51 protein-coding genes and 1 riboswitch (1 of these 52 only partly in view) are annotated in these 56,008 nt (G+C 71.2%); of the genes, 25 read left to right on the top strand and 26 right to left on the bottom strand.

Annotated elements, in window-relative coordinates:
- Positions 1–164 precede the first annotated feature (164 nt).
- Together A3G1_RS0129730 and A3G1_RS0129725 are read left to right on the top strand one after the other, a co-directional pair.
- Positions 165–1,544 (top strand): hypothetical protein, encoded by a 1,380-nt coding sequence (locus A3G1_RS0129730; protein ID WP_018353159.1) that lies wholly within the window; start codon positions 165–167, stop codon positions 1,542–1,544.
- A 274-nt stretch (positions 1,545–1,818) separates the two neighbouring features.
- A complete protein-coding gene (locus A3G1_RS0129725; protein WP_026212661.1) occupies positions 1,819–3,201 on the top strand; it encodes a hypothetical protein in 1,383 nt (460 codons plus the stop codon).
- A gap of 177 nt (positions 3,202–3,378) precedes the next feature.
- On the opposite strand, the gene A3G1_RS37465 is transcribed toward A3G1_RS0129725, so the two are convergent.
- The gene (locus A3G1_RS37465) at positions 3,379–3,708 is read right to left on the bottom strand and encodes a hypothetical protein (RefSeq protein WP_040480269.1); all 330 of its coding nucleotides are present in this window, start codon (positions 3,706–3,708) and stop codon (positions 3,379–3,381) included.
- 59 nt (positions 3,709–3,767) lie between these two features.
- Here A3G1_RS37465 and A3G1_RS0129715 point away from each other — a divergent pair, with 59 nt between their 5' ends.
- Positions 3,768–4,427, top strand: a complete 660-nt coding sequence (locus tag A3G1_RS0129715; protein ID WP_026212660.1) for an MFS transporter — start codon at positions 3,768–3,770, stop codon at positions 4,425–4,427.
- A gap of 1 nt (position 4,428) precedes the next feature.
- Here A3G1_RS0129715 and A3G1_RS0129710 read toward each other — a convergent pair whose 3' ends face one another.
- From A3G1_RS0129710 to A3G1_RS0129680, 7 genes are all read right to left on the bottom strand, one after another.
- The gene (locus tag A3G1_RS0129710; RefSeq protein WP_018353155.1) at positions 4,429–5,655 is read right to left on the bottom strand and encodes an MFS transporter; all 1,227 of its coding nucleotides are present in this window, start codon (positions 5,653–5,655) and stop codon (positions 4,429–4,431) included.
- A gap of 82 nt (positions 5,656–5,737) precedes the next feature.
- Entirely contained in the window at positions 5,738–6,985 is a 1,248-nt protein-coding gene (locus A3G1_RS0129705; protein WP_018353154.1) for an ATP-grasp domain-containing protein, read from the bottom strand.
- Between the two features lie 36 nt (positions 6,986–7,021).
- Positions 7,022–7,456: an avidin-fold protein gene (locus A3G1_RS37460; RefSeq protein ID WP_018353153.1), complete on the bottom strand. Its 435-nt coding sequence runs from the start codon at positions 7,454–7,456 to the stop codon at positions 7,022–7,024.
- A gap of 6 nt (positions 7,457–7,462) precedes the next feature.
- Positions 7,463–8,728: a SidA/IucD/PvdA family monooxygenase gene (locus tag A3G1_RS0129695; RefSeq protein WP_018353152.1), complete on the bottom strand. Its 1,266-nt coding sequence runs from the start codon at positions 8,726–8,728 to the stop codon at positions 7,463–7,465.
- A 2-nt stretch (positions 8,729–8,730) separates the two neighbouring features.
- Positions 8,731–9,771, bottom strand: coding sequence for an NAD(P)/FAD-dependent oxidoreductase (locus tag A3G1_RS0129690; RefSeq protein ID WP_018353151.1), 1,041 nt, complete (start codon positions 9,769–9,771; stop codon positions 8,731–8,733).
- 10 nt (positions 9,772–9,781) lie between these two features.
- A complete protein-coding gene (locus tag A3G1_RS37455) occupies positions 9,782–11,167 on the bottom strand; it encodes a class I tRNA ligase family protein (protein WP_018353150.1) in 1,386 nt (461 codons plus the stop codon).
- Positions 11,164–11,550: a cupin domain-containing protein gene (locus tag A3G1_RS0129680; protein ID WP_018353149.1), complete on the bottom strand. Its 387-nt coding sequence runs from the start codon at positions 11,548–11,550 to the stop codon at positions 11,164–11,166. The genes A3G1_RS37455 and A3G1_RS0129680 overlap by 4 nt, the downstream gene beginning before the upstream one ends.
- A gap of 580 nt (positions 11,551–12,130) precedes the next feature.
- Between A3G1_RS0129680 and A3G1_RS0129675 the strand changes: the two genes are divergently transcribed.
- From A3G1_RS0129675 to A3G1_RS0129665, 3 genes are all read left to right on the top strand, one after another.
- Positions 12,131–12,565 (top strand): hypothetical protein, encoded by a 435-nt coding sequence (locus A3G1_RS0129675; protein WP_040480127.1) that lies wholly within the window; start codon positions 12,131–12,133, stop codon positions 12,563–12,565.
- Complete coding sequence (locus A3G1_RS0129670) at positions 12,559–12,777, top strand: helix-turn-helix transcriptional regulator (protein WP_018353147.1); 219 nt, start codon at positions 12,559–12,561, stop codon at positions 12,775–12,777. The genes A3G1_RS0129675 and A3G1_RS0129670 overlap by 7 nt, the downstream gene beginning before the upstream one ends.
- A 112-nt stretch (positions 12,778–12,889) precedes the next feature.
- The gene (locus tag A3G1_RS0129665) at positions 12,890–14,113 is read left to right on the top strand and encodes an MFS transporter (RefSeq protein WP_018353146.1); all 1,224 of its coding nucleotides are present in this window, start codon (positions 12,890–12,892) and stop codon (positions 14,111–14,113) included.
- A gap of 21 nt (positions 14,114–14,134) precedes the next feature.
- On the opposite strand, the gene A3G1_RS0129660 is transcribed toward A3G1_RS0129665, so the two are convergent.
- Both A3G1_RS0129660 and A3G1_RS0129655 read right to left on the bottom strand, forming a co-directional pair.
- Positions 14,135–14,953, bottom strand: coding sequence for an NAD(P)-dependent oxidoreductase (locus tag A3G1_RS0129660; protein ID WP_026212658.1), 819 nt, complete (start codon positions 14,951–14,953; stop codon positions 14,135–14,137).
- A 96-nt stretch (positions 14,954–15,049) separates the two neighbouring features.
- Positions 15,050–15,961 carry a glutaminase gene (locus tag A3G1_RS0129655; RefSeq protein ID WP_018353144.1) on the bottom strand — a complete coding sequence of 304 codons (912 nt, stop codon included), beginning with the start codon at positions 15,959–15,961 and terminating at the stop codon, positions 15,050–15,052.
- 381 nt (positions 15,962–16,342) lie between these two features.
- Here A3G1_RS0129655 and A3G1_RS0129650 point away from each other — a divergent pair, with 381 nt between their 5' ends.
- Positions 16,343–17,134: a GntR family transcriptional regulator gene (locus tag A3G1_RS0129650; RefSeq protein WP_018353143.1), complete on the top strand. Its 792-nt coding sequence runs from the start codon at positions 16,343–16,345 to the stop codon at positions 17,132–17,134.
- 31 nt (positions 17,135–17,165) lie between these two features.
- Entirely contained in the window at positions 17,166–17,738 is a 573-nt protein-coding gene (locus A3G1_RS0129645; RefSeq protein WP_018353142.1) for a GNAT family N-acetyltransferase, read from the top strand.
- Here the strand turns inward: A3G1_RS0129645 and A3G1_RS37450 are convergent.
- On the bottom strand, positions 17,735–18,883 hold the full coding sequence (locus A3G1_RS37450; protein ID WP_157641487.1) for an alpha/beta hydrolase: 1,149 nt from the start codon (positions 18,881–18,883) through the stop codon (positions 17,735–17,737). The two genes, A3G1_RS0129645 and A3G1_RS37450, sit on opposite strands and share 4 nt — an antisense overlap.
- Positions 18,884–19,151: 268 nt before the next feature.
- A riboswitch (cobalamin riboswitch) is annotated at positions 19,152–19,322 on the top strand.
- Positions 19,323–19,356: 34 nt separating this feature from the next.
- Between A3G1_RS37450 and A3G1_RS0129635 the strand changes: the two genes are divergently transcribed.
- A complete protein-coding gene (locus A3G1_RS0129635; protein ID WP_018353140.1) occupies positions 19,357–19,590 on the top strand; it encodes a CbtB-domain containing protein in 234 nt (77 codons plus the stop codon).
- On the top strand, positions 19,590–20,318 hold the full coding sequence (locus A3G1_RS37445) for a CbtA family protein (RefSeq protein WP_018353139.1): 729 nt from the start codon (positions 19,590–19,592) through the stop codon (positions 20,316–20,318). The genes A3G1_RS0129635 and A3G1_RS37445 overlap by 1 nt, the downstream gene beginning before the upstream one ends.
- Positions 20,319–20,432: 114 nt before the next feature.
- Here the strand turns inward: A3G1_RS37445 and A3G1_RS0129625 are convergent, their stop codons facing one another.
- Positions 20,433–21,257 carry a S1 family peptidase gene (locus tag A3G1_RS0129625; protein WP_018353138.1) on the bottom strand — a complete coding sequence of 275 codons (825 nt, stop codon included), beginning with the start codon at positions 21,255–21,257 and terminating at the stop codon, positions 20,433–20,435.
- A 170-nt stretch (positions 21,258–21,427) separates the two neighbouring features.
- Here A3G1_RS0129625 and A3G1_RS0129620 point away from each other — a divergent pair, with 170 nt between their 5' ends.
- Both A3G1_RS0129620 and A3G1_RS0129615 read left to right on the top strand, forming a co-directional pair.
- Positions 21,428–22,582: a sensor histidine kinase gene (locus A3G1_RS0129620; RefSeq protein ID WP_018353137.1), complete on the top strand. Its 1,155-nt coding sequence runs from the start codon at positions 21,428–21,430 to the stop codon at positions 22,580–22,582.
- Entirely contained in the window at positions 22,579–23,238 is a 660-nt protein-coding gene (locus A3G1_RS0129615) for a response regulator transcription factor (RefSeq protein WP_018353136.1), read from the top strand. The genes A3G1_RS0129620 and A3G1_RS0129615 overlap by 4 nt, the downstream gene beginning before the upstream one ends.
- Here A3G1_RS0129615 and A3G1_RS0129610 read toward each other — a convergent pair.
- Positions 23,235–23,711: a GbsR/MarR family transcriptional regulator gene (locus A3G1_RS0129610; RefSeq protein WP_018353135.1), complete on the bottom strand. Its 477-nt coding sequence runs from the start codon at positions 23,709–23,711 to the stop codon at positions 23,235–23,237. The genes A3G1_RS0129615 and A3G1_RS0129610 overlap by 4 nt on opposite strands.
- 66 nt (positions 23,712–23,777) lie before the next feature.
- On the opposite strand from A3G1_RS0129610, the gene A3G1_RS0129605 reads away from it, so the two are divergent.
- The 4 genes from A3G1_RS0129605 to valS all read left to right on the top strand — a co-directional run bounded on the left by A3G1_RS0129605 (position 23,778) and on the right by valS (position 28,612).
- Positions 23,778–24,677, top strand: coding sequence for an ABC transporter ATP-binding protein (locus A3G1_RS0129605; RefSeq protein WP_018353134.1), 900 nt, complete (start codon positions 23,778–23,780; stop codon positions 24,675–24,677).
- Entirely contained in the window at positions 24,667–25,458 is a 792-nt protein-coding gene (locus A3G1_RS0129600; protein WP_018353133.1) for an ABC transporter permease subunit, read from the top strand. The genes A3G1_RS0129605 and A3G1_RS0129600 overlap by 11 nt, the downstream gene beginning before the upstream one ends.
- A 112-nt stretch (positions 25,459–25,570) precedes the next feature.
- Entirely contained in the window at positions 25,571–26,002 is a 432-nt protein-coding gene (locus tag A3G1_RS0129595; RefSeq protein ID WP_018353132.1) for a CBS domain-containing protein, read from the top strand.
- 234 nt (positions 26,003–26,236) lie between these two features.
- On the top strand, positions 26,237–28,612 hold the full coding sequence (gene valS, locus A3G1_RS0129590; RefSeq protein WP_018353131.1) for a valine--tRNA ligase: 2,376 nt from the start codon (positions 26,237–26,239) through the stop codon (positions 28,610–28,612).
- A gap of 30 nt (positions 28,613–28,642) precedes the next feature.
- Here the strand turns inward: valS and A3G1_RS0129585 are convergent, their stop codons facing one another.
- Positions 28,643–29,116, bottom strand: coding sequence for a MarR family winged helix-turn-helix transcriptional regulator (locus tag A3G1_RS0129585; RefSeq protein ID WP_018353130.1), 474 nt, complete (start codon positions 29,114–29,116; stop codon positions 28,643–28,645).
- 72 nt (positions 29,117–29,188) lie between these two features.
- Here A3G1_RS0129585 and A3G1_RS0129580 point away from each other — a divergent pair, with 72 nt between their 5' ends.
- The 5 genes from A3G1_RS0129580 to A3G1_RS0129560 all read left to right on the top strand — a co-directional run bounded on the left by A3G1_RS0129580 (position 29,189) and on the right by A3G1_RS0129560 (position 33,133).
- Positions 29,189–30,181, top strand: a complete 993-nt coding sequence (locus tag A3G1_RS0129580) for an NADP-dependent oxidoreductase (protein WP_211216402.1) — start codon at positions 29,189–29,191, stop codon at positions 30,179–30,181.
- Between the two features lie 119 nt (positions 30,182–30,300).
- On the top strand, positions 30,301–30,624 hold the full coding sequence (locus A3G1_RS0129575) for a hypothetical protein (RefSeq protein WP_157641486.1): 324 nt from the start codon (positions 30,301–30,303) through the stop codon (positions 30,622–30,624).
- 378 nt (positions 30,625–31,002) lie between these two features.
- On the top strand, positions 31,003–31,935 hold the full coding sequence (locus A3G1_RS0129570) for an ATP-binding cassette domain-containing protein (RefSeq protein WP_245563625.1): 933 nt from the start codon (positions 31,003–31,005) through the stop codon (positions 31,933–31,935).
- Positions 31,932–32,639 (top strand): ABC transporter permease, encoded by a 708-nt coding sequence (locus A3G1_RS0129565; protein ID WP_018353126.1) that lies wholly within the window; start codon positions 31,932–31,934, stop codon positions 32,637–32,639. Before A3G1_RS0129570 ends, A3G1_RS0129565 begins: the two co-directional genes overlap by 4 nt.
- Before the next feature lie 50 nt (positions 32,640–32,689).
- Complete coding sequence (locus A3G1_RS0129560; RefSeq protein WP_018353125.1) at positions 32,690–33,133, top strand: NUDIX hydrolase; 444 nt, start codon at positions 32,690–32,692, stop codon at positions 33,131–33,133.
- A gap of 39 nt (positions 33,134–33,172) precedes the next feature.
- On the opposite strand, the gene A3G1_RS0129555 is transcribed toward A3G1_RS0129560, so the two are convergent.
- The gene (locus A3G1_RS0129555; protein ID WP_018353124.1) at positions 33,173–33,535 is read right to left on the bottom strand and encodes a nuclear transport factor 2 family protein; all 363 of its coding nucleotides are present in this window, start codon (positions 33,533–33,535) and stop codon (positions 33,173–33,175) included.
- Positions 33,536–33,625: 90 nt separating this feature from the next.
- Here A3G1_RS0129555 and A3G1_RS0129550 point away from each other — a divergent pair, with 90 nt between their 5' ends.
- The gene (locus A3G1_RS0129550; RefSeq protein WP_018353123.1) at positions 33,626–33,979 is read left to right on the top strand and encodes a hypothetical protein; all 354 of its coding nucleotides are present in this window, start codon (positions 33,626–33,628) and stop codon (positions 33,977–33,979) included.
- A 37-nt stretch (positions 33,980–34,016) separates the two neighbouring features.
- On the opposite strand, the gene A3G1_RS0129545 is transcribed toward A3G1_RS0129550, so the two are convergent.
- The gene (locus tag A3G1_RS0129545) at positions 34,017–34,778 is read right to left on the bottom strand and encodes a carbonic anhydrase (RefSeq protein ID WP_018353122.1); all 762 of its coding nucleotides are present in this window, start codon (positions 34,776–34,778) and stop codon (positions 34,017–34,019) included.
- 141 nt (positions 34,779–34,919) lie between these two features.
- Here A3G1_RS0129545 and A3G1_RS0129540 point away from each other — a divergent pair, with 141 nt between their 5' ends.
- Positions 34,920–36,965 carry a phosphocholine-specific phospholipase C gene (locus A3G1_RS0129540; protein WP_018353121.1) on the top strand — a complete coding sequence of 682 codons (2,046 nt, stop codon included), beginning with the start codon at positions 34,920–34,922 and terminating at the stop codon, positions 36,963–36,965.
- 83 nt (positions 36,966–37,048) lie between these two features.
- On the opposite strand, the gene A3G1_RS39180 is transcribed toward A3G1_RS0129540, so the two are convergent.
- Genes A3G1_RS39180 through A3G1_RS37435 form a run of 5 tightly spaced genes read right to left on the bottom strand, consistent with a single transcriptional unit; the run spans position 37,049 to position 49,220 of the window.
- Positions 37,049–38,953 (bottom strand): hypothetical protein, encoded by a 1,905-nt coding sequence (locus A3G1_RS39180; protein ID WP_157641485.1) that lies wholly within the window; start codon positions 38,951–38,953, stop codon positions 37,049–37,051.
- Positions 38,954–38,968: 15 nt separating this feature from the next.
- Positions 38,969–42,541, bottom strand: a complete 3,573-nt coding sequence (locus A3G1_RS42005) for a DUF5682 family protein (protein ID WP_083937190.1) — start codon at positions 42,539–42,541, stop codon at positions 38,969–38,971.
- A complete protein-coding gene (locus A3G1_RS0129525) occupies positions 42,525–43,676 on the bottom strand; it encodes an ATP-binding protein (RefSeq protein ID WP_018353118.1) in 1,152 nt (383 codons plus the stop codon). The genes A3G1_RS42005 and A3G1_RS0129525 overlap by 17 nt, the downstream gene beginning before the upstream one ends.
- Entirely contained in the window at positions 43,673–48,361 is a 4,689-nt protein-coding gene (locus A3G1_RS0129520) for a hypothetical protein (protein WP_018353117.1), read from the bottom strand. Before A3G1_RS0129520 ends, A3G1_RS0129525 begins: the two co-directional genes overlap by 4 nt.
- Position 48,362: 1 nt before the next feature.
- Complete coding sequence (locus A3G1_RS37435; protein WP_018353116.1) at positions 48,363–49,220, bottom strand: DUF4132 domain-containing protein; 858 nt, start codon at positions 49,218–49,220, stop codon at positions 48,363–48,365.
- Positions 49,221–49,541: 321 nt separating this feature from the next.
- Here A3G1_RS37435 and A3G1_RS0129510 point away from each other — a divergent pair, with 321 nt between their 5' ends.
- The gene (locus A3G1_RS0129510) at positions 49,542–49,997 is read left to right on the top strand and encodes a MarR family winged helix-turn-helix transcriptional regulator (RefSeq protein WP_018353115.1); all 456 of its coding nucleotides are present in this window, start codon (positions 49,542–49,544) and stop codon (positions 49,995–49,997) included.
- The gene (locus A3G1_RS0129505) at positions 49,994–50,413 is read left to right on the top strand and encodes an organic hydroperoxide resistance protein (RefSeq protein ID WP_018353114.1); all 420 of its coding nucleotides are present in this window, start codon (positions 49,994–49,996) and stop codon (positions 50,411–50,413) included. The genes A3G1_RS0129510 and A3G1_RS0129505 overlap by 4 nt, the downstream gene beginning before the upstream one ends.
- On the opposite strand, the gene A3G1_RS37430 is transcribed toward A3G1_RS0129505, so the two are convergent.
- From A3G1_RS37430 to A3G1_RS0129480, 5 genes are all read right to left on the bottom strand, one after another.
- Positions 50,397–53,210: a helix-turn-helix transcriptional regulator gene (locus tag A3G1_RS37430; protein WP_018353113.1), complete on the bottom strand. Its 2,814-nt coding sequence runs from the start codon at positions 53,208–53,210 to the stop codon at positions 50,397–50,399. The genes A3G1_RS0129505 and A3G1_RS37430 overlap by 17 nt on opposite strands.
- A 32-nt stretch (positions 53,211–53,242) precedes the next feature.
- On the bottom strand, positions 53,243–53,407 hold the full coding sequence (locus A3G1_RS40960; protein ID WP_018353112.1) for a hypothetical protein: 165 nt from the start codon (positions 53,405–53,407) through the stop codon (positions 53,243–53,245).
- Between the two features lie 40 nt (positions 53,408–53,447).
- Positions 53,448–53,612, bottom strand: coding sequence for a hypothetical protein (locus tag A3G1_RS40955; protein WP_018353111.1), 165 nt, complete (start codon positions 53,610–53,612; stop codon positions 53,448–53,450).
- A 70-nt stretch (positions 53,613–53,682) separates the two neighbouring features.
- Positions 53,683–54,570, bottom strand: a complete 888-nt coding sequence (locus A3G1_RS39175; protein ID WP_157641484.1) for a GNAT family N-acetyltransferase — start codon at positions 54,568–54,570, stop codon at positions 53,683–53,685.
- An 11-nt stretch (positions 54,571–54,581) separates the two neighbouring features.
- Positions 54,582–56,008, bottom strand: partial view of a glycoside hydrolase family 36 protein gene (locus A3G1_RS0129480; protein ID WP_018353109.1) — the 3' portion only. Its footprint extends 226 nt past the window's final position; only the last 1,427 of its 1,653 coding nucleotides appear in the window; its start codon lies off the right edge, out of view; the stop codon is at positions 54,582–54,584.

Raw genomic sequence — 56,008 nt, 5'->3', positions numbered from 1 at the left:
CCGCCAGCCAAGTAAATTCGAGGGCGTTCTTATCCACTTCAGACATTTTCGGTGAGCTTTACCTCACCCAATTGCCATCTGTCCTGGCTGGACTAGCGAAACTTGTGTGTCCACAGTAGCCTCGGCCGCGATAGTGGGCCGAGGCTAGAAGGGACGCCTGCACTATGACGCGCAATTCCCTCACGGAGCTTTACCTGAACGAGATCCGTGACCAGAAACTGACCTCCGCCGATCTGCTCCCGACCGAGCAGGTCCCGCACATCCTCAAGGCCTTCTACGAGGGCCGCTGTGCCTCCCGGCCGGTCTTCCTCGACCACGCGGAGTACACGCGTCTCGCCCAGGACATGGCGAACCTGCACGCCGCGCTGACCAGCATCCCCGAGAAGCTGTTCGGCGGGGACTTCGCCGCGTTCGCCCGCGCGGTGGGCATGACCGGCCCGCAGATCGAGTGGATCGTGCGCAGCCAGGACGGGGTGCCAGCCACCAAGTTCGCCCGGGCCGACACGTACCAGGACGGCGACGGCTTCAAGATCCTCGAGTACAACATGGGCAGCACCATCGGCGGCCTCGAGAGCGGCGTCCTGGCCCGCGCCCAGCTCGCCTCCCACCAGGTGCTCCGCGACTTCGCCGCCAAGCACAACCTGTCCTACACCGACCCGGTGTACGAGCAGATCAACAGCATCCGCGTCGAGTGCGGCCTGCCCGCCGACGCCCGGCCGACCGTCGCGCTGTGCGACTGGCCGAGCGAGTACGAGCTGATCGAGGAAGCCCTGCACCTGTCGGCCGACTGGCACACCCGTGAGCTGGGCATCGACTCGGTGGCCGCGCACCTGGGCATGCTGGAGTACCACGACGGCCGGGTGTGGATCGGCGACAAGCCGATCGACATCATCTACCGGATCTTCATGCTGGAGCACCTGCTCCTGCCGGAGGCCCAGGAGATCATGGTCCCGCTGCTGGAGGCTGCCGAGCGGGGCGAGGTCAAGATCTTCACGCCGATCGGCTGCGAGGTGTTCGGCACGAAGGGCGCGCTGGCCCTGCTGTCCGACGAGGCCAACCGGCACGTCTTCGAGCCGCACATCCTGGAGAGCCTGGACCGGATCCTGCCGTGGACCCGGGTCACCCGTCCCGGCACCGTCACGGTCCCGGGCGGCGGCACCGCCGACCTGGTCGAGTACGCCCTCGCCAACCGCGAAGAGCTGGCGCTCAAGCCGACCCTGCTGCACGGCGGCAAGGGCGTCCTGCTCGGCTGGGACACCGACGACGAGACCTGGGCCGCGCGCCTGGCCGAGTCGATGGACGGCCAGTGGGTGCTCCAGAAGCGGGTCCGCCCGCTGCTCGAGCAGCTGCCGGACGCCGACGGCGAGCTGGTCCCGTTCGTCAACAACTGGGGCGTGTTCTCGGTGGCGTCCACCCCGGACAACTTCGGCGGCATCATGTGCCGGATGGCTCCCGAGTCCGCGAACATCGCCGTGATCAGCGTCTATGCCTCGCCGGAGTGCAAGTTCGGCTCCTCGATGCACCAGATCGCCCCGGCGGAGTAAGCGCACCGGAGCCTCGTTTCACCGCTGGCCGCCCCGGCAGACGCCGGGGCGGCCAGTTTCGTTATCCGTGGCGCCGTCCGCACCTTTTGCCCATAGGGGACTGTCCAAATCGGATTCCGTAATCACAGTTTTGTATCGCCGCATGTCGATCATATGAAGAATGAATCGCCGGGCAGTAACGTCGTCATCGCACCTGACTTTCCACATTTTCTGAATGTCGCGACGCTAGCGCGCCCGTCGCATACCGGGCCGGCCGTCGGGGGAAGGAATGACGATGAGCGGACAATCTCTCACGCAGCGCTACCTGGCAGCGGTAGCGGAGCGTGGCCTCACGGCGGGAGAGCTCCTGCCTGCCGAGGCATATCCCTCGCTGCTGATGACGGTCAGCAGCGGCCGGTGCGCGCCGATGCCGGCCTTCATCAGCCACGCTGAACTGAGCCAGCTGCACGGCGACCTGACCAACATGCACGCGGCGCTGGAGAGCCTGCCAGCCAAGGCGTTCGGCGGGGACTTCGCCGCGTTCGCCCGCGCCGTCGGGCTCAGCCCGCTGCAGGTCGAGTTCGCGGTCCGCACCCAGGCCGGCCAGCCGCTGACGAAGTTCAGCCGGGCCGACTTCTACGCCGACGCGAGCGGATTCAAGATCCTCGAATACAACGTCGGTACCCAGATCGGCTGCCTGGAACAGGGCCTCCAGGTCGACGGCGCGCTCAGGCACCCGCTGCTCGCGGAGTTCGCAGCCGCGAACAACCTCGGCCACGTCGACACGATCGCCGAGCAGATCACCACCATGCTCGCGGAGACCGGCACGCCGCGCGCCGGACGGCCCGTGATTGGCCTGGTCGACTGGCCGGGCGAGTTCACCGGCGTGCAGCAGCAGGCCATCCGGGAGTCCGCAGAGCACCACACCGCCACGCTCGGCGTGGAGTCGCTGGCCGGTCACCTGGGCGAGCTGGAGTACCACGACGGCCGGGTCTGGCTGCACGGCCGCCCGCTGGACGTCATCTACCGGATCTTCATGCTCCAGCACGTCAACGAGCCTGAGGGCCCGGCCCTGATGGAGCCGCTGATCGCGGCGGCCGAGCGCGGCGAGGTGAAGATCTTCGCACCGATCGGCTGCGAGGCGTTCGCCGCCAAGGCCGCGCTGGCGCTGCTGTCCGACGAGGACAACCGGAAACTGTTCACCGCGGAGGAACGGGCCAGCCTCGACCGGATCCTGCCGTGGACCCGGATCACCAACCCCGGCCAGGTCACCACGCCTGCGGGCGTCAAGGCGGACCTGCTCGAGTACGCGCTGGCCAACCGTGAGGAGCTCGCCCTCAAGCCCACCCTCCTGCACGGCGGCGCCGGGGTCGTGCTGGGCTGGGAGCGGACCGACGCCGAATGGCGCGAGGCTGTGGCGTCCTCGATGGACGGCGGCTCGATCCTCCAGCACCGGGTCCGGCCGCTGCACCACGCGATGCCCGGCCCGGACGGCGAGCTCATCGAGTACATCTTCAACTGGGGTATCTTCTCGGTCGCGCCCAACGGCTGGGGAGCCAACGGGTACGGCGGCCTGGCCATCCGGTGCGCGCCCGTGCAGGCCAACGTGGGCGTAGTCGGCAGGCTCAGCGCGGCACAGGGCGCACTGTTCGGCGGCACGATGCACGAACTGGGCTGAGCGGAGCCGAGAGGCCGGCCATCCACTGGCTGGCCTCTCGGCTCCGCTGGCACGGCGCCCCGGATCCTCGCCGGGATGAACCATGCCGTTCCCCGCACGCCACGACCCCAGCATCCGGACGAACATCGGTCCACTATAGGCACACGCTGCCGCCCAGCCAGCTGGCCACAAACCCGGCTAGGCCGGGCCGATGCCGTGGTCGGCCAGGCGGGTGATGCCGGCTTCGCCGAAGCCCAGGTCTGGCCAGATCTGGTACGCGGCCCAGTCCAGCCACTCGGCGGGCGGGGGCTCGGCGCGGAAGAAGGCCAGCCGTTCCGGTTCGCCGGGGAAGGCTGCCTGCCACCAGTGACCCCAGGTCATCATGTGCCACTCGCCGTTGCCCATCCGCCAGCCGATGCTGTACCGCTCGTAGTCCGGGTAGGCGCGCCACGGCGGCTGTACCTGGCCGTGAGCTGCCAGCTGCCTGCCCACCTCGGCGTCGAGCATCTCGCGGGTCCGGTCGTCCATGCTGGACATTCTCCCGTCCTGCCTCAGCCTGCTGGCGTGGTACCCCTATGCTCCCTGGGATGAACCAGCCCTTTCCCGGTACGGCCCAACACGCTCCCCAGCCCGTGCCGCGGCCGGGCTGGCTGCTGATCGGGCCGGTCATCGCCGCAGCGGTGGGCGCGTTCCTGCTCACGGTCACGATCGGGGAGGGCTGGACGGCCATCAGCCGGGACCTCGCCCTGCCGAACACGTCGGTCATCTGGAACTTCGCCGTGTACCTGGTCCCCGCGGTGCTCGCGGCCGTGATCGGCGCCCTGGCCGGGTCGAGGTGGCCGACCGCTGTCGCGATGCCCGCCGCTGCACTCCTCGTACCAGGCTGCCTGCTGACCTCCCTGGCCTCGGACAGCACGGTGCTGCTGATCGGCCGGGGCGTGACGGGCTTCGCCGCCGGCCTGGCCTGGGGCGTCACGGCCGCTCTGGTCGCGAAGACGGGCCCCGGTCGCATGGTGGCGGGACTGACAGCTGGCTGCGTGATCCTGCTGTCGCTCGTCGCCGGGCCCGTGTCGTGGCTTGTACTCGGGTCGGTTACCACCTGGCGGGTTCCGTTCCTGCTGGCTGCGGTCCCCGCGCTGCTGGCCGTCCTCGCTTCGCTGGTGAGCGGCATCATCCTGCTCGTACAGCGCTCGAACCGCCCGCCGCAGCCGCAGCCTCCGGCGTTCCCACCGCACGCCCACATGTGACTCAGTCTCGCGCCACGATCGCCGCGTAGACGCCCGCGACCACGAGCAGCAGTGCCGTCACCGCGAAGATGGCGTCGATCCGGCCGAAGCCCGCGTACCGTGCGCCGATCGGGATGGCTCCGGCGACCGCGCCGGCCAGGGCGACCGAGAGCATCGACGACAGCCGGTAGGCAGGGGTGAAGACGGAGAAGACGCGGCCCTGGTACTCGCGCGGGGTGTGTTCGAGGAGCAGCGGCGTGAAGACCGTCTCCAGTGCGCCGGCCGCCACGCCGAACAGTCCGATGAGGACGATCGCTGGCCAGGGTTCGCTCATCCGCGAGTACACGAAAAAGATTGTCCCGGCCGCGATCAGCCCGCAGGCCTGCACCTTCGCGTGACCGAAACGGTCGCCGAGGAAACCGGCGCTCAGCGAGCCCGCCAGCATGCCCGCTCCGAGCACGGCACTGATCGCGCCGAACCAGCCAGCGCCGGCCCGCAGGTTCTCGCTCACGAAGTAGACGTCGAGCGCGGTGAGGCAGCCGGCGCCCAGCATCACGACCATGCCCGTGACCAGGATCGAGCGCAGCACCCGGTGCCCGGCGACAAACCTCAGCCCGACCAGGATCTCCTTGCGGAGCCGGTCCCGCTCACGGCCGGGGCTGTCCACCCTGACAAACCAGATCATCGTGTACGACACGAGGAACGACACCGCGTTGACCGCGAACGCCCATCCAGCCCCGGCGAACACCAGCAGCGGGACGGCGACGGCCGGGCCGAGGATGGTGGCGACGGCCGCGCTCGCCTGGCTGTAGCTGGCGGCGCGCCCGCGCAGCTCGGCCGGGACGATGTCACCGATCAGGACCAGCCGCGCCGGACCGAAGAGCTGACCGGCCACAGTGGCCGCCACGAGCAGGATCCCGGTCAGGGAAAGGGTGAGCGCGATCGGCATCCGGGGAAGCAGGGCGACGACCGCCAGCGTACCGACCAGCAGGAACCGTGCGAGGTCCGCGCGGAGCATCACCTGGCGTTTGTCCCACCGGTCGACGAGCACCCCCGCGACCGGAGCCGCCACGACCACGGTCAGCGCGACGAGCGCGAGAAACGCGCTGCTGACCGCCGGAGCGGCCTGGCTGCCCTTCAGGAGCACGGTGCCCACCCACAGCAGCAGGCTCGTCGTGAACACCGTGTCGCCCAGCGTCGACACCGCTTGCCCCGCCCACAGCCGGCGGAACTCCCCGTTGATGAACATGGGCCACGGTATCGGCCATTGTGGATACACGTGTGACCCGGCCCCATTCAGGGAGGGCCGGGTCACACGGCTGAGCCAGGTACTAGGCGACCGGCTCGATGATGATCTGGGACTCCTTGTCCTTGATCCACTTGTAGTCGCGCTCGATGTCGGCCATCGTCGGGGCGGCGAGGATGATCCAGCCGATCGGCGTGAACAGGTCGACCGTCAGCGGCACGACGTCGCCGGTCTTGTAGGCGATGCCGTCCTCGAAGTAGGCCGGGACCTCGCCGTTCTTCAGGCCGTCGAACAGTTCAGCGTTCTTCCACACGCCGTGCGCGTCCGCCGAGACGAACGTGCCGCGGACCTGCTGGATGAGGCGGAAGTCCGGCAGCTGCTCGCCGCGGACCCGGTGGGCCACGGTGCGCAGGATCTGGTTGGTGCCGGTCGCCACCGTGGTGATGATCTGGTGACCGCCGCCGGCCGGGCGGGCCGCGATCTCCAGCAGGCGGGGGCCCTCCTCGGTCAGGATGACCTCGGTGTGGCCGCAGCCGTTGCGGATGCCGACGGCCTCCAGGACCTCCAGCACGTACTTCCAGACCAGCTGCGCGTCCGCGTCGTCGTGCTCGACGAAGTTGACCTGGTCGTAGATGCCGATACGGTCGCCGCGCTGCACCTTCACGTAGCGGCAGATGTCCACGAAGGCGTGGTTGCCGTCCACAGAGTACGAGTCGATCAGGTACTCGACGCCCTCGGCGAACTCCTGCACGATCGCCGACTCGTTGATGAAGCCGGCCTTGTTCTCCTGGCCGACGACCTCACCGAACGCGTGCCGCCAGTCGGCACCGGCCTCGACGACGTGCACGTTGTCGGCGCCCATGCTCTTCGGCGGCTTGACGACCAGCTTCTTGCCCTCGAGGCCGCTCTCCTTCAGCCACGCGGCCACCTCGGCCTCGTCGGCGGTGTTGATCTGGCGCAGGTGCGGGACGCCGGCCTTCTGGAGGGCGACGGCCATCTCCCACTTGTCACGGCGCGCGAGGGTGCGGGCCGGGTCGTTGAGGGTGCCGGGCAGCACCTCCTCGACCAGGGCGTCACAGACCTCGGTCGCGGTCTCAGAGCCGGGGACCACGCAGATCGGGTCGAAAGCCTTGACCTTCTCGGCCAGGGCCTTGATGTCACCCTCGTAGTAGAGGATGTGCTCGAAGTTCTCCGGGTGCCAGCTGGCGATGAAGGCCGGGGCCGGCTCCGGCGCGGTCATCACCGCGATGGGCTCGACACCCGCCTCACGGAAGGCCGCCGGGTACTCACGGCCGGTCGACAGCGGGTCGACGATGACTGCGTAACGCTGCATTGGTCCTTCTCCTGGTGCTGAGTTTTGTGCTGTGCTTTAGCTGGACTGGGAGTGCGCGGCTTCCATGAGCGGCACGGAGCCGAAGGAGCTGGAGCCCGGGATCGGTTCCTCGATGTAGGACACACCGGAGGAGCCGTCCATCCGCGCCCAGTGGTCCTCGACCCGGATCCGGCCGTCGGGAAGGATCTCCGGAATGCTGCGCAGGGTACCGGCGACGACGGTGCCGTCCTTCATCACCTGGATGTAGGCGGCCTCGTGCACGCCGTCCTCGCGGGACGTGCCGACGATCCGCCCGATCTGGACGTGGGAGCCGTAGATCTCGGCCCAGATCAGCTCGCCGTCCTGGTGGTACTCGCCCCGCGGGATCTCGCCGTCCGGCACCGGCGGGTCGGCCTTCACCAGGCGCAGGGTCTTGCCGTCGTAGTTGATCCGCTGCTCACCGAGCGGCGGAGCCCATGCGTAGTCAACCATTTCCGATCAACTCCACTTCGTCTGGCACATCTCGTCGGAGATCTTGTAGACCTCGCGGCCGAGGATCGAGTTGATGACCATCGCCGCGCGCAGCGGAAGCTGGGTCAGCGAGCCGTCCTGGATGCCGTGGCTCCACCGCGCCCGGTTGAAGGCGTAGATCCGGTGGCCGTTCATCCCCTTCCACCGCACCGAGTAGTCCGCGTCGACGATCATCTCGCCGTCCTCGTCCATGTCGATGCGCTCGGCCAGCTCCGAGTCGAACGGGACCGGGGTGATCTCCCGGCCGACCGCCACGACCACGTAGCCGACCCGGTACTCCTCCAGCTTCTCCGTCGCACGGCAGTGCAGCACGATGTCGTCGCCGACGACCTCGCTGGAGTCGACGTTGCGGCCGGGCAGGAAGGTGGCCGGGAACCGGCCCAGTTCCAGGTGGCCGTTGTAGTTCTGCTGGTACAGGCCGGCCAGCGAGCCGGGCGTGATGCCGTCGCCGGTGAGCCGGTGCCCCGTGACCAGCCGCTTACGGGTCGGCCGGGACAGGGTGTGCAGGAACTCGTTGTAGTTCGGCCGGTAGATGTCGTTGGCCGTCGACGAGTCGTCGATCGTCTGGAACCACGGCTGGCGGCCGATCCACAGCACGTTGGTGAAGCCGGCGCTCAGCAGCCGCGACACCTTCTCCAGGCCGGTCTGGCCGCCGCCGACCACGGCGACCGTCTTGCTGCGGTCCATCGTGTCGATGTGGTCGGACAGGTGGTCGGCGATGAAGGACCGGTCGGCGGGCAGGCCGGCCAGCGCCTCCGGGATGTACGGCCGCGAGCCGACGCCGACCACGAGGTGCTCGGAGCGGGCGAGGGCCCTGCCGTCGGAGTACACCGTGAAGCCACCGTCACCGAAGGAGATCCGGTCGATCGGCGAGCTGTAGTGGATGTTCGGGATCTGCCGGGCGGCCCACTTGATGTAGCGCTCGTACTCCTTGCGCGGGATCGTCGCGAACTGGGAGTTGAGCAGGGCGAACAACCGGCCCTCTGTGACCATGTAGTTCAGGAAGGTCAGCTTGTGCCGCGGGTCGACGAGCGTGACCAGGTCCTTCATCCAGGACGTCTGCATGCTGACGCCCGGGAAGATCAGGCCAGGGTGCCACTGCGGGCCGCCGGACTTCTCGAACAGCGCGAGGCTCTCGGTGGTCGCCTCCTCGTAGAGGGCCGCCAGGCTCAGGTTCGCCGGACCGGCGCCAACCCCCACGGTGTGGTAATACGGCAGTTCTGCCTCGTTCATCGTCAATCCTTTCTGGAGGCTTCTGCGAGCCGGGTCGCGGCCCGCCGGCTGGCGGCGAGCGCGGTTTTGGCCGCACCACCGGAACCGCCGGTGAAAGTGAAGAGCCGGTGCCCGCCGGCCGCCTGGCGCAGGGCCAGGATCGGCGGGTCTGTGTAGCAGTCGGTGGCGCTGACCCGCTGGCGAGCCGGGCCGAGCCGCAGCTCTGGGAACCGTTCGGCGGCCAGCGCCGCGGCGGCGTCCTGCAGGGACAGGTCGACCGGGCCGAGACCCGGCGGGACGTTCCACTCACTGGTCGCGAGGCCGAGCAGGATGCTGTCGGAGCTGTACGGCTTGCTGTACAGGCTCGTCGCCTCGTCCACGAACAGCGGCGGGCGCCAGTCCCCGACCGGGTAGACGGAGTACTGGATGGACTTCGTCCGGTAGCCGGAGGTGTCCAGGCCAGCCAGGCCCAGCACGGACGGCGTCCACGGCCCGGCGGCGACCACGACGGTGTCGTACTCGCGGACCCGGCCGCCGACCGTCACGCTGATCGAGGCGTCCCGCAGGGTCAGGCCCGTGGCCTCGCCGGCGAACACCGTGACGGCCGAGTTGTGGGCCAGCTCGGCGAGCAGCGCCTGGCGGAGCCTGGCCGGCGACAGGTGCCCGGCCTCCGGCTCGATCACGGCGGCGCTGCCGTCGGGCAGGCCGCGCCAGCCCTGCTTCTCCAGATCGGCCAGGTCGGCCAGCTCCGCGCCGGGGAGGCCGGCGATCTCGCTGGCCAGCCCGGCCGCGCTGGGCTTGACGTACACCGAGCCGGTCCGGCGGAAACCCGACCAGGACCGCAGCACCGGGCTGTCCAGCAGCTCCGTGATGCTCTCCGTGGCCAGCTCACGCTGGGCTGCCTCGGACTCGTAGCCACGGGTGATGCCACCGGACGCCTCGGTCGCGTCCTCGACGAGGCTCCCGCCGAGCAGCAGGTCGACCCAGGCCGCGCCGGGCTCGTGCGCCAGCCGCCAGGCCAGCAGGGAACCAGCCAGCCCGCCGCCGATGATGCACGTCCGCACCGAAACTCGCCTACCCTTCCTGCCCCGGAGCCTGCGACTGCTCCTGTCCGGTCAGCGCCTCGAACAGCGGCCCGGCGTCTGCACCGGCCGCCAGCAGGGACAGCAGGCTCCGCGCCGCCAGCGGCGGGTCGAAGCGGGGCAGCTCCAGCGCGGCGAGGCCACGGCGCAGCTCGGCGGCTGCCAGCACGGGCGGCAGCGACGGGGTCGCGGTCGCCTCGCCGTACACCATCGGCCGGACGTAGTCGCGGAACGCCTCGTACGCCTCGCGGGTGAAGTCGCTGGAGTACCGGTCGGGCCGGTCCCACGCCAGGTACAGCCGGACGAGCGCCGGATCCTCGGTGGCCAGCAGCTCGTGCGCCCAGATGGCGTGGTTGCGGCTGGTCGAGAACTTGAGCCCGTCGAGCGTGTAGAACTCGTTGAGGTTGACGCCCTTCAGCGGCATCGGGTCGAAGCCCGCCGCGAAGTACAGCGCCGGCCACAGCACGCCCGAGTAGAACGCGTTGTCCAGGCCGTGGAAGTGCCACACCTCGTCGACCTGCTCGAACGCCTTCTGGAACTCGTCCAGCGTCCGCGCCTGCGGGTCGATCGCCCACGCGACACCCGGCACGTAGCTCAGGGCCAGCTCGGCCCACACGTCCACGCGCAGCCCGGCCAGGTCGCCGTCGGCCTCGCAGTGGATGCCCCAGTTCGTCGGGTACGCGATCGGGACCTCTGGCAGGCCGTTGTCCAGGTACCGCTTGGCCAGCGCCCGCACCCGGTCGGTGACCCGGGCGCTCGACCAGAACTGCTGGAGCTGCTCCCGGTAGTCCTCCATCACCAGCACCGGGCAGGCGACGGTGAACTCCTCCGGCGCGCCGCCGCAGCGGGCGCACACCGGATCGGTCAGGTTCTCCGCGGAGGTGTGCCCGCCGCAGCCCTCGCAGGAGCCGCCGGCCGAGCCGTTGCCGCACCACGAGCAGGTACCGGACACGTAGGAGCTGTGCAGGGTCCGCGCGCAGTCCGAGCAGCGCAGGAGGGTGATCTCCTTGAGCTTCAGGCCGCCCCGGTCGGTCATGGCGCCCACCACGTGCGCCATCGCCTGGTGGAACACGTCGTCACGGGTGTCGACGAAGGCGTCGTAGCCGATCCGGGCCTTCTGGTACGCCTGCTCGATCTCGTCCATGTACCGCGCGGTCATCTCGTCGACGTCCACGCCGTCCTTCTCGGCCCGGGTGAGCACCCAGTTCTGGCTGACGTCGACGCCGGCCATCGTGATCACCTTGCGGCCCCGGGCGCGCAGCGCACGCGAGGCGTAGTCGGCGCCGATGAACGGGCCGGACATGTGCCCCATGTGCAGCGGCCCGTTCGGGGTCGGCGGCGGGATCGTGATGACGGTGTAGCCAGGGGTTTCGCTCACTGGGCGGCCTCCTCGAGCTTCTCGGCCGGGCCGTCGAGCGGCGTGCCGGTCGGCATCCAGTAGGCGGCGAAGATGGTCACCGGCTCGGTCTCCGACCGGTTGTGGATGATGTGGCCCTCCTCGGTGTCGAAGAGGAACCCGTCGCCGGCCACGACCGGGGTGAAGCTGCCGGACTCGATCGACTCCACGTCCGCCGCGCCGCTGATCACGATGGACAGCTCCAGCTCGGGGTGCCGGTCGAGCACGCTCGCCGACAGCGGCGGAACGGTGTACCACATCGCCTGGAAGGGCACCGCGGCATTCAGCCCGAACTGCTCCCACCGAGTGACATCGATCGGCCCCACCACTTTGGACTCAGCGGCTGCCTTGTCGAATTTGCGCATACGTGACTACCCTCCGCGATCCCCGCGCTGTTCGGTGACTTCCCATCATTGCGAGCCGTCCGCCCGCTCCCCCGCTACTTGCCCGAGCAGATCTATTCAGCTCTGCTCCATGTTGGACACCCGCGTCAAGCGCGCCGTCAGTCCAAGTAGGAGTCACAGTAACAAGCCAAGTATCTGAGTGCCATTGGGCATTCGCAAGTCTTCAACTGGACAATATTTCGCAGGTCACACGGCCTGCAAAGCTGCCAGGAATGGCTGGAGTCAACCGTGGGGAAACACCCGAAATCGGCCCGGCACCGCTGTCCATTTGAGACCAGACGAACCGAAGTCGGACCCGTCCGGATTGCACGCTACTCACGAATGCCAATTGCTTTCACCTCGCAAGTAAGAGATGTACCGTGCAACTAATGGCGCGAGAATGCCGGCACAGCGAGTAACTTGTATCTCGAAACCATTAACCACTCTCTGACCGCTGGAGTTGTCACGGCCGCCAGTCATGCCCGGCGTCACGGATGCCCGGTCCGCGACAGTCATGTCAAGAAAACTTGACTTGATGTCTGCCTAGCTTTACATTCGGGGCATGACCATCGAAGAACGACGCGCATGGATCATGGGCCTGGTGACGGTGGCTGCCTACACCTGGTACGTGATCGCGGTCCTCGGCCGGGCCGGTGACTCCGGGTCCGCGCTGGCCGACGTGTCCTATCAGGCCACTCTGCTGTGGACGATCATCGGGGCGATCGTGACGAGCATCATCGCGCACATCGCCGTGTCGATCCTCTTCCACCGGGGCGAGGAGAAGCCGGACGAGCGCGACCGGGACATCTACCGGTTCGGCGAGTACATCGGGCAGTGGCTCGTGCTGGCCGGGGCGACCGCGGCGCTCGGCTTGGCGATGCTCGAGGTCCGGCACTTCTGGATCGCGAACGTGATCTATCTGGCGTTCGTGCTCGGCGCGGTGCTCAGCTCGGCGCTCAAGATTTTCGCGTACCGGCGGGGGCTGCCCCGATGGTGAAGCCGACCCGGGTGACCAACAGCATCCGAGCCCTCCGGTTCGCCGCCGGGGAGATGACCCAGGCCGAGCTGGCCGAGCGGATCGGCGTCACCCGGCAGACCGTGAACGCGATCGAGCAGGGCAAGTACTCGCCGTCGCTGGAGATGGCCTTCCAGATCGCCCGCGCCCTGGACGTCGCCCTGGATCAAGCCTTCCACTACCCCGAGGACTGAACGGCAGGCTGGTGCTAGGCTGCCGCTCATGATCACTTCCCGGCCGGACTAGACGAGGACGCGTACCCATCGCCGTCGCTCGTCCAGTTCGTCTTCTCCGGGAGTTCTCATCATGTCGCCGTCCGGCGGCACGTCTTACCGTGCCGTCCTCAGTGTCCCGTGTGCCCGCCGGCTGTTCCTCACCGCCGCGCTGGGCCGCCTCGCCTACGCCATCCTTCCGCTCGGCCTGCTGCTGTCCGTCGCGCAGGCCACGTCGTTCACCACCGCTGGCCTGGTCGCCGCCGCGACGGGTGCGACGATCGTGCTCGCTGGGCCGTGGCGGGCCGGTCTCGTCGACCGGTACGGCCGCCGTGCCCTGATTCCGTTGATGCTCGGCTACGTCGCCGGGAATGTCGTGTTGCTCATCGCCCTGCGCTGGGAGGCGCCCGTCGTCGCGCTGGTCGCGATCGGCGCGCTGACCGGTGCCAGCCCGCCGCCGCTGGGGCCCTCCATGCGCGTGATGTGGTCGCGCCTGGTGGACCGGGAGGACGTACAGCGGGCGTACGCGCTGGACGCCGTGACGGAGGAAGTCCTGTTCACGACAGGGCCACTGGTCACGGGTGTCCTGGTAGGAGTGTTCAGCCCGCAGTCAGCTGTCCTTGCAGGGGTTTGTGTCCTCGCGGTCGGGACGGTGGCATTTGTCAGCAGTCCAGGACCGGGTGCGGCTACCGGGGAAGCCGCTGGGAGCGCGGAGCAGGGCCCGCCGGAGAGTCCCCTGCGCGCGGCAGGGTTCGTGCGGGCTCTCGTCATGCTCGCGGGAGTCTCGTCGGCCATGTCACTGGTGTACGTGGGCGTCCCGGTGATCGCCACGCAGGCCGGGCACCCGGCGGTGGCCGGGCCCCTGGAGGCAGCCATCGCCGCCGGGAGCGCGGTCGGCGGGCTCCTGTACGGACGGCGTGCCTGGCGGCGTCCGCTCGGGTACCGGCTGAACGTGGTGTGCCTCGCGCTCGCGGCCGTGGTGGCCGGGCTCGCCGCCGCCGGGGGTACGTGGTGGCTGCTTGTGCCGGGGCTGTTCGCCGCCGGGATGTGCCTGTCGCCTGCCCTGATCATCGCGTACTCGATCGGCGACACGGTCGTGGCGCCGGCAGCGCGTACCCGGGCGTCGATCTGGGTGAACACGGCCGGGAACGCTGGCGGGACGGCGGGCGCGATGCTCGCGGGCGTACTCGCCGACCGGCTGCCAGCCCAGGCGCTGTTCCTCATCGCCGGGATCGTCCTGGCCGGAGTGGTGGCAGCGGCCGGGCGCTCCGCCCACCGGGGTACACAGAAGGAACTGGCAGGCGCCGCAGGACGGTAGTGTCCTGCGGCGTACACGCCGTCAGAGAACGACGGAGCTGAAGTCCTTCGGGCCGTCGCCGCGTTCCTCGCGGGCCGCCAGCTCGTCGCGGGTGGCGGCCAGCACCGCGGAGTCGCGGACCTCCGTCGCCAGCCGCATGTCCTTGGCCGCCAGGCCGAGCGCGAAGTCGACCGGGGCCTCGGGGTTGGCCAGGCGCGCCTCGACGCGGGGCAGGATGAAGGACACGGCCGTGTCCTTCAGCGTCTCGACGGCGAGTTCCTGGGACATGCCGAGCTGGGTGCTCAGGGCCAGCGCCTCGCCGGCGATCGTGAACGCGGCGATGTTCACCGCGTTGACGACCAGCTTCGCCGCGGCGCCCGTGCCGAGCGGGCCGATCAGCGAGGCGGTGCCGAGGACGCCGAGCACCGGCTGGCAGACGGCGAAGTCCGCCTCCGAGCCGCCGGCCCCGATGCCCAGGGTGCCGGCGGCGGCCTTCGGGAGGCTGCCGCGTACCGGGGCGTCGACCAGGCCGACTCCGGCCGGGAGCAGCGCACGGAGCTCGGCGACGGCGCCGGGGCCGATCGTCGACATTTCCGCGACGACGGCACCGGGCTCCAGGGCCGGGGCGGCCTCGGACAGTACGGAAAGGACAGCAGCGCCGTCCGTCAGCATCGTCACCACGACGGCGGCACCGGCCACCGCCTCGGCCGGGCTGGCAGCGACCTTCGCGCCGGCCTCGGCCAGCGGGGCGGCCCGCTCAGCCGACCGGTTCCACACAGTCAGGTCGTAGCCAGCGTCGAGCAGCCGGCCGGCCATCAGGGCGCCCATGCTCCCGAGCCCGAGAAACGCAACTTTGATCATGCACGCAAGGCTAAGCGGTCCCAGCACAATGACTGGCGGCGCCCTGGCGGCTTCAGGCGACGACCGGCGGCGCCATTGTGCTGGGACCGCTAACCCCTAGAACACCGACCAGCCCGTGAGTGTGGTGAAGGCGTCCAGCGCGGCCAGGCCGGCGACCGAGTTGCCGCTGGCGTCGAGCCCCGGGCCCCACACCGCGACGGCGCACCTGTTCGGCACGATGGCGAGGATCGCGCCGCCGACGCCGCTCTTGGCAGGCAGGCCGACCCGGTACGCGACCTCGCCGGCCGAGTCGTAGGTGCCGCCGATCAGCATCGTCGCGTTGAGCCGCTTGGCGTCGCTGCGGGACAGGATGCGCTCGCCGGACGCCCCGGTACCGTGCCGGGCCAGGAACCGGCCGGCCAGCGCGAGCTCCCGGCAGGTCATGACGACCGAGCACTGCCAGGTGTAGTGGTCGAGCACGTCGGGTACCGGATTCTCCAGGTTGCCGTAGCTCGCGATGAGGTGGGCGAGAGCGGCGTTGCGGTGCCCGTGGTCCGCCTCGGAGGCCGCGACGACCGGGTCGAAGCCGACGGCGGAGCTCTCCCCCTCGGTACGCAGGAAGTCACGCACGGCCGACCGGGCATCACCTGTGAGCGTCAGCAGGCGGTCGGTGACGACGATGGCTCCGGCGTTGATGAAGGGATTACGCGGGATGCCCTGGTCGTGCTCCAGCTGGAGCAGCGAGTTGAACGGATGGCCGGACGGCTCCCGCCCCACCCGCGACCAGATCTTCTCCCCGTCCTCGCGCAGCACGAGCGCCAGGCTGAACACTTTGGACACGCTCTGGATCGACAGCGGCAGCCGCCAGTCACCGGTCCCGTAGACCTCGCCGTCGACGGTCGCGACGGCCATCCCGAACCGGCCGGGGTCCACGGCGGCGAGCGCCGGAATGTAGTCGGCGACCCGCCCGCGACCCGCCGCAGGAACAACTTCGGCCCGGATGTGCTCCAGGAGCTGCTGATACTCCATCCGGCCATTCTCCATTCCCTGGAAAAGGAGGGAGCAGGCACTGCCCACCCGCTCCCTCCACCTACCCCCCTCTGGGTAGAACCAGGCGGCCGCCGCGGCACGGCACGCGGCGCCGGCTAGCCCGAACCTATGCGGCGAGCACCCTGGCCAGGAACGGGGAAACCCCTTGCGTTTACCCTCGATCTGAGCGGCATCGGCCACCTGACCCTGAAAGATCAGCTTGTGGGGTGGATTGGGCGGGGCACGCCGGATTGCCGCGGTGTCCGATTGGCGGCCGGAATCCCGGGAACGTATGACATCCTAGGACCCTGGGCCAGGAGCGCCACAGTGGATAGCCGGTACCGGCCGGGGCGGCCGGTCAGCCCAGGCAGGGAGGTCAGCGTGTCCGTGAACCCCGGGGCCACCGAGTGGCCGCACCGGCAGATCGCCGACCAGATCCGGGCCAAGATCCAGGCCGGGGACTGGGGGCCGGGCGAGAAGCTGCCCTCCATTCCCGACATCGGGCACATCTACGGCGTGGCCAAGCAGACCGCCCAGCGGGCCATCGACCAGCTCCGGATCGAGGGGCTGCTGATCACCCGCCCCGGCTCCGGCACGTACGTCCGGGGGGTCCGGCGGCGGCTGGCCCGGCTGGCCCGTGGCCGGTACGGGACGACCCGGGGGTACCACACCGACCCGGGTGCCCGGTACAGGCAGCGGCTCACGCTCGTCGGCCGCGCACCCGCCCCGCACGAGGTGGCTGCGGCCTTCGGGGTGGCCGAGGGTACCGAGCTGCTCGTCCGGCGGGCCGTCATCACCAGCCAGGAGCAGGTCGTCGAGGTCAGCGCGACCTGGCTGCGCGCGAGCGAGGTGGCTGGCAGCGCGCTGGAGGGCCTGGCCCCGCTGACCCGCCCGCTGTACCAGGAGGTCGAGGAGGTCACCGGCCGCCAGTACGTCTACGCGACCGACCAGCTCAGCGCCCGGCTGCCGCACCGTGACGAGGCCGAGACGCTCCAGATCCGGGCGGACACCCCCGTGCTGACCCTGCTGCACATCGGCTACGACGGGCAGCGGCACCCGATCGAGGTCACCCAGTCGACCTGGCCGGGCCCGACCACCCTGCTCACCGACGACTACAAGGTGCCGTCGCCACGGCACGAGCCGGAGGACGGCCCGGACCTCGCCCTGGCGTGAACGAGAGCACCCGATCTGTGATCATGACTGCATGCCCAGCCTGATCATCCCGGCCCTGCCGCCCACGCTCCCGCCCCAGCCGACCCTGACGGCCGGCGACCTGGTCATCCGGCCCTGGCTCGCCAAGGACGCCCCCGCCGTCTACGAGGCGTACCAGGACCCGGCGATCCAGCGCTGGCACGCCCGCGTGATGGACAGCGTCGAGGAAGCCGAGGCGTGGGCGCTGTCCTGGGCGCCGCTGTGGGAGGCCGGTACCCGTGGCGGCTGGGCGATCGCCGACGCGGGCACCGACGCCGTCCTCGGCCGCCTCGGGCTCGGCAGCATGAGCCTGGAGGAGGGCTACGCCGGCATCGGCTACTGGGTGATGCCCGCCGCCCGTGGCCGGCGCGTCGCCACCCGGGCCGTGAACGAGCTGACCCGCTGGCTGCTGCACGACCTCGGCATGAACCGGCTCGACCTGCACCACTCCGTCGGCAACGAGGCGTCCTGCCGGGTGGCGCAGGCCTGCGGCTACCAGTACGAGGGCACGCTGCGCTCGGCCCACCTGCACGCCGACGGCTGGCACAGCATGCACCTGCACGCGCGCCTGAGATCTGACGCCTAGGCGGCGGAAGTGCAGTGCCGGATGCCCTCGGCGAGCCAGGTGAGGATGCCGGGCATCCCGTTCTTCCACACGTTGAAGTTGTGCCCGCCGGGGGCGTCGGCCACGATCACCTCGTCCGGCTTGCGTACCCGGCCGGCCAGCTCACCGGCGGCCTTCACCGCGACCGTGTCGCTCTTGCCTGCGAACAGGTAGAACCGGATCGGCAGCTGGCGGGTGTCGCCGACCGTCGACATCGGATCGTTGGCCCGGCGCTGGGCGGCGTCGCCCCGGTACAGGTTGCCGGTGCTGCGGTCCACGATCGGCTGGAAGTGCCCGGAGAGGCTGACGGCCGAGGAGTACTTCTCCGGGTGCCGGAGCGCGAGGTTCACCGCGCAGTACCCGCCGGTCGAGTAGCCCATCAGCGCCCAGCCCGTGCGGTCCGTGGTGAGCCGCAGGTACCGGCCGAGCGTCTCGCGCACGTCGTGCACCAGGTACGTCTCGGCGCGCAGCCCGCCGTTCGCGTCCACGCACTCGCTGTCGCGGCCCCGGACCGGGTTCTGCTCGGGGGCGATGGCGATCACCGGGGGCATCCGGCCAGACGCGATCTGCCGGTCGAGCATCTCGGGGATGCCCACGCTCTTCGTCCAGCTCTCCACCGTGCCCGGGTACCCGGCCTGGAGCTGGAGTACCGGGAAACGCCGCTCCGGCTGGGCGAAGTACGCGTCGGGGACGTAGAGGCGGGCCGGCAGCCGGTACCCGGTCCGGCTGCCCGCGATGACCAGCGGCACGACCACGCCCCGGCCCGGCGCGCGCCGGGCGGTGAGCCACTGGCCGAACGTGGCGGTCGGGGCCGTGTGGTCCAGTACCGGCGTCCCCGGCGGTGTCATCGAGCCGTGCCCGCCGCTCGCGCCCTTGCCGAACAGGTCGCCGATCGTCGCATAGAAATTGGACTGCGCGTTCACGCCGGCCGCGCAGGTCAGGATCACCATGATCTGGGTCAGCAGCAGGGCAGCCGCCCGCCGGGTCCGCCGGAGGCGTTCCCAGTCCCAGGTGACAGCGGCGAACGCCGCGACCCCCACGGTCAGCAGCGCGATGACCAGCACGAACCAGCCGTTGGCTATCCGCACGTCCCAGACGCCGTCAGCCAGCGCGATCTTCTCCCCCACGCCGATCACGATAGGTGCGCGAACCCGTTTCCCCATCAGCCCGCTGAACGAGAAGCAGCCACGCCGGCTCCACCCTGAGTATTACGGAACCCGAATGTCGGGTGAACAATGCCCGCAATTGAAGGGAAAAGGAGTAGTCCTAGATGGGGGGTCCTCAAGGGATTGTCCCTGTTCACTGGTCAGAGGGCGGATCGTTCCACCCTGTGACCAAGGGCACACCCTCCGGGTTGACGGCCGGGGCCGGGGGCACGATCCTGGGAACGCACAAATTGAACATGAGACGACGGTGCGCAGGAACCCGGTGTGAGTCCGGGACGGTCCCGCCACTGTGACCGGGGAGTCCTCCCTCGTGCTGGCCACTGCCCCCTGAGGGGCGGGAAGGTGAGTCGAGGACAACGATCCGGGAGTCAGGACACTGACCCGTCGTTCTCCTGGATACCGGGGCGGGGACACCCCGGGAAGGAGTAGCGGAGATGGCATCCATCACCCCCGTGACCACCGCCGAAGGCGCTCTCAGCTGGCGGCCGGTCCGCGACGCGGTCATCGTCGGCATCGCCCTCGCGTTCGCCCTGCTGACCCTGTACTCGGTCTTCGTCGACCAGGGCGCGCTGCTGGCCCCGATCCTCGGCCAGCTGTCGTTCGACCAGAACTTCATCCACGAGTTCACGCACGACGCCCGGCACCTCGCCGGCGCTCCCTGCCACTGATGGCCTCGGTCGTCACCCTGCTCGGCCGCGGTCTCGCGGCCGGCGGGGTTTCCGGCGTGGTCGCTGGCGGATTCGCGTACCTGCTGGCCGAGCCGGTGATCGGGAAACTGATCGACATCGAGTCGGCCAGGTCGGCGGCGGCCGGCGAGACCGGCGAGGAGACGTTCACCCGCGGCGAGCAGCGGTTCGGGCTGCTGGTCGCCCTCTTCGCCGAGGGCCTGGCGTTCGGCATCCTCTTCGCCCTGGTGTACGCGCTCGTGCACAAGGCTGAGCCCAGCTCCGAGCCGTGGCGGCGGTCGCTGCGGCTGGCCGGAGCCGGGTTCCTCGGGGTGTGGCTGATCCCCTTCATCCGGTACCCGGCGGCCCCGCCCGGTGTCGGTGACGGTGACACCGTGGGCCTGAGGTCCGACGCGTGGCTGGGCGCGATCGTGCTCGGCCTGGTCGCGGTGGCCGGCGCGATGCTGCTGCACTCCTGGCTCGCGGCCAAGGGCAGCCCGGAGCCGGTCCGGCACCTGGTCACCGCCGCCGTACCGGTGGTGGCCCTGGCACTCAGCTTCCTGGTCCTCCCCGACAACCCGGACGCGATGGAGATCCCGCCGAACCTCCTCTGGGACTTCCGCGCGGTGTCCGCCGGAGCGAACCTGCTCCTGTGGGCCGGCATCGGCATCGTGATGGGGCTCCTGGGCCTCAGAGCAGCCAAGAAGGCCCGCACGGCGCAGCCCGCCTGACCAGCGCTTTCGCACGACCGCAGTGGCCGGGGAGACCTCGTCTCCCCGGCCACTGCGCGTCACAGGTACAAAATCAGGTTCTTCGCTCTTGCTCTGAGGCTCTTGATCTGGGAACTACCGGGGCAGCGTGCAGCCCGGGCGTGCGAGGTCGATCTGGCTGAGGGTGCCGATGCAGGGGACGATGATGTAGGTCTGCTGGCCGTAGCCGATTCCGGAGCGGACGGTGATGTTGCCGGCCTGGTCGACCTCGCACGGGTTGTTGAGCGTGCACTGCCCGCCGCTCTCGTTGCGCGTGTTGTTGACGCCGATCACCTTGCCGGTGCTGACCTCGACGATCGGGGAGCCGGACGTGCCGCCGATGGTCTTGCAGGCCGACGTGTAGCGGATCGAGTCGTTGAAAGTCCAGCCGGCTTCCCTGAGCTTGTAGGCGAAGCCGTCGACGTTGCAGTTGTACATCCGCTTCCAGTAGCCGGAGACGACGCTCATCGCCGTGCCGGCCGTGGGGTGGGTGTTCGCCAGGGTCAGTGGCGCGACGCCGAACTGGCTCTGGATCTGGGCGTAGGTCCGGTTGGTCTGGTAGATCGCGACGTCGGTGCTCGTCATCGTGCCGTAGGAGACCTTCGTGGCCCTGACCGTGCCGAGCGACCGGCCGGACGAGCTGAGCACGGTGAACGACCGCGTCGAGGACTGGTTGACCACGACGACGCCCGGGCCGGGCATGCCGCTCTCCAGGCAGTGGCCGTTGGACATGACGAGCGCCGGGTCGGAAGACAGCGAGTGCGGGGCGCGGACGATCGAGCCGGAACAGTTGCTCAGCGCCACGGTGCCCGCGAAGCTCACCGCGGTGGGTGCGGCGCTGGCCGGGGTGGCGAGGGTCGTGGCGGCGAGTACCGCGCCGGTGGCTGCCGCCAGGAGGGTGCTGACGAGTCGACGGTTCATCGAGTGACCTCACATGCCGAGGGGTTGGTGACTGTCACCGTAGAGATACGCGTGGCTCGATACAACACTGTGGACGGGTGCGGATCGTCCAGGATGTCGTACTCCGGGACTCCTGAGAGTTCGCTCTCGCGGGGGAGGTTCGCGGCCCCGGCCGCCCGGAGACTGAACGCATGACGAAGAAGATCCTCACCGGCTGGGCGCACGGGCTGCTCGGCTGGGTGCTGTGTTTCCTGGTGTCCCCGTTCGCGCTGGCCGTCGCGGTGTTCGTGCCGGGGTCGAGCGACGTCAAGCTGTTCGCCTGGTGCCTGCTGGTGCTCGCCGGGGCGTTCGCGGCCGGTTTCCCGCGCTGGGTACGCGGCGGGTCGGTGTGGCTGGCGAACCGGCTGCTGGGCTCCGGGCTGCCAGCGCCGGCCCGGCGGGACTGGCCGCGCACGGGCGCGTGGCTGGCGCTCACGACCGGGCTCGGCAGCACGCTCATGGGCCTCACCGGCCTGTTTCTGCTGCTCGCGGTCGGTCCTGTGTGGATCTGGCTGGCCGGGCAGCCGGATCCCGGGTACGCGATCATGGGCTGGAAGGTGGAAGGCGCCTGGAACGCGGTGGTGGGCCTGTTCTTCCTGGCTCTGGCTGTGGCGGTGACGGCTGGCAGCACGCTGCTGTTCCGCAGGCTCGCGCCGGTGCTGCTCGGCCCGACCGCCGCGGAGAAGCTGGCGGTGATCGAGGAGGAGCGGGCCGTGCTCGCGCACCGCAACCGGCTCGCCAGGGAACTGCACGACTCGATCGGCCACACCCTGACCACGGCCACCATCCAGGCCGCCGTCGCCGGGCGCGCGGTCGGCAGCGATCCCGAACTGGCCCGGCGGGCCATGCAGAGCATCGAGGAGTCCTCCCGGCTGGCGCTGGAGGATCTCGACCACGTGCTCGGCGTGCTGCGCGACGACCCGGCCGGGCGGGCACCGGCTCGCGGGCTGCCCGACGTGCCGGAGCTGATCAGCCGGATCCGGCAGGCCGGTGCGGTCGTCGCCGACGAGCTGCCTGGTGCTGGCACGCGGATTCCGGTAGCTGTGTCGCGCGAGGCCTACCGGATCGTCCAGGAAGGACTGACGAACGCGCTGCGCCACGGTGCCTCACCGATCAGCGTGCGGGTCTCGGCGGTGCCTGGCGCGCTGGAGATCGAAATTCATAATCCGGTACCCGGTGAGGTGGCTGCCGTCCCCTCCGGGCGCGGGCTGACCGGCCTGGCCGAGCGGGCCCAGGTGCTCGGCGGCACGCTGACCTCCGGCCCGGTTCCGGACGGCTGGCTCCTGCATGCCAGGCTGCCCCGGTGAACACCACGACTGTCGTGCTCGCCGACGACGAGGAGCTGACCAGGGCCGGCCTGCGGTACCTGCTGTCGGCCGAGCCGGATCTCGACGTCGTCGGGGAGGCGGCCGACGGGGCGGAGGCCGTCGCGCTGGCCCGGCGGCTGGAGCCGGACGTGGTGGTGATGGACGTGCGGATGCCGGTACTCGACGGGCTGGCCGCGACGGAACGGCTGCGGGGCGGCCCGTCGAAGGTACTCGTGCTGACGACGTTCGAGAACGACGACTACGTGTACGAGGCGATCCGGGCCGGTGCCGCAGGGTTCCTGGTGAAACGGGCCAGGCCCGAGCAGCTCGCCCAGGCGATCCGGGTGGTGGCCGGCGGGGAGTCCGTCCTCTTCCCCGAGGCGATCCGCGCGCTGGCCGCCGCCCGGCCCGCCGCCGCGCCGAAGCCGCTCCCCCTGACCGGCCGCGAGGGCGACGTCCTCCGGCTGATGGCCACGGGACTGTCCAACCAGGACATCGCCGGCCGGCTGTTCGTCAGCCTGGAGACGGTGAAGACCCACGTCGGCAACGTCCTCGCCAAGCTCGGCGCGGAGAACCGGACCCAGGCCGTGATCATGGCGTACGAGGCGGGCTTCGTCGTGCCGGGTGCGAGTTCGGGCTCGGGATCGTCAGCCTAGGGAGCTGGGGTCGGGTACTCGCCCTCGGCGCGGGCGGCCGACCAGCGGTCGAGGATCAGCTCGGTCTGGCCGAGGACGTAACGGTAGAAGTCCCGCATCTCCGCGAGCCGCCGGCCCGCAGCACTGTCCGGCCCGGCGGCCTCGATGCCCTCGGACGCCGTCTCCTCCATCACCTTGATCACATGGTTCTTGGCCGTCATGACGGTCGACCAGGCGTCGTCGCGGAACCGGTAGTGGTCGCGGCGGCTGCCCGGAGCCGGCACCCGCTCGATCATGCCGACGGTCAGCAGGGTCTTCACCGCGCCGGACACCGCGCCCGCCGACACGTTGAGCTGCTGGCCGAGGTCACCAGCCGTCATCGTGTCGCCCTCGGCGAACAGCAGCGCGGCGAAGACCCGGGCGGTCATCCGCTGCATGCCGTTCTCGGTGAGGACGAGCGCGAGGCGCTCGGCGGCATGGTGGAGGTCGCTCATGAGCCACAGTTTCCCACATGCTTTTTATTCTTTACAAGTTTGTGAAACTTCAGTACGGTCCGAGATATGGACGCTGCGATCCAGCTCACCGGGCTGGCGAAGACCTACGGGCGGCGGCGCGGCCTGACCGGCCTGACGCTCGACGTGCACCACGGCGAAATATTCGGATATCTCGGGCCGAACGGGGCCGGGAAGTCCACGACGATCCGGCTGCTCCTCGACCTGATCCGGCCGAGCGCCGGCACCGCCCGGGTCCTCGGCCTCGACCCGCGCGCCGACGCGGTCGCCCTGCACCGCCGGATCGGGTACCTGGCTGGCGACTTCGTGGTCGACGGCAGGCAGACCGTCCGCGAGTGCCTGCGCTTCCTCGCGAACCTGCGCGGCAACGGCGGAGCGGCCAGGATCGGCGAGCTCGCCGAACGGCTGGACCTCGACCTGACGGCCAGGATCAGGAGCCTGTCGAAGGGCAACCGGCAGAAGGTCGGGCTGGTCCAGGCGTTCATGCACTCGCCGGAGCTCCTGATCCTCGACGAGCCGACCTCCGGGCTCGACCCGCTCGTGCAGCACACGTTCCTCGACCTGGTCCGGGAGGCGCGGGCGGCGGGGCAGACCGTCTTCATGTCCTCGCACATCATGAGCGAGGTGCAGGCCGTCGCCGACCGGGTCGGCATCCTCCGCGAGGGCGCCCTGGTCGCACTGGACAGCGTGGAGGCGCTGCGCGAACGCGCTGTACGGAAGGTCGAGATCACCTTCGCCGCGCCAGTCAGCGCCGAGGAGTTCACTGTGGACGGTGTCTCGGACCTGGCCGTCGACGGCACGGTGCTCCGCTGCCGCGTGTCCGGCAGCCCGGACGCGCTCGTCAAGGCCGCCGCCCGGCACACGGTTACCGGCCTGCTCAGCGAGGAACCAGACCTCGAGGAACTCTTCCTGACCTACTACGAAGGCGGCGCTGGTCATGCTGCGTAACGTGTTCACGAAGACGCTGTGGGACGCGCGGCGCTCACTGCTCGGCTGGATGATCGGCACGGCTGCGGTCGCGATGATGTACGCCAGCTTCTACCCCCAGCTCGCGAACGGGGCGATGGAAGAGGCGATGAAGTCCTTCCCCCAGTCCATGAAGGACGCCTTCCGGCTCAACGACATGACCTCGGCCGCCGGGTACCTGGGCGCCAACACGTTCGGCATCATCGTCCCGCTGCTCGCGCTGTTCTTCGGAGCGTCGACCGGGGCGCGGGCCATCGCCGGCGACGAGGAGAGCGGGCAGCTCGACCTGCTGCTGGCCCACCCCGTGAGCCGGGCGCGGCTGCTGCTGGAACGGTTCGCGGCGCTGGCGGCCGGGTCGGTGGTGATCTCGGCGGCCGTGCTCGGCGCGCTGCTGCTCATCCGGCCTGCCGCGAAGCTGACCGGCGTCTCAGCAGGCCAGCTGGCTGCCCAGTGCGTCAACCTGGCCCTGCTGGCCGTGTTCTTCGGCGCGCTGGCGATCTGCGCCGGGTCGGCCGCCGGGCGGCGGGGGCTGGTGTTCGGGGCGACAGCCGTGATCGGCGTCCTCGCGTACGCGATGAACAGCTTCGGACCCCAGCTGGGCCTGGAGTGGGCGCAGAAGCTCTCGCCCTTCTACTACTACATCGGCGGCGACCCGCTGCGGAACGGCTTCCAGTGGGGCGACGCGGGAGTCCTGGCCGGGGCATCGGCCGTCCTGGTCTGCGCCGGGCTGCTGACCTTCACCCGGCGCGACATCAACACCTGACTTTTCCTTAGTACCATTTTCGCGGGTGCCTTTTGGTCAGAAAAATTCGTGTTCCGCTGTCGGTGACGCCCGGCTACGCGACGATCAGGAGGAGCGACCTCTGGAGGGGGACATGAAGGCGAAAGAGATCATGAGCAAGGGCGTGACCTGCGTGCCGTCCCACGAGACCCTGGATCGGGCAGCGCAGATGATGAAGGAGCTCAACGTCGGCTCGTTACCGATCTGCGGACCGGACAACAAGCTGATGGGCATCATCACGGACCGCGACCTGGTGATCAAGTGCATGGCCGAGGGCAAGGACCCGTCCCGGATGACGGCCGCGGACCTCGCCCAGGGCCGGCCGGTCTGGATCGACAGCAACGCCGACGAGCGCGAGGTGCTCGACCTGATGGAGAGCAACCGGATCCGCCGGCTGCCGGTCATCGAGGCGCACGCCCTCGTCGGCATGATCAGCGAGGCCGACCTGGCCAAGCACCTGTCGGAACAGCAGATCGCCGAGTACTGCTCCGCCGTCTACTCGGCACCGCCGAGCCCGGCTGGGTAGGTTCACCTCTTTCTGGCGGGACCCTGCGGGTGGGGTCCCGCTAGGATGGCGGGAACGCACTGTGAGACCCCGGAGGGAGACGTGATGAAGATCAGCGAGTTCCTGATCGTGTTCCGTCGTTCCCTGGGCATGCCGCGAGTAATGGGCGGGTAGCACCCGCTCCCCCTGCGCTCTCCTTTCCCCGGCCGGTCCGAGAGCCCGGCCATCGTGGCATGCGCGAAGGCGATCACACAGATGAACAAGAACCTGGACGAGCTCGGCCCGAAGTGGGCCGGGCAGTGGGCCATCGACGGCACCTACACCTTCGACCGGTCGAAGAGCCGCGCCGAGATCTACTCCATCGACACCCCGCCGCCGACCGCGAGCGGCACCCTGCACGTGGGGCACGTGTTCAGCTACACCCACACCGACATCATCGCCCGCTACCAGCGGATGCGCGGCAAGGAAGTGTTCTACCCGATGGGGTGGGACGACAACGGCCTGCCGACCGAGCGCCGCGCGCAGAACTTCTTCAACGTGCGCTGCGACCCGGCACTGCCCTACGACCCCGGCTTCGAGCCCGACGGCGAGCCGCACGTGGTGTCCCGGCAGAACTTCATCGAGCTGTGCGAGCGGATGACCGCGGAGGACGAGCAGGCCTACGAGGAACTCTGGCGGCGGCTCGGCCTGTCGGTGGACTGGTCTCAGACCTACACGACGATCGGGACGAAGGCCCGGCGGGCAGCCCAGCGGGCTTTCCTGCGGGCGCTGGCCGGCGGTGAGGCGTACCAGGCAGAGGCGCCGACGTCGTGGGACACCACCTTCGGCACGGCCGTGGCCCAGGCCGAGCAGATCGACAAGGAGACCCCCGGGCACTTCCACACCCTGGCCTTCGGCGGCGGGCTGCGCGTGGACACGACCCGGCCAGAGCTGCTGCCCGCGTGCGTGGCGCTGGTTGCGCATCCTGCGGATTCCCGCTACCAGAATCTTTTTGGTACCCGGGTGCGCGTGCCCTTCGCCGGGCACGAGGTGACCGTGCACCCGCACCGGCTGGCCGACCCGGAGAAGGGTACGGGCCTGGTGATGGTGTGCACGTTCGGCGACGCGACGGACGTGATCTGGTGGCGGGAGCTGGGGCTCGACACGCGGGTGATCATCGGGCGCGACGGCCGGATGACGGGTGCTGGTGAACTCACGGGGCTGACGGTGCGGCAGGCCCGGCGGGCCGTGGTGGCGGCACTGCGCGAGTCGGGCGAGCTCATCGGCGAACCCCGGCAGATCACGCACCCCGTGCGGTACTACGAGAACGGCGACCTGCCCCTGGAGATCGTGAGCAGCCGGCAGTGGTTCATCAAGACGATGGCCCACACCGAGCGGCTCCTCGAACGGGGGCGCGAGCTGGAGTGGCACCCGCAGCACATGCGGACCCGGTACGAGAACTGGGTGACCGGGCTGACCTCCGACTGGCTGATCAGCCGGCAGCGGCACTTCGGGGTGCCGTTCCCGGTGTGGTACGCGATCGGCGAGGACGGGGCCGTCGACTATGGACGGACCATCGTGCCGGAGGAGTCCGCCCTGCCGGTGGACCCGGCGGTGGACACCGCGCCCGGGTACGCCGAGGACCAGCGGGGCAAGCCGGGTGGCTTCAGCGGGGAGACCGACATCATGGACACCTGGGCCACGTCCTCACTGAGCCCGCAGATCGTGTGCGGCTGGGAGGAGGACCCGGACCTGCTCGCCAGGACGTACCCGATGGACCTGCGGCCACAGGCTCACGAGATCATCCGTACCTGGCTGTTCGCGACCCTGGTGCGGGCCCAGGAGCTGCCGTGGAAGCACGCGGCGATCTCGGGATGGGTGCTCGACCCCGACCGGAAGAAGATGGGCAAGTCCAAGGGCAACGCCCTGACGCCGGTGGGGCTGCTCGCGGAACACGGGCCGGACGCCGCCAGGTACTGGGCTGCCTCCGGGCGGCTCGGCGTGGACACGGCCTTCGAGCCCGCCCAGTTCAAGGTGGGGCGGCGGCTGGCGATGAAGCTGCTGAACGTGGGCTCGTTCGTGCTGTCCTTCGAGGACCGGGGCGGGCGGGCAGAGGCTCCCGTGGACCTGGCGCTCCTGGCGGCCGTGGACGAGGCCTGCCGGGCCGCGACCGGGGCACTGGACAACTACGAGCACGCGGCGGCGCTGGCCGAGGCCGAGCGGATCTTCTGGTCGTTCTGCGACGACTACGTGGAACTGGTGAAGGAACGCGCCTACGCCGGCGACCCGTCGGCGATCGCGACGCTGCGCGAGGCACTGTCGGTGCTCCTGCGGCTGTTCGCGCCGTACCTGCCGTTCGTGACCGAGGAAGTGTGGTCGTGGTTCCGGGAGGGGTCCATCCACCGGGCGGAGTGGCCAGCCGCTCCGGGGGGCCGGGCATCCACTGTGGTGTTCGACCTGGCTTCCCGCATGATCGGCGAGATCAGGAAGGCGAAGTCGGCGGCGAAGCTGTCGATGCGGGCACCGGTGAGCGCGGTGAGCGCCAGCGGGCCTGCGGAGATGGAACTGGCCCTCGCGGACGTGGCGGCTGCGGGGCGAGTGGAGTCGATGGTGTTCGGGCGTGGTGAGTTCGAGGTGGATGTGCGGATCTGAGCAGGCTGAACTGAGGGCGAGTGGCCCGGGTTACGTGCGGAGTTTGCGCCAGATGGCTGTGAGCGTGGCGAGCTCGGCGGCAGTCAGCTTGTCGGTGAAGTACGGCGCGATGACCTCCCGGCGGGTCTCGTCGGCAGCCGCGTACAGCTCCTGCCCGGCCGGGGTCAGGGCCACCACGGTGGCCCGGGCGTCGGCCGGGCTCGGCTCGCGCGTGATCAGGCCCCGGGCGGCCAGCTCGTCGAGCACCCGCGACAGGCGGCTGCGGGACAGCATGGCCGCCTCGCCGAGCTGCGTCGCGGTGACCGGCTCCGACTGCTGCGCGAGCCAGAACAGCGCCTCGAACCAGGACAGCGGCATGTTGTGCCGGGCGCTGAGGGCCTTGTCGACCAGGCAGGTGAGGGCGTTGCCCGCCCAGATCAGGCCGTAGAAGGCCGGGTCGGGGATCGGGCTCGGGTGCTGGCCGGGGTCCTGGTTGCGGCGGTCACCGTGGGTATCGAAGGTCACTCGTCAAGTATATGTGCGTGCGCACGCAAGTGGTAGCGTGGGGCCATGAGTTCTCCTGTGACGTTTCCGGTCATGAGCCGCGAAGTACATCTTGCCGCCCGGCCCGTCGGCGCCCCGAAGCCCTCTGACTTCGCGCTGGTGAGCGTCGAGGTGCCGGCACCCGGCCCCGGCCAGTTCCTGGTCCGCAACACGTGGATGTCCGTCGACCCCTACATGCGGGGCCGGATGAACGACGTGAAGTCGTACCTGCCCCCGTTCCAGCTCGGCGAGGTCATGGACGGCGGGGCGGTCGGCGAGATCGTCGCCTCCGAGCACCCTGACTACCCGGTCGGCGCGCACGTGCTGCACTCGGCGGGCTGGCGGGAATACGCCCTGCTCACGGCCGGGCGGATCGTCGACACGGAACTGGCACCCGCCAGCGCCTACCTGGGTGTGCTGGGCATGCCGGGGCTCACCGCGTACGCGGGGCTGCTGGAAGTGGCACAGTTCCAGCCGGGCGAGACCGTGTTCGTGTCGGGCGCGGCCGGGGCGGTCGGGAGCCTGGCCGGCCAGTTCGCGAAGCTGCTCGGCGCGAGCGTGGTCGTCGGGTCGGCAGGCGGGCCGGAGAAGGCGAAGCGGCTCGTCGAGCAGTTCGGCTACGACGCGGCGATCGACTACAAGGCCGGGGACGTGCGCGGGCAGCTCAAGGCAGCCGTGCCGGACGGCGTCGACGTCTACTTCGACAACGTGGGCGGTGAGCACCTGGAGGCCGCGATCTCGACGATGCGCCCCTTCGGGCGGGTCGCGATGTGCGGGGCGATCAGCATGTACAACGCGACCGGGCCGGTGGCCGGGCCGTCGAACCTCGGGCTGGCGATCGGCAAGCGGCTGACCCTCAAGGGCATGCTCGTCGGGGACCACCAGGAACTGGCCCCGCAGTTCGCCCAGCAGGTCGCCGGCTGGCTGAAGGACGGCAAGCTGGAGGTCGAGGAGACCGTCGTCGACGGCATCGGCAACGCCGCCGAGGCGTTCATCGGGATGCTGGGCGGAGCCAACACGGGGAAGATGCTGGTCCGGCTGGGGTAGGCCCTGGGTCGTCCCGCTCGCGGGGGCGTGGCCCGGGTGTGGTGGGCCGGCGTGGCGTAACGCTGGCCCTGCCGCCGCTGACGTACTGGTGAACAGGCTGGTACTGCTGGCGGAGGAGGATGGCTTTGCTGACAACGGCGCTCGGCATTCTGGACACCCACCACGACCCCGATCTCGGGTCGGCCCGGATCACCCGGCTGAGGCTGGAATGCGACGGGATGCGGCCGTACTGGCTCGAGCCGGACACCACCTACCTGCTCAGCCACGACGGCTGGGACTGGATCATCCGTGGTGGCCAGTGGGGCCAGGCCCGGCTGACCCAGCTCGGCGAGCCGATCTCCGCCCTGCCACTCACCGACCGCGCCGAGCCGCTACAGCGCGGCCGCTCGTACCTGATCCAGCCACAGCCGGGGAGCCGGTGGGAGCTGGTGGAGCAGGGGTGAGGGGTGGTTGTTCCCTGTGGTGAGTGGGGCCGCGGTGGTGCGCAGGGCCGCGGAGCGGCGCGGCCGGCAGGCCGCGGGAGCGGAGCGGGTCCCGAGCGTGAGCGAGGGCGCGCGGTAGCGCGTGGGTTGAGGTCTGGCGCGCGGTAGCGCGTGAGGTTCGGGCCGGGCGCGTGGTGGGTGGCTGGGGAGCACGGGCGTGCGGCCGGCAGGCCGCGGGAGCCCGCGCGGTGACGGAGTGGACGGACGGCGGGGGCTGCGGGGCGGGTTCGCGGCCGGGTGTGGTGCGCCGGGCGGGGCGCCCGGGCGTTGCCGGGAGCGGTGCGGGGAATATCGTGGGAAGTGTGAACGCCGTTCCCGGTACAAAATAAGCTCTTCGTCATGATTGTGGAAGCGGCCGGCCTCGGGAAGTCGTTCGGGTCGAAGCGCGCGGTCGACGAGGTCAGCTTCGTGCTCGAACCGGGCCGGGTCACGGGGTTCCTGGGGCCGAACGGCAGCGGCAAGAGCACGACGATGCGGCTGATGCTCGGGCTCGACCACGGTGACGGCCGCACGCTCTACGACGGGCGGCAGCTCGCGGAGCATCCCGTCCCCGGCCGGGTCGCCGGGGCGCATCTCGACGCGAAGTCCTTCCATCCGAACCGGACGGCGCGGGCGCACCTGCGGATGCTCGCGGCCGGCAGCGGGGTCCGGGATCACCGGGTCGACGAGGTGATCGAGCAGGTCGGGCTGGGCACCGTGGCCGGCAAGCGCCCGAGGGGGTTCTCGCTCGGCATGGGCCAGCGGCTCGGCCTGGCCAGCGCGATCCTCGCCGAGCCTGCCGTTCTCCTGCTCGACGAGCCGGCCAACGGGCTCGATCCGCAGTCGATCGCGTGGCTGCGTGACTTCATCCGGGCGTACGCCTCCCACGGCAAGGTCGTCTTCGTCTCCAGCCATCTCATGTCGGAGATGCAGCTCATGGCCGACGATCTCGTGGTGATCGGCCGGGGCAGGCTGATCGCGCACGAGCCGCTGGCGGCCTTCGTCGCCCGGAGCACCCGCAACGACGTGCTGGTCCGTGTGCCCGACCCGGTGTCGCTGCTCGGTCACCTGCTCGCCGAGGGCCTGTCGGCCGTCCGCGAGGGTCCCGACGGCGTGGCCGTCAGCGGGACGACGACCGAGAAGGTCGGCGAGGTCGCGTTCCACTGCGGGCAGCCGGTGCGTGAGCTGACCACGCGGACGGCCAGCCTGGAGCAGGCCTTCCTCGAGCTGACCTCGGACCATCAGGAGTACGCGGCGCAGAACGAGCGCGGACCAGGAGGAGTAGCCGGATGATCCAGTACGAGTGGCGGCGGATCTCGTCCGTGCCCGGGACGTGGATCCTGGCCGCGATCGCGATCGTGCTGGCCGGGGCGTTCCAGGCGCTCATCGTCGCCAACACGCCCGCCGAGCCGGACGGCCCGGGCAACCTGGCGGCCTGCCTGACCCTGCCGCTCCTCTTCGGAGGGTTCGTGTTCGCGGGGTTCGGGGCGCAGTCGATCGGCCAGGAGTACCGGTTCGGCACGATCCGGTCGACGCTCACGCTCTTCCCGATCCGGCCGGCGGTCTTCGCGGCCAAGCTGGCCGTGGCGGGAGCGTTCGCGCTCGCCGTGTTCCTGGTCGCCGCGGCGGCCTGTGTTGTCATCGCCGCCGTGGCCGGGCAGACGCTCGGGCTCAGCGGTGCCGTCTGGGCGCTCGCCGCCCGGGTCGCTGTGGTCGTGATCGGCTGGCTGGCCTGGGGTTTCGGCATCGCCGCCCTGACCAGGAACACCGCGCTCGGCATCGTCCTGCCGCTCGTCATCGCGCTGATCGTCGAGGTGCCGCTGGTGTCGGTGTTCGGCGGGCGCTTCCCGTGGATCGCGGACATCCTGCCGTTCACCAACGCCCTGCAGGCCCAGAGCCTGACGGACGGGGGCTGGGGCGGGCTGGGGATCTTCGGCCTCTGGTCACTGGCCGTCGCCGCCTGCGCCTACTTCGCTTTCGTGTACCGGGACGCGTAGCGTCCACTCGCGACCCCGCGCAGACCACGCCCCCTGCGTACAGTCCACGTGTGATCATCCACCGGCCAGCCGTCCGCGTCCTCTGCCTCGACGAGAACGGGCGGATCCTGCTCATCCAGTGGCGTGACCCCTTCGACGGCCACCTCGTCTGGGAACCTCCCGGCGGCGGCGTCGAGGACGGCGAGTCCTACCTGGACACAGCCCGCCGCGAACTCGCCGAGGAGACGGGCCTCGATCCCGCCCGGATCGGCGAGCGGTACGTGATGGTCGAGCGCGACGTCCGCTGGAACGGCAAGCACTACGGCGGCGCGGAAGCGTTCTTCCTGGCCAGGTACGCGGGCACGCCGGAGGTCCGGCCGGCCGGCCTCATGCCCGACGAGACCGGCAACCTGGTCTCGCACGCCTGGGTGACCGAGGCGGACCTGAAGGACCTGACCGGCGATGTCGAGCCACCCCAGCTGCTGGCGGTCCTGGCCTCCCTCGCAGAGGGCTGAGCCGAGCCCAGCGCCACGTCCAGCCGAGGACCCCGGCGGCTAGCGGAGGAAGCGCACCCGGTCGATCAGCCCGTCCGTGACCCGGTACGCGACGAGGAGCCGGACCGGCTCTTCCGCCAGCCCGTGGGCCACCTCGTGGTCGACGACCCAGCCGCCCTCGGTCAGCCGGCCGGCGATCTCCGCCCGGCACCTGCCCTCGGCGAACTGCGCGGCGTACGCCTCCCGCACGGCGTCCCGGCCCTGGATGACCGACCCGTCCGGGTAGTCGATCCTGGTCTCCTCCGCGTAGCACCCCGCGAAGGCCTCCAGGTCGTGGGCGTTGTACGCGGCCAGCTGCCGCTCGACCACTTCGGCGGGAGTCTGGGTCACCGGCGATCCGGCGGGCGGGGCGATCGCATCCATCCCGCGATTGTGCCGTACCCGGTTTGCGGGCGGAAACCTCCGGGTAACCCACCACCGAGGACAGACGCAAACAGGACTCTTGGAGGCGTCATGACGAACTGGGACCCGTGGAACTACCCTGCCACGTCTGGCTACGCCCCCGGTGTGACCGACCTGGCCGGATACTCGGTGGAAGCGACCGACGGCAGCATCGGCCATGTTGACGAGGCGACGCACGACGCGGGCGGCTCGTACCTGGTGGTCGACACCGGCCCGTGGATCTTCGGCAGCCTCGTGATGCTGCCGGCCGGAGTGATCAGCCAGGTGGACGTGGCCAACCGGAAGGTGTACGTGGCCAGGACCAAGGAGCAGATCAAGGACTCCCCGCCGTACGGCAAGGATCTCCGTGACGACGCCACGTACCGGGACAGCCTCGGCACGTACTACGGCAGGCCGTTCTTCTAGGATCTGCCGCCTCGGCACCGGCCGGGTCAGCCTCACGTCATCCCGTGAAGCTGACCCGGCCGGTGTCGAGGTCGTAGCGCGCCCCGACCACCCGGCAGCTGTCCTCAGCCGCCAGCTCGCGCCGTACCCGGTCGACATGGCACCGGACCGTGTTCTGCACCAGGTCTCCCGGCCGGGTCCGCGCCTCGCGCACGGCTGGCGCGATCTGCTCGACGAGTACCCCGAGCCGCCCCGGAGCCGCGGTACCGGACAGCACGTGCTGGACAGCGGCCGTCACCGCCCCGCATCGCGAGTGCCCGAGCACGACCACGAGCGGCACGTGCAGTTCCTTCACTCCGAACTCGACACTCGCCAGCGCGACGGCGTCGAGGACGTGCCCGGCGGTCCGGACGACGAGCAGGTCACCGAGGCCGAGGTCGAAGACGAGTTCCGGTGGTACGCGGGAGTCGACGCAGCCCACGACCAGCGCGAACGGGTGCTGGCCCGACGCGACGCGGCTGCGGTGCCCGGCGCTCGCGTCCGGGTGGACCTCGTGGTTCCTGGCGTATCTCTGGTTGCCGGCTTTGAGAAGGCGCAGCGCGTACTCGGCAGACACCGGGTCGTGCGCCACGGCCGGCGGGGTCTCCGAGGCGCGGACGGTGTCGGCGCCCAGCCAGGCCAGCCCGGCGCCGGCCAGGCCCGCGCGGAGCAGCAGCCTGCGGCTGAAGAACTTCGGGACAGGAGCGGGGACGGGTACCGGGGCGGAGAGCGGCGGGGTGCGGCGCGGCCCGGAGAGCAGGTACGCCCGTAAGTCATCCATACCCTGCCCAACGCGGGCAGCCCGCCCAGAGTTTCGGGAATGGCACACGAGCTAGTGGTCCAGACCACTGGCCGCGCCAGCCTGGCCTGGGGTTTCGGCGGAGTTCACTCCAGAGCCATGATCAGTGGATAGACACGGCTCATGTCTGACTCGCTGCCCCTCAGCCGCCGCGCGGTACTCGGTTACGGTGCCGCCTCGGCCGGTGCCGTCGCCGCCGCCTCGCTCCTGCCGCCGTCCGTCCAGGCCGCGCTCGCCCAGCCGGCCAAGCCCGGCGGGCTGCCGGCGATCAAGCACGTCGTCTACCTGGTACAGGAAAACAGGTCTTTCGATCATTACTACGGCTCGCTGCGCGGCGTGCGGGGCTTCGGTGACCCCAACGCCGTCCGGCAGCGCAGTGGCAGGAGCGTCTTCGCCCAGCCCAAGCCCGGCACGGCCGGGGGCGAGGTGCTGCCCTTCTCGGTGCGCGAGGCCGCGAAGGCCGGAAACAAGGACATCCACTACATCGGCGACCTGCCGCACGGCTGGGCCGACGGGCACAAGGCCTGGGCCGAGGGCTGGTTCGACGGCTGGATCGGCGCCAAGGGTGCCGCGACGATGGCGTACTACGACCGCACCGACCTGCCGTTCCACTACGAGCTGGCCGACACGTTCACGATCTGCGACGCCTACCACTGCTCGGTGATGAGCTCCACCAGCCCGAACCGCAACTACCACGTCAGCGGCACGATCGGCTACGAGCCGAACGGCAAGCGGGCCACCGGCAACTCCGCCTACGCCGAGGACACCCACCCCGGCTACACCTGGGGCACCTACGCCGAGCGCCTCGAACAGGCAGGCAAGACCTGGAAGGTGTACCAGGAGTGGGACAACTACCAGGACAACAACCTGGAGTTCCACGCGCCGTTCAAGCAGATCGCCCGCAAGGCGCTGGCCGGCCTCGGCCTGAAGAGCCTGGACTCCTTCTACGGCAAGGTGTCCGCCGCCGCCGACCCGGCCCCGCTCTTCGAGGCGCTGGCAGCCGGAGTGGCCACACTGGAGCCGGGTGAGCGCGCCCGGTTCGAGCGCGCCCTGCACCGCGTTCGCCCCGGCACGCTCGCCGCGGCCTTCCGCGCCGACGTCGAGGCTGGCACCCTGCCCCAGGTCTCCTATCTCGTACCCTCAGCGAAGGACTCCGAGCACCCCGGCGCCTCCTCCCCCGCAGCCAGCGCGAACATCACGTACCAGGTGCTCGACGCCCTCGCCTCGAACCCGGACGTGTGGGCGAGCACCGCCCTGTTCATCACGTACGACGAGAACGACGGCTACTTCGACCACGTCCCGCCGCCCGTGCCCCCGGCTGCCTTCAAGGACGAGTGGGTCGACGGCCAGCCGATCGGCCTCGGTATCCGGGTACCCATGATCGTGGTGTCCCCGTGGACCGTCGGCGGGTACGTCTGCTCGGAGACCTTCGACCACACCTCGATGGTCCGGTTCACCGAGGAGTGGCTGGGCGTCGCAGAGCCGAACATCAGCACCTGGCGGCGTACCGTGGCCGGCGACCTCACCTCCGCCTTCTGCTTCGACCGCGGGCGCAGGCAGCCGGCCGTGACGAGCCCGGCCCCGACCCCGCCGGCCACTCCCCGCTGGCGCCCCGTACCCCCGGCCACCCAGGCGCAGCCGGTGCAGGAGGACGGCACCCGCCCGGCCCGCCCGCTCCCCTACCAGCCCGACGCCTCCTACACCGGCGGTGTCCTGTCCGTCCGCAACGACGGCCCGTCGAGCGCGCACCTGATCGTGTGGCCGTACGCCGGCGAGTTCACCAAGCCACAGCACCTGGACGTCCTCGGTTCCTCCACACTGGACGTACCGGCCACGGACACCTACCAGCTCCTGGTCACCGGCCCGAACGGCTTCCGCCGCGAGTTCACCGGGGCGGGAGCCGAGCAGATCGAGGTCCGCACCGCGATCCGGGGCCTGACCCGGCAGCTCGCCATCACGCTCGTCAACCGTGGCCCGGCTCTCCGCACGTTCGTCGTCGACGGCGAGCGGCGGATCAACGTCAAGCCCGGCAGGGAGTACGAGCTGATCCAGGGCACCGCCAGGTCCCACGGCTGGTACGACATGACGATCACGGTCGCCGAGGAACCGGGTTTCGCGCGCCGCCTGGCAGGCCACCTCGAGAACGGCAAGGAAAGCATCAGCGGCTGACCCGACGTCCTGGCCCCGGTGTTCCCGTATCCGCTACGGGTCACACCGGGGCCGGGCTGCTGTCACGCCCGTCGGAGACCCGGTCAGGAGACCATCCATCCCGCCTGGGCGAAGGCCCTGGCCGCCGCCGCCTCGTACAGCACGAGTGCGAGCCAGCTCCGGGCGAACTCCTCCCCGGAGTCCGAGGTGATCCGCCCGAACGGATCCCGGCCCCGGTCCCTCGCCGCGAGCGTCACCTGGTCGAGCAGCGCGGCCCCGGTCTCCAACCGGGCACGGCGCAGCGCACCACTGTCCACACCGGCCAGCGCCTGCACCGCCCGGCCCCCGGCCGTGATCCGCTCGATGTGCCGCCGGAGCAGCGCCAGCGCCGGGTCGGCCGGCCTGACGACCACCGGCTCCAGCTCGTCGCCGCCGGCGTTGGCCTCAACTTCCCCTTCACCGCTCGCCTCGCCACGCACACCGCTCTCTCCGGAGGCCATGGCATCGTCGCCCTCCCCAGCAACCTCGGCCTCACCTCCCCTGGCAGCCTCGCCCTTCCCGGTGTACCCCGGGATGTGGCTGCGGTGCAGCCGGTCGATTCCCAGGTCGGCGTGGCCGCCCCACGCCGCCGGAAGCGCCAGCGTGGACTCCGCGTCGTCCGGCACACCCACCGAGAGAGCGATCAGGGTGAGCGGGCTGGCCGGGTCGGGCTGGCCGATCAGAAGCAGCTCGGTACCGGGCGCCTGCGCGAGGACCTGGAGATTGTCCTGATAGGGCAGTGCCCGGCCCGTGCCCGGTGCCGTGAGCGTGATCCGCAGCCCGTCCGGCGTCGCGGCCTGCGGAAGCCCGTCCGGCCCTCGGCCCAGCAGCCGGACCCGGAGGAACATCAGATCCGACCCGGCTGGCCGGGCCGTGACTGGCAGCCCCAGGGAGGCGAAGGCCCGTTCCGCCTGGGCCGCCACCGGCTCCGCCCAGAGTCCCGCCAGCGGCTCGGCTGTCCAGCTCGCACCGGAGGCCCGGACAGCCTTGACCGACTTACCGGCCCCCAGCTGGCGATGCGCCGAGGCGGTCGCCCCGGACACCACCAGCCCGGCCCTGGTCAGCGCGCGATGGCTGAGGGCGGCCTCACCGAGCGCGACCGTCGCGTGCGGAGCGGTCAGCGCGCGGTCGGCGCCGCCCGGGTACAGGTCGGCGATCGCCCAGATCGTGCTGTCCTTGGCGACCACGTACGTCACCGTGCCCGCGTGACCCGACCGGGCCACCACCGGCACGCTGCACAGCCCGGACAGGCGCAGGCTGCCGTGCAGCTCGTACCCCCGCCGCGCCGTGCCGACCAGGTCGGGAGCCAGGTCAGCCGGCAGCGCCGGATCGCACAGCTGCCGGGACAGCGCCAGCAGCTCTCCCAGGTCGTCGGTCATCACCGGCAGCCGGTAAGCCGCGTGCTGTTCGCGGGCGGAACGCAGCCCGGCGGCAACCCGCCTCGTCGTCGCGGCGATCCGGTGCAGCCCCTCGGCCCGGGCCGCATGGGCCGCGCGATACAGCCCGGCTTCCGTCACCACCCCGGCACCCTGGACACCAGCGGCGAGCACGGAAACACCCTGCCGCCACAGCGCATCGGCCGCAGCACGCTGCCCGGCTGTCAGGTCGGCGGCAGCCGCCGGCTCCGTGAAACTCTCCACTTCGGACTCGGGAGCCGTAGCTGCGAGTTCGGCCACCTCAGCGACCGGGGCACAGGACAGCACCGCCGCACGATGCAGGCAGTTCGGCGCGAGCAAGCAGCTGCACACCGCCCCGTCTCCGGTTCGGACCGCCCCCGCGTCCATCGTCAGGGTGACAGTTGTGCTCTCGTCCACGGTCACGACGACAGCCGAGTCCCCGGAGGCCGACACCGGCCAGCCCTGGGCCTTGGCCACCGTGTCGTCGAGGCGTTTGCGGAGCCGGGCAGGCAGCGCGTCGACCGCCTCCGCCAGCACCAGGCCGTCCACGGGCGGCAGTCCAGCCTCACTCATCGTGTGCCCTCCGCATCATCGGACCTTCTCCCCCACCCAGCGCGCCAGCTCCAGCGGGCTCAGCGCGGCGACCGGCATGCCGGCGGCCACGAGCTGCTGGGCGATCGGCACGGAGTACCGTGGCTGCCCGCCGTCGTCGAGGCTCGCGCAGCCGAGCACAGTGCAGCCCGACTCGGCCAGCGCCCTGGTCTCGGCGAGCAGGCCGCTGACCGGGTAACCCTCCTCGAAGTCGCTGACCACCACGACCATCGTCCGGGAGGGGACCCTGACCAGCGACCGGGCATGCCGCAGCCCGGCGGCGATGTGCGTACCGCCACCGACCTTCACCTCGAGCAGCAGGCTCAGCGGATCACTGACCCGGTCCGTGAAGTCGGCGACCTCGGTGGAGAACGCGAGGAAGTGCGTGCTGAGCGCCGGGACCCCGGCGAGCACCGACGCGGTGAGCGCCGACCAGATCACCGAGGCCTCCATCGAGCCGGACACGTCGACCACCAGGATCAGCCGCCAGTCGACACCCTTCCGCGCCCGCGTACCGAAGATGGGCTTCTCCGGGATCACCTGCACCGAGCCGTCCGGCAGCCGCCGGGTGGTGGCCAGGTTGGCCCGGATCGTGGCCGGGAGGTTGAGCTTGCCGCCCGACCGGCGGGTCGGCCGGGGCGTGCTGAGCCCCGACAGAGCCGACCGTAGCCGGGTCGCCAGCTGGCGGGTCAGCTCGCTCACCAGCCGGGCGACCAGCGGCCTGAGCTTGGCCACCGCGCCCTCTGGCAGGCCGCCGGCCAGGGTGAGCACCGACTGGAGCAGCTCGACGGACGGCCGGACCCGCTCGGGGTCCAGATGCGCCGCGACGTCGAGCCTGCCGCTCTCGATCGCACTGGCCAGTACTTCCTCCCTGACCCCCTCGCCGAACAGTGCCGCCAGCTCCCCGGCCCATTCACGGACGCTCGGGAACGAGGCCTCCTGCCCAGCCCGGGCGGCCGCCTCGGCAGCGGCACCCTCGCCCTGCCCGATGCCGTACAGCTCGTCCAGCGCCGTCGCGTACCGGCGGGCGGACCCGGCGAGCGATTCGTTCTCCCGGCCCAGCAGCAACCGCCATCGATCCAGTGTGGACAGATGCCGCTCCGCTACCGGAACGGTACTCACCAGCGCGCTCTCAGCCCCGCGCGACACCGGCACACCGTCCACGAGCTCGACAGGCACCGGCTCGCCCGGCAACAGCCTGGCAGGCTCTCCGGCAGCCGTCGCCCCGTCCGGCAGCAGCCCGGCAGGTATCAGCCCCGCAGCCTCCAGTGCCGCCCGCCCGGCCAGGTCCGCGCGCACCCTGGCCAGCAGAAGCGCCGGGTCGACGGAATCGTTCAGCCGGGCTCCGCCGCCGAGCCGGTCGCTGACCACGCTCAGCAAGCGCGTGCGGCCGGCCGGGCTGGCGGCCTGGAACCCGCCGCGCAGCGCGGGCAGCCGGCCCAGGAACTCGCCGTCCGCCAGGTACTCGACGCGTTCGCACAGCGCCTCGAACACCGGCCCGCCCGCCTGCATCAGCGGCTCCGCGACGGTCAGCAGGCCGGCCAGCCGGTCCTGGAGCTGCCTCCGGCTCTCGGGTGCCGAGGCGTTGTCCACCCACGACGTGACCCGGCGAGCCAGGACGGCGGCGTCCTCCGCCCCGATCAGGACCAGGACGACCTGAGCCGCAGCCCCGATCAGGGGTACGCCGTCGGCGGCCAGCCGCCCCAGGGCGCTCGTCAGCCGCAGCAGCGTCCCCGCCGCCGCGCTGCGCTGGGCGAGGGCAGCCAGCGCCCGGGCGTCCGCCGGGTCAGCGGAGCCGGCCAGCCCGTCGAGCTGCCGGACGGCCGCGTCCTCCACTTCGGACGTCACCGCGTCGAGATCCGGCAGATTCTCCGGGCTCATACCGGGAATGTGCCCGGCGCGCAGCCGGTCGAGCAGGGCTAGCGCCCCGGCCAGCTCAGGCAGGCTGGCCGAGGCCGGCACGACCGTGCCCAGCTCAGCCAGGCGCTCGGCGGCCACGGTCCGCAGGCCGCACTCCGCAGCCGAACCGAGCCCGCCGATCACGTCGGCAGGCATCGGCCCGCCGTCAGCGGTGGCCCGGCGATACTGCTCGGCCAGCGCACCGGCCGCAGCCTGCGCGAGGGTGACCCCGCGCATCCCGGCCAGGTCGGTCATCGCCTCCGCCTGCGGCGTCCACCGCATCGTCCACCGGGTCGAGAACGCGTCCCCGCCACCGAGCCCCGCGACGGCGGTCTCGGACCCGTAGGAGACCCCGCAGGCCGTGAGCCGCCGGAGCGTGATCTCCCGCCGCCGGTCCAGGTCGGAGCGCAGCGGTTCGAGCCGCATCTCCTTCTCCGGATCACCCGGGCCTGGCAGCCGCAGCGCGGCCAGCTCGCCGAGCACCGCCGGCCGCAGCCCGGAACGTGGCGCGCCGGGTGCCAGGACACCCCGGCGCTCCCCGACCATCACCTTCTCCATCGCCGTGGCGACGGCCCGGCCCCGGCCGAGGACCTCGCCGGCGGCGAGCACACTCTGCACCGCCTCCACGATCTCCCCGCGCCCCGGAGCTGGCAGGCCGCGAAGGCTCGCGAGGTCGATGGCCAGCCGGAGCGCTTCCCGCGCCTCGGCGGGCCCGGCCGGGTGGCCCTGTGCGCGCAGCCCGGCGCAGATCGCGGTGATGGCGGCAGCCGCAGCACCCTCCACCCGCGACGGATCGCCGTCAGCTTCGAGCACGGCCTGCTGCCAGCCGGGGTCGCGGATTCCCGCCGGATAACCGGATCGCTCGTCGAGCAGCCCGAACGTGTACGGCACGAGCGACGTGGCGACCTCACCCGCCGGTACCGGATCGGGAGCCACTTCCCCGCCCCGGTCCAGTACCGGAGTGTGGAAGGCACCGGCCAGCACCGCGACCCGGCCGCTCTCGGCCGCCAGGCACCGGCGCATCCACGCTTCCCGGCGCAGGTCGAGCCGGCTCACGCCCGCACCGTCCACGGTGTCCTGGCGCATGGCCCAGCCGACCAGGAGCGCGGCCCGGCGGATGGCTTCCGGGCCCGAGCCCGGTGCCGGGGCCTCCACCGTCCGGTCCCACATGTCCTCGTGGTCCCGGCCGGTGGCGCTGGCCCGCAGCGCGTTCCCGAGCCACGCGACCGGCTGAGCGCCAGCGATCACCGGCTCGCCTTCCCGGGACCGCCAGGCCCCGTCGGCCAGCGGGAGGTCGCAGGGCACGACCCGCACGCCGTGCTCAGCCGCCCACCGGATCGCGGCCAGCTCCGGCGAGAAGTCGGCGAACGGGTAGAACGCCGGCCCCTCGCCCTTCGCCACCCCGGCCAGCGCGACCGGGGCGACAGTGCCCGGATCGGCCAGCCAGGACAGCCACGGCTCCAGCTCGGGCGGCAGCTCCAGCAGCAGCACGTCGGGCCGGAAGCCGTCCAGCAGGGCAGGAACGGCCCCGGCGAGGGCTGGCGAGTGGTGCCGGACTCCGATCAGGAACGGATCCGTGCTCCCCGCCAGCCGCCCGGCCACTTCGGCCGGGTCCTCCGACGTGCTGAGGGCCTGTAAGGCCGCCGAGGATTGTTCAGCCCGCAAGGACATCCCGCAGCTCCCACAGTTCACGCCAGAGCCGGGCTCCGCCTTCGGCCCGGCGGCGTACGGCACCGTCCCAGTAACCGAGCAGGGTCGCGCCGTCCGCAGGGTCGTCCTTGCGCACGACGCCCAGCAGGTGGCCGGGCACGAGGGACAGCACGTCCCGGTCACCGGGGAAGTACGCGGCGGCCAGCCCGAGCGAGGTCGCCACCGACACCGCCTCCGCCGTGCTCATCACCGTGGACGGGCGCTGCACGTCCCAGCCCTCCACCGACTGCCCGCCGCGCAGGTCACGGAACGCCGTCACCAGCACCTCCAGCACGGCGTCGTCCACGCCGAACGACGTGCCCGACCTGTCCAGCGCCGCCGTCGCCTGCCGCCTGACCAGCTCGGTCTCGGCCGCCAAGTCGCTGATCGGGCCGACGGTCTCGAAGTTGAACCGCCGCTTGAGCGCCGCAGACATCTCCGACACGCCCTTGTCCCGCAGGTTCGCCGTGGCGATCACGGTGAACCCGGGTGCGGCGTGCACGACGCTGCCGTCGGTACCCGCCAGCTCCGGCACCGCGATCCGCCGGTCCGACAGGATGGACACCAGGGCGTCCTGCACCTCGGGCAGGCAGCGCGTGATCTCCTCGACCCGCGCCACGCCACCGGCCCGCATCGCGCTGAGCACCGGCGAGGGCACGAGGGCATCCGGGCTCGGCCCATGGGCGAGCAGCTGCGCGTAGTTCCACCCGTACCGCAGGTGGTCCTCCGTCGTGCCCGCCGTCCCCTGCACGGTCAGCGTGCTCGTGCCCGAGACGGCGGCGGCCAGCAGCTCGGACAGCATCGACTTCGCGGTACCGGGCTCGCCGGCCAGCAGCAGCCCCCGCTCGCCGGCCAGCGTCACGACACACCGCTCGATCAGGGCGCGCTCGCCGACGAACTTCTGGCTGATCTCCAGCTTGCCGGGGAGCCCGTCCACAGCGGACGGCAGCTCCAGCGGCCGGTCGCTGCCCATGATGAAGGTGACGACGGCGCGCGGGGTGAGCCGCCAGCCGGGCGGCTTCGGGCCGGAGTCGTACGCCGCGAGGAACGCCAGCTCCCCGGCGTGCGCGTCCTCGGCCAGCTCGACCTGGCGGATGGTGGTGGTGTTCGTGGTCACTTGCGGCGCCTTCCGGTGACGAGTTCGTCGAAGCGGGGACCGTCGCCGTCGCGGACCCGGGACCAGGCCAGGGCGAACAGCTCGGGAATGGACACTGCTGGCAGGACGCCACCGAGGAACAGGCCGTCCCCGTCGCCGTCGGAGAGCATCATCGGGCGCTTCCAGGCCTCCAGTGGCAGGTTCGGCGCCTTGAGCGCGAGCCAGCCGCCCGGCAGGAACAGCGACCGGCCGGCCCGGGACCGCTTCGCCTCCGTCACCAGGCTGGTGCCGGCCAGCTCGGCCCGGGCCTTCTTCAGCCTGGCCGGCTTCCAGCCCAGCCAGGCCGCGACGTTGCGGTCCGTCGGGTCGGGCAGGGCGAGCAGCTGGAGGTACACGGCTGCGGCGTCCTCGCTCAGCCCGTGCTCGGCCACCACCTCGGCGACCAGGGCCGGCACGGAGACGGACGGGTCGAGCGGATGCCCCTCCAGCCCGGCCAGCGCGGGATCGAACCGGACGGCCCCGGCGAGCTGTCCACTCAGGACGGCGCGCAGAGCCGGGATCGCGTACCCGGGATCGAGATGGGCGATCACCGCGCTGATCGCCGGATCGTCCGGTCCGGTCAGCCCGGCCGTCCTCAGCCAGACCGGCCGCCAGTACCCGTCTTCCTTGATCTCCAGCGCAGGCGAGAGCGCGGCGATCTTGTCCGCGTCCTCCTTGCCCGTGTACCCGGCCTTGACCTTCGTGCCCGGCCGGGCGAGCAGTTCCCGGACGGCGGCCTCCGCCCGGGGCAGGACGGCACGGAGCGGGTCGGAGGCCGGCAGCCGGTACGCCAGCCACGGCAGCGTCGCCGCCAGCGTGACCACCAGGTTCATCGCGTCGTGTTCCTCCTTCCCCGGATCCGGGACGGCGGAGAGCCAGCGGCACGTGTCCGGGTTGGCCAGGCCGTGCAGCAGCTCGGAGGCGCGGAGGTGATGGCAGACCCCGGCCTTGTCGAGCGCGACGATCAGGTCGTCACTGACCGGCTTGCGCACGCCGTTCGCGGCGACCTGCTCGGCGGCCACCCCGGCGAACTGGGGACCCGAGTCCCACAACGCGGCCCGGTCGGCCGGCAGCAGCTTCGCGAACAGCTCCGCTCGTGCCGCGCCGGTCGGCCAGCGGGTCAGCGCCGTCGACGCGGCGGCGGCGCTCACGCCCAGCGACTCGTGGTCAGCCTTGGCCGGCAGGCCCGCGAGCAGCACGGCAGCCTCGGCCAGGCTGACCCCGGCCGCCTCGCTGAACTGCTCAGCCCACTCCTGCTTCCAGGCCAGCGGACCGCGCTCGGCCAGCAGCTCGACGAACTCCAGTGCCGCGTCCGCTTCCAGGTCGCCCTGGATGAGGACCTGCTCGCTCTGGATCGAGCCGAGCGCCAGCGGCCCGGTCTCACCGGCCGGGCTGTAGACCAGCGTGTCGAGCTCGGAGTCGCCGTTGCCTCCCTTGCTGGCGCTGAGGACCAGCACGCGCCGGCCACCGTCTTCGAGCGCCTGGCCGTCCTTGGGCACCTCGATGCCGGAACCGGCCTTCATCCCGATCCTCACCCGGCGCAGCTGCGCCCCCGGCGCGTACAGGCCGGTGCCGGCGCACAGCTTGACCAGGCCGGACAGCGCGGCACGGGACTCGGGTGCCGTGAACGGCGAAGCGGCCAGGTACATGGCGGTGGGCAGCAGGGAGAGGGCGTCGAGCCAGTCGCGGTCCACATAGGGCAGTTCGACGGGTCCGGCTGGCAGCTCCGGTGCGGTCAGGGCCGCCGATGCCACCAGGATCAGCTCTGCGGCGCTCGTGTCGCGCCGCCAGCAGTACCGGATCACCGAGTCCAGCGCCGAGTACAGCGCGTCGTCCCTGATCTCCGCCGGGACGACGGGACGCGGAGGATGCCGGTCGGCGGTCTCCTCCACCTCGCCGGCCAGGATCGCCCGGTACCGGCCCAGCGTCCCGGCGAACCTCCCGGCGAGCCGCACGATCGAGCTCACCCCGGCGACCAGGCCCGGGTGCGTGATGGCCGGCAGGACCTCGCGGACGAGCCCGGTGAGGTCGTCCTCTGGCTTGGCGGCGAGCGCACCGGCCAGCAGCGCGGTGGCCTGCTCGCCGGTCAGGGCACGCAGCGCGGCCGAGCCAGCGGCGTCCCGGACCCGGAAGTGGTGCCAGTACTCGGTTTGAGGGATGAGCGGCGTGCCGTACGCGTAGTCCTGCTGCCCGTTGTCGATCGCGTACACGCCGAGCACGAAGCCGTCCTCCGCGACCAGCACCATCCCGCTGAGATCCTGCATGGTGGTCAGCCCGGCCACCTCGGAGGCCCCCGGGAACCCGAACGCACCGGTCAGCGCCCCGTGCCGCTGGCCAGGGGACTCCCGGAGCACGAAGGTCCTGCCGTCGATGCCCTCACCGGCGAAACCGGTACCGGGCACCCAGCGCACCCGCCAGCCGGCCAGCCCGTCAGCACCACCGAGCGGGCCGTCGGCGGCATCCGGCGCCGGGAACAGGTCGCAGGACGGCCGGTGCAGCGGCTCGCCGTCCCTGACGCCGGCGGAGAAGAAGGCCGGCATGGACTTCCGGCCGGTCGTACCGGTGGCCGGGTCCAGCTCCACCCACGCGTACTCCTCGCCGCTGGTGGTCGAGCCGACCCAGAAGTTCACGCCGTCGCTGATCACGGTGCCGTTGGTGAACCTGTCGGCCTGGTCGCCGGGCAGGAGGATCCGGGCACCGGACGTCCGGCCGCCACCGGGCACGGCGAGCGACCGCGTCAGGTACGAGGAGAACGCGTTGTCCGGGATGACGAAGACGTCGGACGGGTTCCCGCTCCAGTAGGCGGCCCGCTCCGGCCCGATGTCCCAGGACACGAGCAGCTGACCGTCCACATAGCGCATCGTCGTCCGCCACAGGTACCGGCGCTGGTCGGCCGGGATGTTCACCGTGTGCTCGGACTCGACGCCGCTGGGGCCGGCCACCACGGCGACGCTGCCGCGCTCCCGCCACAGCACCATCTCCGGCCACTGGGCGGCCATGTGCAGCTCGCCGTGGTTGTCGGAGCTGCCGAGCCTGGCCACAGCTTCCTCGAAGGCAGGCCAGCCCCACTCGTCGAACACGCCGGCCCGCAGGGTCCTGGCCAGGGACGGCGTGACGTCGTAGGACGTGATCGCGGCCGAGGCCTCCGGGTTGATCTCGAAGCCAGCCGCGCAGGCGATCGGCCTGAGCCGTTCGAGCCGCTTGTCGAGCACCGGCAGGCCCAGCTCGGTGAGCCCCGCTGCGAACTCGGCCAGCCACGTCCGCACCGCGGCCCGCAGGCCCGGCACGGCAGCGATCTTCTCGACGAGCTGGTTGTCGGCTGACCCGTACCCGCGCCGGACAGCATTCTCCGTGCCGGCGATCAGTGCCCGCGTGTACCGGGGATCGGCAGCCACCGCCGCCAGGTCCCGCGCACCGGGCGCCTCGTCCTCCACCCAGCGCGGCACGGACAGGGGACCCTGGTCGCGTTCCGGGTCGGCGACGGGCACGCCGGAGGCCAGGCACACGTCGACCAGGTCCAGGTCGGCGGACCAGCCGGAGCCGAGGACCACCGGCACCGCGTCGGCGGCCAGCCTCGGCGCCATCCGGGTGACCAGGTCGAGCAGCTCCGCGCACCGGCCGGACCTCCGCCAGTACCGCGCGCCGCGCCGCTCGGCCATCCGGCTCAGCCAGCCGGCCGGCTCGCCGGTCACGCCACTCGGGGCGACGAGCCGGTCGACGGCGCCGCACTCCTCCAGGATGGACAGCCAGACGGGGTCGGCGCAGTTCACGGCGTGCAGGCCGAGCAGCTGCTCCTTGACCCGGTCGTCACGGTGCGCGATCCGGATCAGCGGCGCGCGGTACGCCGTCCAGAACGCCTCGGCCGCCTGGCCCACGGCTGGCGAGGCCAGCAGCTCGGCCAGCACCGACTCGTCGGCCTCGGCCTGGTCGAGCTTGGCGGCCTTGGCCAGGCGGCGCAGGTCGGTGTGCATCGCCGCGTACGGCGGCAGCCCGCCGAGGGTCCGCTCGACGCACAGCCGGCGGAACCGGGTGTAGGCGTCCGCCGGGCTGCACCGGGCGGCCAGATCCCGGGCGTGGCCAGACAGCGCCTTGGCCGTCAGCGCGCCGGCCAGGGCGAACTCGAGGAACACGGTGTGCTGGCGGTCGTCGTCGATGGTCAGCGCGTAGGCCCGCTCGGCCTCCCGCGCCTTGCCGAACATCGACGCGGCGAACGTGGGGCTGTCGGAGGCGATGAACGCCCGGCCGGCCTCCTCGTAGAAGGTGGGCAGGAAGTGCGGGACGGCCAGCGCCAGCCGGTTGCCCAGCTCGTCGAAGCCCTCCTTGGCCTGGCCGGTCTTCGACCTGGCGATCCTGGCGAGCCGCTCGATCTCCTTGACCAGTGCGAGGGCGTGGTGGCCGTTGGCCGGGTCGTTGACCAGCGCCCAGGCCGGGAAGCCCAGCGCCTGCTGCCGGACGTAGCCGACCTCTGCGACCCTGGCTGGCTCGGCGAAGCCGAGGAACTCCATCGACAGGTCCTCCGCGCCACCCAGGGTGGCCGGGACGAGCCGGACGAAGGTCTGGCCGAGCACCGGGTGCTCGTAGTGCCGGGCGGTCAGGGCGTCCACGGTGTCGTCACCGGGGACTGCCGCCGTCAGGACGGCTCCGGCCTCTAGCAGTTCGGCGGTCATCTCAGGCCTCCTCCGTCTCGTTCTGGTTCTTGTCCGGCACACGCCCCGCGTACAGCGCCGCGGCCATCCGCATTCCTTCCGACCAGGCGATCGGCCCGACCTCGCCCAGGGTCAGCGCCCCGCCGGACGGGCCGGTGAAGACCAGGTCGCCGGTCTCGGCCTCGTAGTAGGGGTCGTCGGCGCCGATCCAGCACCGCGCCTCGGAGGCCTGGCCGCCCTCGACGACCCGGCAGACCGCGTAGCCGCCCCGCACCGGGTACCCGAGGGAGGTGGCACGGCCGGTCAGGTGGCGCAGCTGCTCGTACCGCCCGCCGGAGAACTCGGTGACGCTGCCGGCCTGCGCGTCGAGGCCCTCCGGCTTCACCCACGTCTCGCGGAAGAGCTGCGTGGCCGACTGGCTCACCCCGAGGTCCGCCGCGAACTCGCGGAAGTCGTCGAGCTCCTCGATCAGTACAGGATGAAGAATTTTGATCTCAGTGGTCTTCACCCGCAGCGTGTCACCGTCCACAGTGACCAGACCCGCGCCCTCGGGGCCGGCGTCCCGGAGGAAACCCGTTTCCTCGCCAGCGGTGACCACGAGATCAGCGAGCGCGGCCCGCCAGCAATCGTCCGCCCACACCTCGCTGACCAGCGCCATCGGCACCGGAAGCGAGCGGATCATCCACTTCTCCACCTCGGCCGCGCAGTGCGCCTGGTGCCTGACCAGCCATTCGGTGAGCTGGCGCAGCCCGGTCACCACCGGGTCCTCGCGCAGCGCGGCGGGCAGCGACCGCAGCTCCTTGCCCTTGGCGTTGCGGGCGACGACCGTGCCCTCGCGCAGTGTCACCTGATAGCCGCCGCCAGCGGCCAGCCAATTCATCCGGGATCTTGTCCTCTCAGACACCTTCCGCCGGGCACACTGGTGCCCAGGCAGCCGCACAGGATGCTCCCTGTCAGACAACCCCGTGGGAGCGGATACGGGGCAGGTTAGTAGCGGCCACCGACATTTTCTCAATCGCGCAGCTCAGCGCCGATATGGACAGTCCATTCCGGCCACAGGCACAGTCCAGGGCCAGCCCCGCTGACACCCAAAGCCCCAAACCCATAATTTTGTACTGATAACGCCCAGCGCCCACCGTCGCGGCGATCCGTGACCCGCATTACGTTGTGCACAACTTAATTTCCCACTACCTTTCTCCTCATGGAGAACGAGGCCCCGCGGAACACCATGGCGCTGAGCAGCCAGCTCTGCTTCGCGCTCTACTCCGCCTCCCGGGCCATGACGGCCGTCTACCGCCCGATGCTCGCCGAGCTGGGCCTGACCTACCCGCAGTACCTGGTCATGCTCGCCCTGTGGGAGCGCGACGGCCGGACGGTCTCCGACCTCGGCTCCGACCTCCAGCTCGACTCCGGCACCCTGTCGCCGCTGCTGAAACGGCTCGAAGCCCTCGGCTTCGTCACCCGCCAGCGCAGCTCGGCCGACGAACGGCGGGTCGAGATCGCCCTCACCGACGACGGCCGGGCGCTGCGCGGCCGGGCCGAGGGCATCCCGGCCCGGCTGGCCTGCGAGATCGACCTGCCCGGTACGGACTTCGCAGCTCTCCACCGCACGCTGACCGAGATCACCACCACCATCCACAGGAGACACTCATCATGAAGGTTCTGTACACGACCGAGGCCCTGGCGACCGGCGGCGGCCGGGACGGCGCGGTCCGCACCGCCGACGGCCTGCTCGACACCACGCTCGCCGTGCCGGCCGAGCTGGGCGGAGCCGGTGGGGCGACCAACCCGGAGCAGCTGTTCGCCGCCGGGTACGCGGCGTGCTTCCACTCGGCCCTGCGGCTGGTGGCCGGCAAGGCCGGGGTGGCGCTGGACGGTTCCACCGTCGCGGCCAAGGTCGGCCTCGGCGCCAACGGTGCCGGCGGTTACACCCTCGCCGTGAACCTGACGGCCGCGCTCCCCGGCGTCCCGGCAGAGCAGGCCAGCGCCCTGGTCGCCAAGGCGCACGAGGTCTGCCCCTACTCGAACGCGACCCGGGGCAACATCGAGGTCACCGTCAACGTGGCGGCCTGACGCCGTCCAGATAGGATCGTGCTCCCCGGCGGCCGGGCAGGCCCAGCTTGCCGATCAGGTTCGCCACGTGTTTCTCGACCGTCCGCACCGAGATGAACAGCCGTTCGGCGATCTCGGCGTTGCTGAGCTGCCCGGCCAGGAGCTCCAGCACCTCGTACTCGCGGACGGTCACCCCGGCCAGCCGCGCGGCCTCCGGTACCTTCTCCGAGCCGCGCCGGTGCTGGAACACCCGGGCGTCCGCCGAGCGCAGCACCGCACGGCTGGCCGCTGCCACAGCGGTCAGCCCGTGCGCGTGGAAGAAGCTCTCCGCCGTCCGCGCCCAGCCGACCGGGTCCCCCCAGCCGGCCGTCAGCGCCTCCTCGGCGGCCAGCCTGAGGATCAGGTGCGCGGCGAGCGGATAGGTCTCCGACAGGGCTGCCGACTCGGCCATCGCTCCCGCCGCGGCTTCGCCGTCGCCGTCCCGGCCGAGCAGCACGGCGCGGCTGGCCGCGACGAACTGGGCGTTCCACCGCATCCGGGTACGGGCGTCGGCCGTCAGCTGCTCGTAGTCACCCCAGCCCGATCGTCCAGACAGGACGCCCAGCAGGAGGCGCAGGCCGAAGCGGCCGGACAGCCCGTACGGGCTCTCGGTAGCCCTCTCCTGTTCGGCTGCGCGGTCGAGCTGGGCCCTGGCCCGGTCACGGTCCTCCTCCAGGAGTGCGCACACCGCGTCGGCCAGGCCCCATCCGATCGGCGGGTAGTGGGTACCGTCCCCGCCCAGCGCCGTCAGCTCCGCCATGTGCCTGGCGACTCCGGCCCTGTCCCCCTGGTGGCCGGCCAGGATCGCCTGCCCCAGGATCAGGTACCTGGTCACCTGCCCGCGCCTGGTGCGGGCCGCCATCGGCAGCGCCTCGGCGATCAGGGCGGAAGCCAGCTCGTAGTCCCCGTTCTGCACCATGATCATGACGCGCAGGCAGTCGATCTGGCTGTACACGTGCACGGAGCCCGACCGCTCCGCCTCGGCCCGCGCAGCCTCCAGCCTCCCCGGCCGTCCCATGTGGAGCGCGTCGTTGGTACCCAGGTGGACCAGCGCGTCGATCCGCCAGCCCGCCACCCCGATCTCGTCGGCGATGCGCAGCATCTGGCTGAAGATCTGCTCGGTCTCCTCGGCACTGCGCAGCCGGGCGGCGAACCCCAGCACCTTGAGCGCCTGGTACCTGACCTGCGGGTCGGGGTCTGTGACCGCGCGCAGCGCCAGCTCCTCGGCGCGCGCCCAGCCGCCCGGCCCCGGTTTGCCCTGCACGGCGCGGGCCTCGATCACGTCGAGCAGCGGCAGGCTCGACCCGCCCAGCAGGTCCCTGGCGATGGCGATCTGGGCGAGCCCGGCAGCCCTCCGCCCGGCGATCAGTGCCGCGCCGGCGATCCGCGCGTGCAGCACGGCGAGGTCGGCGGGCTGGAGCCTGCCGGACAGCTGGGCGAGGTCCCGTTCCAGGAGGAGTGCCCTGTCCACCTCGCCGACGGCGCTGAGCACGGTCAGCAGCAGGTCCAGCGCCCATGGCTCGGCTCTCAGGTCGCCGTGGAGGGCCAGCGCCCGGTCGATCAGCGCCAGGGCCGATCCGGCAGCGCCCGCGCCCAGCGCGCGCCGGCTGGCCTCCGCGAAAAGCTGCGAAGCCCCGGCACGGTCGCCGGCGTCGGCGAGCAGCGCCGCCGACAGCTGGCACCAGTCGCCCGGCAGTCCACTGTGGATCTCGTGGATGGTCCGCGCCATCGTCTCGGCCATCGCGGACCGTTCCTCGGGCAGGAGCTGGCTGAGCAGTGCCTCTGCGGTCAGCGCGTGCCGGAACACATACCAGCCGGGCTCCGCCTGGTCCGGCGCCAGCAGCCCGGCGTCGACACCGGCCCGCACCCCCGGCTTCGTACCGGCGGCCGCCGCCACGACCTGGTACGGGAACCGCCGCCCCAGCAGTGCCCCGAACCGCAGCAGCGCGTGCAGGTCCCCGCCGAGCTTCGCCGCCCGCTGGTTGACGCTCGCGGCGACGGTGGCCGGTACGCCGTCCCAGGCCGGCGTGCCGGGATCCTCCGGTACCCACCGCCCGTGGCTGCGGACCAGGCGCACCCCGGCGAGCAGTTCCTCGACGACGAACGGGTTGCCCTCGCTGTCCCGCCAGGCCCGCGCGGCCAGCTCGGCGGGCAGCGCGCCGGCGGGCACGCCGAGCAGGCCGGCCGACAGCTCGCGTACGTGCCCGGCGGTCAGCGGCCCCAGAGTCGTGATCCCGGCGGCCCGGCGCTGGGCGGCCGAGTAGGCGAGGTCGACGGCCGGGCAGGGCTCGGGGCGGGTGGTGGCCACGAGCAGGACGCGATGGCCGCCGAGGTTGTCCGCCAGGTACTCCACCACGGCCAGCGTGTCGGTGTCGGCCTCGTGCAGGTCCTCCAGTACCAGCAGGCAGCCGCCGGCCGCGCTGTCCGCGGCGAGCAGCCGCAGCACGGCCTCGCCGAGCAGGATCGGCGAGTGCTCGACGGTGCTGTGCGGCCAGCTGGGGCCGAGCAGCCCGGCCAGCGACTCCGGTACGCCGTCGTGGAACAGCGGGGCCAGCGCCTCGGCGAGCGGCCGGAACGGTATCCCGGCCACGGCCCCGCCGGCCCGGCCCCTGCGGACCCGCGCGCCGGTGGTGACCGCGACCCTGCTCAGCTCGGCGGCCATCCGGGACTTGCCGATGCCTGCCTCGCCGAGCAGGAACACGGCCTGACCTGCCCCGGCCATCGCGTCGCGCAGCACAGTGGACAGCGCGGCGAGTTCGCGCTCGCGGCCGACCAGCACGCCCGCGCGCGGCGGCCTCGCACCGAGCCGACCTACCAGAGGTCGTCCTCCTCGGACTCGAAGCTGGTACACAGGACCACGTCGCTGCCGGTGGTGGGGTGGTCACCGCTCCGGTCGAGCATGATCTGCCCCGCCGGGTGGCCGGGGCTGGTGCGGTCGGGATCCTTCCACAACCGGACGACGTCTTCCGCGCTCATGGTGTGCCCCTGCCTTCTCTGGCCGCCGCCGGGCGGCCTGTTACCAGATCTCGTCTTCGTCGTTCGGGAAGGTCGTGCAGTCCATCAGGTCGCTGAACGGCCAGCCGGCGATCGCGGTCACCGCGAGCGAGATCTGCCCGGCCGGGTGGTCGGCAGCCGTGTTGTCCGGGTCCTTCCAGGAACGGACGACGTCCTCAGCGCGCATCGCTGTCTCCCTGCTTCAGGTCGGAGTAGCCCCGTGGCGTCATCATTGTGCGACCACATTGGACTGGCGGCTAGACCTTGACTTTGAAGCCCAGTGTCCGGCCGCTGCCGACGAAGCCCAGGCTGGTGTAGAGCGCCTCCGCTGGGACGTTCTCCGCGTTGTGGTTGACGGTCACGCGAGTCAGTCCAGCAGCGCGCATGGCATGCATGGCGTGCAGCATGACGGCGCGCCCGAGGCCCTGCCGCTGGAATTCCCGGTGTGTACCGACCGGCTCGAAGTGCCCGATCCCGTTGACCGGATCGGACCACCACACGGTGTACGCGGCGACCCGCCCGTCCGCCGTCACAGCCACGATCTCGCGCGCCGGATCGTAGCCCGGCTTGGTCATCACGGCGTCCCGGTACTGACGCCCCGTCCAGTCCTCGCCGAACGACTGGTTCCGCGCTTCGGCGAGCTGGCCGGCGTCGTCCAAGGTGGCACTGCGGACGACATATCGATCCACTGTGGAGACGGGCGGCAACCGGGCCAGATCCCGCTCCCGGATGTCGTCCCAGACCCGGAAGTACTCGAAGCCCAGCCGTTCCAGCACCTCCACCCGGGCAGCGTCAGAGTCCCACACGTCCGTGAGCACGTACTCCTCGCTCGTCCCGGCCGCCGTCACCTCCACGGCATGCCGGATCATCGCGGCCTCGGCCTCGGTACCGCGCAGCCGGGGCGCAGTGAACACGTCGAAGGCGTTCCCGAAGCGGCGGCAGATCGCCAGCCCCGCGATCCCGCCCTCGTCCGCCCACAGCCGCACGACGTCGCCCACCGGGTACCGGCCGCGCAGGTTCTCGTAGATCCGGTGCGGGATCTCGCCCACGTGGTCGTACCCGGCCCGGCCCGCCGCCGCGATCCAGCCGGCCACGGCCTCCACCACAGCCGGGAAGTCCTCGTCCCGGTACCCCCGTACCCGCACCCGCTTCTCCCTCACGCCACGCTCAGCAGCCCGCCCCTCGGCACCCGGACCGTGGCGAGCCCGGCCGGGAAGTCCACCGGCCCGGCCCATACCACCACACCCGTGCAGCCCCTGACCTCGGCATTTCGCGTCTGGCCCGGCTCTGCCGCGAGGATCACGCGCTCGTCGGCGTCGGCGTTGGCGACCAGCAGCCGCCCGCCCGGCACCTCGACCGGCAGCGCCGAGTACCGCCCGGCGATCGTGGTGACGCCGTCGGTCGCGACGACCAGCGGATAGCCCTGCTCGGCGCGCGCCGGCCGGAGCAGGCCGAGCTGGAGGACGCCCAGGTGCTCGCGGGAGAAACCCAGCCAGAAGGCCACGGCTGCTCGTTGCGCGTCCGTCAGCGCCGTGAGGTCGGCGGAGATCTGCGGTACACCGAAAATGGCATTGATCAATTGGGCGGCGATGTCCTCCGGCGAGCTTGCCGGGTGCCACGTGACCGGGTCGGCGTGCACGGCGAGCGGGCCGGCGGTCAGCCGCAGGTCGATGATCCGCTGCCGGTTCTCCGCCGGCGACAGCGGGCAGTCGGCGGCGCGGACCATCGTCGCGTACGGCCACAGCAGGGGGCTGACGTAGTTCTGCCGGTGCTCGACCAGGACGTCGGGCCTGACCTCGCGCAGCCGGGCGTCGAGCTGCCCGAGCAGCTGGGCCAGGGCAGGCATGACGTCCGGGTCGGCATACGTGTCCACGAAGTCGACCTTGAGCCCGTCGCAGCCCCACTCGGCCACGGCTGCGGAGAGCTTGCCGGTCAGGAAGTCGCGGACCTCGGCGTGCCGCGGATCGAGCACACCCGCCTGAAGGTCCGGAATCTCCTTGAGCAGCAAGGGTTTCAGCTCACTCCAGGCCGCGGACCGCTCACCCAGGAAGGGCAGGGCGAACCACAGGATGTACGCGAGCCCGAGCGACCGCACCCGATGCACATGACCCGGCATGTCCGGGAAGACGGGCTCCCACTCTCCACAGTGGCCATACCCGCGCCCCGTGTCGGCCGTCTGCCAGCCGTCGTCCACGATGATGGCCGAGCAGCCCAGCCCGGCGGCCAGAACCGCCTGCTCCTCGACGGCCTCAGCCGTCACGTGCTGGTGCAGGGCATACCAGGTGCAGTAGGTCGGCAGCCGGGCTGCCAGCGGCACAGACCGCGCACTGTCACCCTGCCACCACGCCGCGACCTCGCCCAGCGCGGCGGCGAAGTGCACCCGCCGCAGGTCGATCCGCAGCTCGAACGGCTCGGCGTACTCCGCCCAGAACCGGAACTCCCCGGTCTCCTCGACCACGCCACCCGTCAGGACGGCCTCACCCGGTACCGGGCTGAGCGCCGCCGTGCACAGGCTGTCGTCCCCGGCCCCGATGAGTACCGCGACCGGAGCGCCCCGCGACAGCATCACCTTCGGCGGGCGCG

It is taken from the genome of Longispora albida DSM 44784 (assembly GCF_000379825.1).
Lineage (GTDB): Bacteria > Actinomycetota > Actinomycetes > Mycobacteriales > Micromonosporaceae > Longispora > Longispora albida.
This window is presented reverse-complemented; position numbering and strand designations above follow the sequence as displayed.

Coding starts and splice junctions, on each gene's coding strand:
- A3G1_RS0129730 (WP_018353159.1), top strand. CDS start 165: ATGACGCGCAATTCCCTCACGGAGCTTTACCTGAACGAGATCCGTGAC.
- A3G1_RS0129725 (WP_026212661.1), top strand. CDS start 1,819: ATGAGCGGACAATCTCTCACGCAGCGCTACCTGGCAGCGGTAGCGGAG.
- A3G1_RS37465 (WP_040480269.1), bottom strand. CDS start 3,708: ATGGACGACCGGACCCGCGAGATGCTCGACGCCGAGGTGGGCAGGCAG.
- A3G1_RS0129715 (WP_026212660.1), top strand. CDS start 3,768: ATGAACCAGCCCTTTCCCGGTACGGCCCAACACGCTCCCCAGCCCGTG.
- A3G1_RS0129710 (WP_018353155.1), bottom strand. CDS start 5,655: ATGTTCATCAACGGGGAGTTCCGCCGGCTGTGGGCGGGGCAAGCGGTG.
- A3G1_RS0129705 (WP_018353154.1), bottom strand. CDS start 6,985: ATGCAGCGTTACGCAGTCATCGTCGACCCGCTGTCGACCGGCCGTGAG.
- A3G1_RS37460 (WP_018353153.1), bottom strand. CDS start 7,456: ATGGTTGACTACGCATGGGCTCCGCCGCTCGGTGAGCAGCGGATCAAC.
- A3G1_RS0129695 (WP_018353152.1), bottom strand. CDS start 8,728: ATGAACGAGGCAGAACTGCCGTATTACCACACCGTGGGGGTTGGCGCC.
- A3G1_RS0129680 (WP_018353149.1), bottom strand. CDS start 11,550: ATGCGCAAATTCGACAAGGCAGCCGCTGAGTCCAAAGTGGTGGGGCCG.
- A3G1_RS0129675 (WP_040480127.1), top strand. CDS start 12,131: ATGACCATCGAAGAACGACGCGCATGGATCATGGGCCTGGTGACGGTG.
- A3G1_RS0129670 (WP_018353147.1), top strand. CDS start 12,559: ATGGTGAAGCCGACCCGGGTGACCAACAGCATCCGAGCCCTCCGGTTC.
- A3G1_RS0129665 (WP_018353146.1), top strand. CDS start 12,890: ATGTCGCCGTCCGGCGGCACGTCTTACCGTGCCGTCCTCAGTGTCCCG.
- A3G1_RS0129660 (WP_026212658.1), bottom strand. CDS start 14,953: ATGATCAAAGTTGCGTTTCTCGGGCTCGGGAGCATGGGCGCCCTGATG.
- A3G1_RS0129655 (WP_018353144.1), bottom strand. CDS start 15,961: ATGGAGTATCAGCAGCTCCTGGAGCACATCCGGGCCGAAGTTGTTCCT.
- A3G1_RS0129645 (WP_018353142.1), top strand. CDS start 17,166: ATGCCCAGCCTGATCATCCCGGCCCTGCCGCCCACGCTCCCGCCCCAG.
- A3G1_RS0129635 (WP_018353140.1), top strand. CDS start 19,357: ATGGCATCCATCACCCCCGTGACCACCGCCGAAGGCGCTCTCAGCTGG.
- A3G1_RS37445 (WP_018353139.1), top strand. CDS start 19,590: ATGGCCTCGGTCGTCACCCTGCTCGGCCGCGGTCTCGCGGCCGGCGGG.
- A3G1_RS0129625 (WP_018353138.1), bottom strand. CDS start 21,257: ATGAACCGTCGACTCGTCAGCACCCTCCTGGCGGCAGCCACCGGCGCG.
- A3G1_RS0129620 (WP_018353137.1), top strand. CDS start 21,428: ATGACGAAGAAGATCCTCACCGGCTGGGCGCACGGGCTGCTCGGCTGG.
- A3G1_RS0129610 (WP_018353135.1), bottom strand. CDS start 23,711: ATGAGCGACCTCCACCATGCCGCCGAGCGCCTCGCGCTCGTCCTCACC.
- A3G1_RS0129605 (WP_018353134.1), top strand. CDS start 23,778: ATGGACGCTGCGATCCAGCTCACCGGGCTGGCGAAGACCTACGGGCGG.
- A3G1_RS0129600 (WP_018353133.1), top strand. CDS start 24,667: ATGCTGCGTAACGTGTTCACGAAGACGCTGTGGGACGCGCGGCGCTCA.
- A3G1_RS0129595 (WP_018353132.1), top strand. CDS start 25,571: ATGAAGGCGAAAGAGATCATGAGCAAGGGCGTGACCTGCGTGCCGTCC.
- valS (WP_018353131.1), top strand. CDS start 26,237: ATGAACAAGAACCTGGACGAGCTCGGCCCGAAGTGGGCCGGGCAGTGG.
- A3G1_RS0129580 (WP_211216402.1), top strand. CDS start 29,189: ATGAGCCGCGAAGTACATCTTGCCGCCCGGCCCGTCGGCGCCCCGAAG.
- A3G1_RS0129575 (WP_157641486.1), top strand. CDS start 30,301: ATGGCTTTGCTGACAACGGCGCTCGGCATTCTGGACACCCACCACGAC.
- A3G1_RS0129570 (WP_245563625.1), top strand. CDS start 31,003: ATGATTGTGGAAGCGGCCGGCCTCGGGAAGTCGTTCGGGTCGAAGCGC.
- A3G1_RS0129565 (WP_018353126.1), top strand. CDS start 31,932: ATGATCCAGTACGAGTGGCGGCGGATCTCGTCCGTGCCCGGGACGTGG.
- A3G1_RS0129555 (WP_018353124.1), bottom strand. CDS start 33,535: ATGGATGCGATCGCCCCGCCCGCCGGATCGCCGGTGACCCAGACTCCC.
- A3G1_RS0129550 (WP_018353123.1), top strand. CDS start 33,626: ATGACGAACTGGGACCCGTGGAACTACCCTGCCACGTCTGGCTACGCC.
- A3G1_RS0129545 (WP_018353122.1), bottom strand. CDS start 34,778: ATGGATGACTTACGGGCGTACCTGCTCTCCGGGCCGCGCCGCACCCCG.
- A3G1_RS0129540 (WP_018353121.1), top strand. CDS start 34,920: ATGTCTGACTCGCTGCCCCTCAGCCGCCGCGCGGTACTCGGTTACGGT.
- A3G1_RS39180 (WP_157641485.1), bottom strand. CDS start 38,953: ATGAGTGAGGCTGGACTGCCGCCCGTGGACGGCCTGGTGCTGGCGGAG.
- A3G1_RS42005 (WP_083937190.1), bottom strand. CDS start 42,541: ATGTCCTTGCGGGCTGAACAATCCTCGGCGGCCTTACAGGCCCTCAGC.
- A3G1_RS0129520 (WP_018353117.1), bottom strand. CDS start 48,361: ATGACCGCCGAACTGCTAGAGGCCGGAGCCGTCCTGACGGCGGCAGTC.
- A3G1_RS37435 (WP_018353116.1), bottom strand. CDS start 49,220: ATGAATTGGCTGGCCGCTGGCGGCGGCTATCAGGTGACACTGCGCGAG.
- A3G1_RS0129510 (WP_018353115.1), top strand. CDS start 49,542: ATGGAGAACGAGGCCCCGCGGAACACCATGGCGCTGAGCAGCCAGCTC.
- A3G1_RS0129505 (WP_018353114.1), top strand. CDS start 49,994: ATGAAGGTTCTGTACACGACCGAGGCCCTGGCGACCGGCGGCGGCCGG.
- A3G1_RS40960 (WP_018353112.1), bottom strand. CDS start 53,407: ATGAGCGCGGAAGACGTCGTCCGGTTGTGGAAGGATCCCGACCGCACC.
- A3G1_RS40955 (WP_018353111.1), bottom strand. CDS start 53,612: ATGCGCGCTGAGGACGTCGTCCGTTCCTGGAAGGACCCGGACAACACG.